This is a genomic window from Lachnoanaerobaculum sp. MSX33 (assembly GCF_000512995.1).
Taxonomy (GTDB): Bacteria; Bacillota; Clostridia; order Lachnospirales; family Lachnospiraceae; genus Lachnoanaerobaculum.
In genome coordinates, this window is record NZ_AZXX01000099.1 from 1 (window position 1) to 57,671 (window position 57,671).

Genomic DNA, 57,671 nt, shown 5'->3' on the forward strand with positions numbered 1-57,671 from the left:
CACATTTCTAATTATTTTAAGAGTGCGGTGGCTTTGCAACAGAGGAACCACCTTAGTTCTAAAATCATCTAGCACAATACTTCCAATCCTATCATTGTGAATATATCTGCTTTTTATTTCCAACTTATCACCTTGGTTATTGCTTCCGGGATAATAATAACACAAAGCATGATTTTTTAAATTTCTCCATTCTACATTAGGTTCTCTACTTCCCTCTATCAAATGATATACATAAAAAGCCAATTCCTTACTTCTGTCTTGATTTTCAAACCTGAATTTATTCAAATATTTGTTAAATGCACTGTATTCATCCTCTCCAAAACCTTTCAGTTCTTCACTATTAAAGTATAATATTTCTTTATCTTGATAATAATAAGGAAGCATAGATTCTATAAATGTAAGAGCCTGTTGAATCAATCCTCTGTTTACACACCAGATGATAAGGTCCAAAATATTGGGGTTTTTTAGCAGATCACCATATTCATCTTTTATTTTTTGCTCAAAGATTCCCAGTGATGTACCTTTCAAAATACTCTTTCCATCTTCATTTACACCGGTTTGAAATTCGTTTCCAAGTTCTTTCAAGCCCTCAATAAATGCTTTAGGATCAGACATCTGTGCACCCAAAGAAATCTTTTTCATATGTTCTATGGTTTGCTTTGCTATCTTTTGTACAGCTGGATCTGCTCCTGTTAGATATGAAAACTCATTTTTGCTATCAAAGTATTCTGATAATACATCTGCATTACCAAAATGCAAAAAATCATTGATGCCTGAGAAAAAGCTAAAAATATTAAATGCAGCACTTTGATCTTCTATTCTTCCTGAAGCCATATTTATACCCATTATCATCTTTGGTCTTATTGCTTCTCCCACTGATAACAGTGAGATAACTGCACCTAGAGCAATTACTACATCCCTTAGTCCTCCATGAGTATCAATATATAGTCTGAATGATTTTTTTTCCTGATTCTTTTTTCTACGTATAAACTCTGCCGCCGTTGCAATAGCTCCCAATTCATCTTCCGGAAAATAACATTCCTCTTCCATAGATGCAGGTATTAAAGGAACAGACGGATCAATAATATCAGCTTCCTGAAGTCTATGTTCAATTGGCAGTTGATTTTTATATAATTTTTTCACCTGATAGTTTATTTTATGTTTTCCTTTTTCAGGTGATTCATCAATTCTTTCCTTAAGATACGATACTGCACTGTGTATATTACCATTGCTGTCAATTCCATTCTTTTCATCCTGTTCCAAGGTTTTCCTGCTGCACAACATTATAATATTTACCTCATCTTCCGGAGGCATTCTCTTCAAAAAATAACGGACTATACTTTCTCCTTGAGATTTGCAGTCATCAATAATAATATCTTTTCCGTCGTTTCCTATACCTTGAAATTGATCTCCAATTTCCATTCTCGGGTGATTTCTTCCGTTAAATGTACTGACAGCCATAAGTATTGTGGATGACATAATATATTTCCCCCTATTACATAATAAAAATTGGTTTAGTCTTTGCGAAATTCCACCGATTTCAAACTCTGATCTTCATCTTTATAATTCGGCAATGTATTTGTCGGTTTATCATCCTTTTTTCCAAACATCCAGTTTTGAGAAAACCACTGTGCTGAAGACAAGTCATTATCCTTTAGGTCTCTTTCAGGTATATTGCTTTTATTTATTACATTTGGATATTTCACTTCCGTATTAGAGTTTAAGTCAAAATCCAACACCTTACTTATATTATCTAAGGAATTATGTATATCAGTTAAAGGAACATCAAATTTATTATCACTAAACAAATCCCACACCTTTATATCATTTACTAAGTTAGTACATGATTTAATTATATACTTATGTTCTTTTGACTTAAATTCTCTTATCTGAATATTCTCAACTACTATCTTCGCACTTCCGAATCCTAAAGGCTTTCCATGCCCCAACTTATAACAATGTTTTCCGTCTTTATCATTTTCCCCAAGACAAAGAAGTGTTGCAAGCTCGGCAAGTTGTTCATCTGAAATATTTTCAAAGTACACTTTAAAAGTAAAACTACCCTTATCTATTCCACAAATCTTTGTATATACTTTATCTTCAGGTAGATTTTTTAATTTATTATAGTCAGGTTTAAAATGCCAATAAAACTTTCTACCTCTGATATTACATTTAGAATCATCATAACCGGATAAATAATTATCGGTTTTGGCATAGAAAGGCAAATATGACGGATGTGGTGTACGCAGTTCTGTAAGATTATATTCCTTAATTGAATCCAAAATATTACCTTCGAATATAGCATCTGTAATTCGTATACTGCTGCCCAGTCCTTCCTCATTTCCGACCATACCGAACAAGCTGCAAGCTTTACAAAGCTTTTTTAAATCTGCACATGGCATCTTATTTTTCTTTTTAAGAATACTGTCTATTGGAGTATAATATTTAAAACGACCTATGCTTGCAAGAGAAAAATAATATTTTCCATTGACTTCCTTATACCAAATCGGTAATACACCACCATTTCTTTCAAAAGCTTCCAAATCTACATTTGCATACCCTCCATGTTGATCCGCATTCCACTTTTCGATTGATTTGACAAACTTTTGATTGACTTTTTCATCCCTATATACTTTTAAAGTATCTTTTAATGCGTCAAAAGCTTGTTTTATAATATTGGGTGTTATTTTTTCTATTTTATTTTGTTCAGAAAATATACTCTCATATTTTTTGTTTGAAATATATTCTCCAATATAGTAATATCCGGATTTTTTGGCTTCTTCATTACCGATATCCGTCGCATAATACTGTATAATATCTTTACCGTTAACATTTACTTTTTTAGTATGCAAATTGAAAGAAACCTGTTTTCCATAATCTTTTGCAATATCTTCATATGACATCGTGGAAAAGTTAGGGTCTGTAGGTTTTCCAAGTTCTTTAAAATACTCATCTATTTGGAATTTATATCTCTTAGCTTGGTGTAATTCCCAGTTATTGCCTATCTTTTTTATAAGCCCGGGTTCAAATGCCTTTTTAGGTCTGGTTGTAATATATTGATTAGGCTTAGCTGTGGCATAACAAGAGTCTGTCAGTGTTTCATACATATTTCGAAGAGGACCTCTTATAGAACTTCCAGTAATTATAGGTTTAGTGTTTTCACCTACACCAATATGTAAGAATTTATAAGCATAATGTTCAGACTTATTATCATCACTGCTGTCGTTTGAAGAATCATCATTTCTAAATTTACTTTTATCAAAAGGATCAGGAATCAGTATAGGAGTTTTTGGATATATGCGACAAGTGAATACTCCGGTATTGCCTCCCCTTTTGGCCATACTTTCATATTTTTTTGTTTCTTCTCCTTCTATAAATGTATATGGATTGATAAAATAATTGTTATTACTAAATTTATAGCCCATTATTTTTCTCCTTTCAAATCCTTACTATAGTCCCTTTTATCAGCACTTTCAAAGTCAACCAAGCGGTAATCCCTTATAAACGCCTGACCTGATTCATTATCCACTCCAAAATAATGACGAATTCTTATTGCGGCTCTGTCTAAATCCGCTATATCTTTTGGAAGATTATAACTTCCGCCGGCTGTTGTATTCATTACCCCGGGAGCTTTGTTTGACCTGCTTGTATCAATGTCAAGAAGCTGAATTTCATCAAAGTAGTCCACGCCTTCTTCTTTATTATTATCTTCTTTCTGACATCTATAGATGAAATCTTTCCCTATATCACTTCTAAAGAGCTTCCATTCTTTGTTCTTGTCAAAAACACGAAGTTCCAACAGCTTATTCACATTTTTAATAATGTCTTTATTCCAAATACCTACATCAAATTTATTTGTATACTGTGCAACAAAGAATGTACTGTCTGTAGCATCAGGAAAGTCTTCATTTATTTCATTTAATACTTTTTCTATATCATTATTTTTGACCTGTATGTGTTCCATTCTCTGTCTCCTTTTTTCCAATCAACGCTTTCAAAGTCTCATATAGTTTGTCAAATACTACAGAGTTTGTTTCACCTTCAAGCTTACATTCATTCAGTTTCACTCCGTTTATTTCCAGTATGGAAAAAATACCTCTCCCTACAGATGTTGCTCCTCCGACTGCCAAATATCCTTCATGTAGGTCTGTCAATGTGGCTGCCAAAGCATTGGTAAAATCATCCGAATATACTACAGCTGTATTATACGGATCTCCAAAACCGATATCCAATGTAGTCTCCCCACCTATGTATATTTTCTCTGTAAACAATGCGCCTTCTGCAGTACTTCCAAGGAATCTGTCGATAGCATTTCTGGACATTTTTTTAAACTGCCCGCCTGTCAGTTTGCTTTCATTAAAATAAATAAGTGACTTCTCTTTTACTTTACTGTTTACAGTACCGAAATAATAATAAGTTTGAATATCATCTTTACCTCTTTCAAATTTTTTTACCTTACTGCAATCAATCAGCTCTTCCATTCTATGACCTATAGCTCCTGCCCAAGTGGTACCGGGAATAACCGCCACCTCTTCAGGTGATTCGTTCTTATCAAACTTTACAGTCGTCAGCTGTTCTTGGTCAGGAGAAGATTCTTCATCACTACATTCTGTACTGTATCTTCTTATGGAAAGTCCTCCTTCCAACTTAAGTTTTAATGAAAGCTTCTTACTATCTTTTAATGTCCATTTTTTATCTTCATTTAGAGTCTTTAGCATATCTTCATATGAATCGCCAACTTTCCATGACTCGTCATCAAAAAGATTGAATTCCAACCAATCCTCTATACCATTATCAGGATTTTTTACAAGTTCAAAGCTTCTTCTAATGATTTCTACATTACATATTTTGCCAAATCCCCTGGTAGTCTTTGCACCGAATCTTATATCCGTTTCTTTCCAGATTTTTGCAATATTTATCAGTACTTCATCTGCTTTTACCTTTTCATTTATATCAGATTGTTCCTCGGATATCTCTATAAAAGTTTGAAACTTACAATCACCTTCCAAAATTTCCCAATCGAATTTTGCCTGTTTTTTTGCACTTTTATACTCATTTAGGGCAACACCGTCCCTTTGAGAAATACGGTATTTAGGATTTCCATCCTTATCTTTATTATCTCCTACTAAAGTAGCATCATAAAATATGATTCTACTCTCTATAATATCATCGTCACTATTGAACTTATTTCCTGTATTGGTTGGTGAATATCCAAAGTAATACTTCCACGCCTTCTCATCCATAATCCCCTGACAGGCTTCTCTAAGCACTCCGGCCACGGCACTTCCAGGAATATAAGGAATCCCCCTTGCATCACGTAAAATATCCTGATCTGTGATATCATTTCTTCCACTGCCGATACATAAAGGAGAGTCCGGTTGAAAGGTTATTTTTAAATAATGTTTTTTTATAATTTTCCCCATTTCACTGCTCCTGCTAATTAAATTTTTTCAAATACTTTTGATTTGCCAACAATTCAAGCATCAAATTACCCCACCAAGTAAGAATATGCGAATTAACTTTTTTCTCATCCGTCAGTTGGCATAACAAGCTATAAATCTTACATTTTTCCGATTCATTATACTTATCCGTGTTTGCTCCAAGTATCTTTTTAATATCCAAACTGCCTAAATCATTTTTATCAGGTAGCTTTGTCCCGAAGAATCTCTCTGCAACTTTTCCGATCTCATTTCTTTCCGTATCACGCTTTATAGATACAATACGTTTTGCAAAATCAATATACTTCTCATTTGCAACCGATTCACTGTCAGGTAAAGTCTCTTTTACAATAAGATTCACACGCCCTATGGTAGATGGAGACATAATAAGCTTTGAATCGTCTTTATCCATTTTTACAAGCATATCTTCAAGTATATTTTGGTAAAGTACTTTATATAAGCTCTGTTTCAATATCTCTTTGACCTCATCATTAACATTAGAAAGCTCATTATCAGCTTTTGTGGATTTATTATCTTCATTATCCACTTTTAATTCGTATGGAAGTTCATCTCCTTTATAAATACTGACCTTTCCGAAGCCCTCTAAGTTTCGTTCGCCTACATAATAATTTTTGATATCGACATCTTTTGCTGCTTTATATACAAATGTAGAACCTGACTCTATTCCTGCAATAGGAGCTTTTCTAAGATTCCAAACACCAGAATAACCATATATCATTGCAGGCTGTATGGAACAGAACGGGTAATCAGTCTCTCCTATTTGAATATCTTCATCCGCTTTTTCATTTAATAATCCAAGCTGTTCTCCAATAATTTTATATACTTTCTTTGGCTCCTGTGTGTATCCGTAATCATCAGAAAAAATGCCTCTTGAGGCCAATGAAACATATATCAGCTCGCCTTTTTTAACATTAAAATCCTTGATTATGTCGGTATTTAGCGATATAATACGGCATTTTCCATACTGCGCAGTCTTTGACTTTCCGAAATTGAAATTAGTGTTTTTTAAAAGTCCTAAAAGAAGTTCATAGTATTGACTGCCGCATATAATATTTCCTGCAAAGATTTGTCCTTCTTTCAATGCAGTCTGTGAATACAGCAGGGCATCATCACCTCTTCTGTGGTGATAGATGACCCTTTGCTTCGGCTCACAATCTAAAATATTCAAAGCACCGGACTTATTTGATTTTTCAAGGTATAAATATTTGCCTTTTAATTTCTTTGGTTGATTTCCGTTTGCAGGATTATAGTCATCACTGCTATAACCTTGATTCTCTGAATATTTTAAGCTGTTTACATATTTCTTGCTTTTTTTCATCTTGTTTAAGAATGAAGGTGCCGGATAAAAATTATGTTTTCCATCTGAAATATTAAAATCAGAATATATGGTATCTCCGTTTAAAAACAAACGAACAAACTCTTCATCATCTGCACTGTTACCCTCTATACTAAGATAGCTTCCTGCCAAAGCCCCCAACACAGACTTACCTGAAATATACTTAAGTGTAGTATTTTTATCATCTCCACTGATTATCAATGGACCAGGGTTTTCAAAAAATACAGTAATATTAAGTTTTTGATTTAAATCTTTATTTATTTCAACATTTTCAACAATTTTAATATAATCTTTTGTATCGGCTGCTTTATCCTCTGCCTTAAACTCGCATTTTACACATCCAAGTCCACGATTTCTATTCATACCTATATGACGAAGTGACTTACATATCTGTTTTAATTTATATTCTTGACCATCCGGGTATTCTACCTTTGCAATGAACTCAAGTCTGTTTTCTTTATCAAAAGGTGAAAATTGATGGATGGTTCTTGTAAATCTAAGTGAATTATCATCAGCAACACCGTTTTCCATTCTTGTTTGCGCCTTCACATCGGAAAAAAGATCCAGTACTTCATAAGGTGATATATATTTTTTGATTTCTTTGTTTTCTTGTAGAAGTTTCAGACCCACCTTTATCTGTTCATATCCTGATATATACGCATTCTCAATTTTGATACCCTTTGTAGAATCATCGCCGCTTACTCCAAACAGATAATTTAAAGGATCTGTAGATTCTTCCCACAATCCCGAGTCACTTAAAAGTTTTGCACATTCTCTTAAACACCCCTTCAGTCTTCTTGCCGGTATAAAAGGAATTCCAAGGTCATCATGCTCCGCCTCGGAGTCAACAGTTCCATAGTATGAATATCCGTTTCCCGAACATAGATCAGAGTACAGTGTAATATGTATTTCACCTTGTTTCTTATTCTGCATTTTCTTCCTCCTCTTCTTTTGCCTTTCCATATCCTGTATCATACATACGTACAAGATCCTTTAGGAGTTTCTTATTATTTATAAAATACTCAATACTCTCAATATCTGATTTAAATCCCATGCTTTCCTTCTTATCTTTTGACATATGAGCTATAATTCGTCTAAGCTCTGTTCTTAGTGCTGATTCTGAAAGCGATACGGGGATTGCCAAACCTTTAATATTGCTTCTGCCAAGAAGTGAAAGCTTTGTATGGAAATCTTCAACATCTCCCAATGTAAGGAGATTATCCTCTTTCAGCTTTTCTATTATTTTTTTATTATCAGCCTCTTCTGTTGCTTTTCCTTTTTCCCAAGGCGGCAAGTTTTTATTTTTTACAGGTTTATAGTGATAAGATGTCTTTTCTTCAACATTACTTTCCACCAACCAAGGTCTTGAATTGTCATTATCTCCATTTTCTTTACGAATATCACTTAACTTAAAGACTATTCCGCCCTGACAGTACTCAAAGTCCATAAGATTGGCCAATGTCAAGCCATTATCCTTCATATAATTTTTGCAGGTGTCCTCACAGCACTGCTCGGCAATACGGTATGCATCTGAGAATGGTGTATGACTGTGGAAAATAGCCGCTCCCGCACATGATGAATATGGTGAAGGTATCTTTGAAAGATATTCTTTGATAATCTCATAAGATTCGTCGGCTCTACATATAATAGTCATCTCATCTCCGGCTCCGATTAGGATTCTGCTTCTAAAGCGTTTTTTATCTGAGGACTGCTTCTCATCTTCTTTTAACATATCCTTCTTTCTGTCATCAATAAAAGTTTTCTGTATTTTCTTAGAAAATTCTCTAAGTAAATTTACGCAGTCGTCATAATTTTTCTTTCCATTTAAGCATGCCTGTACCTTGGCACCCATAGCATTCCCGTCAATATAAAATATTGCCAACATGCTGTCTTCACCCTTTGTCTCGGCCACGATATTGTCTAATATCGTCTCACCCATCTCATCACCATGCTTCCTGACTTCTTCCCAATATTTTTTCAGCTTGGCATTGGTCTCTGTAGAACATTTAAAATATGACTTTCCTGAAGCACTGATATCTTTTGGTGCATGATCATACATATAAGTCAAAGGCATTGATGATACCGGAGATGTCTGTACTATCGGTAAACTTCCATATGGCTGTGTATAAAGTGCAATGCTTTCACGAAATCTGTGCCTTTGATACAGCCTCTCATAATCTCCCGGATTCTTGGAATCATCACTATGGTAGTTATCTTCTCTAATGTTTCCGATATATGTGGCAACTACTCTTAAAGTTCCTATCTCTTTTAATATTTTCTTTGTAAAAATCTCTGTGGTCTTTTTCATTGCTTCTTCATTCTTATAAAGCATCAAGAAGTTTCCACCTCCGTCATAGACAATCTCACCTATATACTGATCACCGTTCATTCTCTCTTCAAATTCCTTGAAGCTAAATTTCTTAAGTTTATCTTCGTTCGGATCATACCTAAAAACAGCATCACTACCTTTAAATTCTTCATTTATCCGGTCTCTATATACCTTTGCGGCATCATATAAGTAATCTTTAAACAAATCTCTGATTATTAAAGATGCTCCAACAATCTCCTTTAACTTTGAACTCTTATAAATAAATTCCTGTTTTCCTCGTATATCATACATACATAGTACATAATCTTTTTCAGCCATAGCTTCTCCTTTAACAATATCACTTTTAAGACTTTGGTATCAGATCTGTTCAAACATCCCGAATCCTTGAGAATTCCTTGAGCCCAAACCTGTATCATATAAAAACTGCAAGCTTTCTATATCCGACTTTAATGTAAAACTTCCCTTCCAAGCCGTTATAAATATTTCACCTCCAAACTTTGTTACATATTTATTTCTTGCTACGTTAAAATCCTTATGTGGAAGTAAAAATATTCTGGTACTGTTCTTTTTTCCTACTACAGCCTTAAATTTTCTTTGAAAGTTCTTTGTTAAGTAGTAATTAAAGTATGGATCTGTCGGTTCAAGATAATTTGTTTTTGTTTTCTCACCTTCCCGATATGCAATATCTACACAAACAGGTGACAGCATTCTGATTTCCATTTCTTCATACAATATCTTGGTATTGGTCACTTCATATCGAATCAAAAAGATTCTCTGTCCTGCCAGTTCAAATACTTCTTCATTTTCCAATGCCTGCGCAAGTACCTCGCAGAAAAAAGGAACAGGACTTCTTATTTCCCACTCTATAACATTGTAAAACATTATTTTAGAACCCGACACTTGAAAATGACCCTTCAACAAGCTGAATACAAAGAGTTTAAAACTTTGTCCTTCGGTTTGAAATCCTTTATTATGTAGAAAATCTGAGAATTCAGGATATTCAGAGAGTCTTTTATAAATGAATCCCTGTAGAATATGATGATATGAAATAGGTAATACAAGCTTATCCTCTATCTGAAAATATAGTTTAAATTCCATGTCAACTCCTTTATAAGCTCTTTTTATTTAATATCTTCTGAACTGTACAAATTCAAACAGCATCTCTTTATGATATTTTCCGTCATCATCTTTCCACTCTTTGACATTGCGTTTGCTGCAAGCTGCGACTACATCTATACCTTCATTTTTTAACAGAGTTACCACTCTGAATGATAGAGTAAACTCTCCCTGTAAAAGTACTACCTTATCATTCATTGATAATATCTTTTCTTTATACTCATTTGCCATGGCATCCAACTGTTCTTCCGTATAAGCAGGGTCCACAGGAGGGAAAGGAATCTCCTTGATATCTCCATATATACTTGCTGCTTTTTTTTGTTTTTCGTCCCACATATCATATGGATGATTGGTAAAGTTAATCATAGCTTACTCCTCGTATTTGATATATTTTTTTCTATAAAAATATCCGGCATATATTGCCGGATATAAAAAATTTTATTTGTATAGTTTACATATAGGCTTAATATCCATCCTTCGATTTATTACTTATACATTTTACAAGGTGCTTTTGTCAGAATATATTATTTACTGCGAATACTAAATAAAATATATCGTATAATATTGATATTTTAACTATGTCAAGTAGGCTGTTTTCTCATTATAATAAATATATTCTTATTACACTTGTATAGATAAATATCAACTAAATCAATCAAAATAGTAACTTGATTGGAACTATATTAAGCATATCTGAATATTATCGTAATTTTTTTGCAATAAAATGTCAATACATTATTATTTAACTTCTATGTATACGAAAAATAACGGCCAAAGCAATCCGCTTTGACCGTTATTCTATATTAAATATTAAATTTCATACATCAATTATTATTACATGTTCGAAATCATCCAATAAACTATAAAGTCTATAGATAATCTTAATACAACGCTTAATACCGTCCAAGTTAAAAATCCTATTAAGGCAACCTTCAGTGCAGCTTTTGCTTTTTTAGGATACATACTCTTCCATGCAAAGTATAGAGTCAAACCTATTACAGGAATAAAGAAACATAAAACATTTATACCGGTACTTGGCTCATCGAGTTCATTGGTATTTGCCGTGTTTTCAACAGAAACATTTCTTATAGTATTTTCATTACCGACTGTATGTACAACCTGTTTTCCGCACACGCTCATACTCCACATAATGAAGAATATACAGACTTCATATACATAAAAAGATATTTTCGCCATAATCCATAGAACAATATTTAAAGTTTCAAAACTGAATAAATCCTCAAATATAAAAGTAAGTTCATAGTAAATAAGGTAAATTGAACTTACCGTATGGCGCAATACTGTTAAAATCAATATGAATCCGCAAAATTTAACAAGAGTTTTATTTTTGCTTAATGCCATTATACATAGCACAGCAAATACGATACAATTATCAATTGCCGCTACAAAATTTGTAGGAGCTAAAAATACAGTTTTAAAGAAATCAGGCAACAAAACCCCAATCCCACCATATTTTAAGGTATACATTATCCCCGGTATCGATGATATGACAATCAATAATATTGGCACAGCCAATATTATTTTGTTCTTTGAATTCAGAACTAAAAGCCCTACTATCATTACTAAAGAAAGAATACATAACAATGAAATATAAAACGGAACACCTATCATTGTTCTTTGGCTGTCAAATATGTCAACAATATAAACCATAAATCTGGATAAGATGTAAATACCCGCCGATACTAAAGCTGTTTTTTTTGATAAAGTTCGGTATTTCCGCATTACCTTGTATTTCTGCATTACTTTGCATTTCTACATTTCTATAGGTTTTATCCGGCTTATCTTTACTTAATATAACATTGCTTTCACTTTGTACAGGTACGCCGCAAAAACCGCATACTTTATCACCATCTTCGAGCTGTTTACCGCAATTTGAACAAAACATATATGCACTCTCCTTAAATTACAGGTCTAAAAATATATACTACATTTTTATTATACCACTTTTCCCGTATAAAGTTGATAATATTTTCCCTTTTGTTCCAATAAGCTTTCATGTGAACCGCGCTCTATTATTCTGCCCTGCTCAAGTACCATTATTACATCCGAGTTTTTAATGGTTGAAAGTCTGTGAGCAATTACAAATGTAGTTCTTCCTTCCATCAATGAGTCCATACCGGCCTGTACAAGCTGTTCTGTTCTTGTATCAATTGAAGATGTAGCCTCATCCAAAATAAGTACAGGTGGATCTGCTAAAGCAGCCCTTGCAATAGAAAGGAGCTGTTTTTGCCCCTGTGAGAGATTTGCGCCTCCCTCATGAAGGAATGTATTATATCCGTCAGGAAGTCTTTCTATAAAGCCGTCTGCATTTGCAAGTCTTGCAGCTGCTCTACACTCCTCATCCGTAGCATCAGGACGTCCGTATCTGATATTTTCCATAACGGTATCTGAGAAGAGATTTGTTTCCTGAAGAACCACGCCCAAAGATCTTCTAAGGTCGTCTTTCTTTATCTTTTCTATGTTTATACCGTCATATCTTATCTTACCGTTTTGAATATCATAAAATCTGTTTATAAGATTTGTTATAGTTGTCTTACCTGCACCTGTAGAACCTACAAAGGCAATCTTTTGTCCCTTGTTTGCAAAGAGATTTATATCATGTAATACTATCTTTTCAGGTACATATCCGAAGTCGACATTTTCAAATACAATATTTCCTTCAAGTTTTGTATATGTGATTTCACCGTCAGAATGTATATTCTTCCATGCCCAAATACCGGTTCTTGATTTTGACTCCGATATATTTCCCTTACCGTCTATTTTTGCATTTACCAGTGTAACATAGCCTTCATCTTCTTCTACAGCTTCATCCATAAGTGCGAATACTCTCTGACTTCCGGCAGCCGCCATAACTACCGCATTAAGCTGTTGTGATACGGTCATAAAAGGTCTGTTAAATGCTTTTACCAGTGAAAGGAATGCGGCTATAGTTCCTATGGTTACACCGAAATGACCGTTTATAGCCAGATATCCTCCGACTACAGCTATTACTACATAGCTTAAGTTTCCTATTTGAGCAACTATAGGCATAAGTATATTTGCATATCCGTTTGCTTTTGAAGCGGCCACACAGAGATCTTCATTTATACCCTTAAATCCCTCTATGTTCTTATCTTCATAGTTGAATACCTTTACAACCTTTTGTCCGCTTATCATCTCTTCTATATATCCGTTGACTTTTCCAAGTGTGGCTTGCTGTATTCCGAAATATTTACCCGATAGACTTGCGGCCTTACCTGAAGCCTGTACGGAAATAATAATCATAATAACCGATACCACCGTCATCATAGGGCTTAAAATAAGCATTGTTACAAATACGGCGACAAGTGAAATCAATGCTTCCACCAGCTGTGGGAAGGATATTCCTATAAACTGTCGCAATGTATCTGTATCATTGGTGTAGATTGACATGATATCACCATGTGAATGTGTATCAAAATATCTTATAGGAAGTTTTTCCATATGTGCAAAAAGATTTCTTCTTATCTCACGCATGGTTCCCTGTCCTACATTTACCATTATTCTATTGTATGTATATGCGGCTAACACACCGGCTGTAAATATACATATCAGTTTACCTATCTCAATTGCAAGCGGAGTAAAATCAGGATTACTTTCTTTTGTAAGAGGAATTATATAATTATCTATAATATCCTGCATAACGGAAGCACTCAGTGAACTTACTACCGCCGATATCAGTATTCCTATAATTACAACAAAGATACTTTTTTTATAGTTCTTTAATACAAGTGATATTACTCTTTTCATGCTGTCACTTGCAACAACCTGTATAGTTTGATTTATACCGCCTTTTTCTCTATTTATTCCCGACATTATACACCTGCCTTATCAAAATCCGCATTGCCTTCAGACTGCGCATTTGCTGTGGATCTGTATATCTCATTAGTCTCAAGCAATTTTTCATGTGTATCAAATCCGACAATCTTACCGTTATCCATTACAATGATCTTATCAGCCTCTTTTATGGATGATATTCTTTGAGAGATAATGATTTTTGTAGTATTCGGTATCTCTTCTTTGAACGCTCTTCTTATCTTTGCATCTGTAGCGGTATCAACAGCAGATGTAGAGTCATCAAGTATCAATATCTTAGGATTTTTAAGCAGTGCTCTTGCAATACAAAGTCTCTGCTTTTGCCCACCCGATACATTGCTTCCGCCACGCTCTATCCATGTATCATATTTTTCAGGCATTCTTTCTATAAATTCGTCGGCACAAGCAAGTTCACAGGCTCTCTTTATCTCATCCAGAGTAGCGTTTTCATTTCCCCAACGAAGATTGTCGATTATACTGCCTGAGAAGAGTACATTTTTTTGTAATACCACACTTACCGCATCTCTAAGACTCTTTATATCATAATCCTTTACATTCTTTCCTCCCACATATACTTTTCCCTGTGTGGCATCATAAAGTCTTGGAATAAGATTTACCAAAGATGTCTTTGAACTGCCTGTACCACCGATTATTCCTATCGTCTGACCTGATGCTATATGAATATTTATATTTGACAGTACAGGCTTTCCGATACCTGCTTTATATGAAAAGCTTACATCATCAAAGTCGATGCTGCCGTCCTTTACCTCTTTAGACGCATTTTCCTTTGACTTAATATCACTTTCCTCCTGCAAAACTTCCGCAATTCTCTTTGCACTTGCTTCAGATAAAGTAATCATTACAAATGCAAACGAGAGCATCATCAGAGATATAAGTATACTCATTATATATGAAAAAAGAGATGTAAGTTCACCTGTTGTTAATGCTCCGGCTACGATTCTTTTTGCACCGAACCATGACAGTGCAATTATACAGGCATATATTGTAAGCATCATCAAAGGATTGTTTAATACAACAAGTGATTCCGCCTTTACAAATAACTCATATAAATTTGTTATAGCCTTATCAAACTTAGATATTTCCTTATCTTCCTGTACATATGATTTTACAACTCTTATACCGGAGATATTTTCCTGTACATTTGCATTCAATGCATCATACTTTTCAAATACCTGATTGAAAAGTTTAAAAGCTACGGCGATTATAAGAGCAAGGGCTGTAGCCAAAAAGAATATGGCAACAAAGAATATAACAGACATATCTTTTGATATGGATACAGTCATAATCAAGGCAAAAACAAGTGTGGCCGGAGCTCTCATCAACATTCTAAGTATCATTTGATATGAATTTTGGACATTGGTTATATCCGTAGTAAGTCTTGTAACAAGACTTGCACTTGAAAATTTATCAATATTTGAGAATGAGAAATTTTGAATATTTCTAAACATGCCTTCTCGTAAATTCTTTGCAAATCCGGCTGAAGCATTTGCACCGTAAATACCTGCGGCTATACCGCATATAAGTCCAAGAACGGCAAGCGCTATCATTATTGAACCGTATTTTATTACCGCATTGAAATCATTAATTGCAACACCTTTATCAATTATAAATGTCATCATATACGGTATAAGTAATTCAAATATTACTTCTCCTATTATGAATACAATTGTAAGTAAGGAGGCAGCTTTATATTCTTTAATATATTTTGCCAATACTCTTAACATCTTTTCTCCTTTCTTTAACAAAAAAAATTGTACAAAATGTACAATCTTTCAAAATAAAACATCTTCCATCATTTATATAAATTTCATGCAGAAAAAGGGACTTGAACCCTCATGATATTTCTATCACACGGACCTGAACCGTGCGCGTCTGCCAATTCCGCCATTTCTGCTTATAACGCCACGTAAGTTTTACTTACGTGGCAAGTATAATACAATACTGAATATTATGCAAGCTTAGATTTTGCAACTTCTGCCAACTTAGCAAAACCTGCAGCATCATTTACAGCCAACTCGGCAAGCATCTTTCTGTTCATATCAACGCCTGCAACCTTAAGTCCGTGCATAAGCTTTGAGTATGAAAGACCGTTGATTCTTGCAGCTGCATTGATTCTTGCGATCCAGAGCTGTCTGAACTGCCTCTTTCTCTCTTTTCTACCTGCATAAGCACTTGCTAAAGCTCTCATTACAGACTGCTTTGCAATTCTGTACTGCTTTGAACGAGCTCCTCTATATCCCTTTGCAAGTTTTAAAACTCTATTATGTCTTTTCTTTGCATTTAAAGCACCTTTAACTCTTGCCATTTAAAAACCTCCTAACCCTTCGTCAACTTATAGATATGGTAAAATTTTCTTCATAACTTTTGCGTTTGTAGCATCTGTTACGATATCTTTTCTAAGATTTCTTTTTCTCTTTGTTGACTTCTTAGTTAAGATATGTGACTTATAAGCTTTGTTTCTTACAAGCTTACCTGTTCCTGTTTTCTTAAAACGCTTCGCTGCTGCTTTGTTTGTCTTTAGCTTTGGCATAATGAATCCTCCTTTTATTACAATATCTTTAAGCCTTCTTTGCTGATAAAAACATTACCAAACTTCTTCCTTCTGCCTTAGAAGGTTTGTCAATTGTTGCCACATCTGAAAGAGCCTCGGCAAAATCATCCAATATATATTTTGACTTGAACATTCTTGCCATCTCTCTGCCTCTGAATCTTAGAGTAACTTTAACTTTGTTTCCCTTTTCCAAGAATTTTCTGGCTGAACCGACTTTAGTATTAAGATCATTAGTGTCAATATTTGGAGATAAACGAACCTCTTTTACTTCTATTGTCTTTTGCTTTTTCTTTGCTTCCTTATCTTTTCTGGCAAGTTCATATCTGAATTTACCATAATCAATAATTTTACAAACAGGGGGTTTAGCTGTCGGAGCAATAAGAACCAAATCCAAGCCTGCTTCCTCTGCTTTTTCCCTTGCCTCATTTATTGAAACTACACCTAACTGTTCACCCTCTGATGAAATAAGACGAACTTCTTTAGCTTTAATCTGTTCGTTAATCAATTGTTCGCTAATACCTTTATACCTCCATTTTCTTTACCAATATAAAAAGGCAGATAGAAAACCATCCGCCCAAATAATCATTTAATCAAAAATCAAAAAATGTTTATATGAACCAAAGTCACTCCTGTGCTAAGGTGAGGCGAACCTGCTTTCTTTCAACGTGTCTATGTTACCAGTTTTCTTTTTGTTTGTCAATCGGTTTTTTGAATTTTTTACGGATGTATGACTTCATATCCTTCAATGTCATAATAACCTGCCGGATCCTCATCTCCTCCAAACCATACATGAGAGTAGTTTTTATCCATAGCCACTCCCATAGTTGTTATAAATGACCAGTCATTATCACCTGTTATTACTTCATTATGACCTGAAGAACTCTTCCATAAATCAAGAGCCAACTTAGGATCTATTCCGATACTGTGGTATACGGATATTTCATATCCTGCTCCCGTATAGTCTGTCAATTCACCCGGCTTATCCCACATAATCTCTGCATGTTCATGATCGGGTGTGTATGCTCCACCTCTCCAATTACCGTTATTGGACCAGCTGTGAAGATTACCCTGAATCCCTCTTTCATCAAGCTGAAGTCTTGGTGTGTAATCATGTGAATCTTTTACATGGGCTCTTGCAACACTTGTAAGAGATTTTGAGAATGACAGCTTGGAAAGTCCAAGGCTCTCCCTATACTCATTTATCAAATAGTATAAATTCGCCTCATCTTCACTCAGTCCATATTCTCTAAGTTCTCTGATAACTCTTGCTCTTTCACTTTCTCCGTCAACATTATCATTTGAGATAACGGTTGTTGGAACAGTAGTAATACCGCTCTCTATAGTACTCAATGTTTCCTGTTTTGCCGTATCATTGTTTTCATCGGTAACCGGCCCGATACTGTTGGAGTTTTCGGTTGTAGCTACAGGTCCGATACTGTTGTTTGTATTTTCAAATACAGAGTTTTCATCAAAGTTATTTAAAGTATTTGTGTCTGCTGTATTATCATTAGATACCTCTTTGAAACCGTCATCGGCCAAAGAATCTACAACATTCTCATAATTATCATTTAACTCTGCACCCGGTCCGATCAAATTTCCCAATTCACTATTTTCAAGCTCAGGTCTTTGATCGTTTTCTGTTAAAATATCTTCTTTTTTCTCTCCGTTATCAAGTACATAGTGACCTTCAGGTATTATTGTATTTACAAGCATAGCACCGTCCGAACCCGGATAATAGTTTTCCACCCATGAATCTTCCACCATGTAGCCGTTATCATTAAAATAATACCACTTTTTATTTATGTTTTTCCAAGAATCACTCGGGTATGTGCCATCGACCTGTCTATACCACCACCCTATATCATTTTGCTTCCATCCCTCTAAAACAGGAGGTGATGCCAAAGCAGTCATTGATAATAAACAACTTGTAAAACAAACAAAAATTAATCCCAAGATTTTCTTGCTTAAACCCATTTCAATCTCCAAAATAAAACTTTACAGCCCTTCAAAGGCACATAATATATCATAATTTACTTCCTCATAGAAAGCTCTTCTAAGATCGGAATATGACGTGTATCTTTTCAACAGGACCATCAATTTCGTAATTGTTGCTTCCAATGTCATATCATATGCCTCTATAAGACTGAAATCTTTTTTGATTTTTTGACCCACCTGATAAATCTCCATATTGGAGCCCTCATTTACAACCTGAGTTGCCATGACAATGAATTTGCCCATTTCCTGCCACTTCTCCATCTCTTCATAGAATTTATCAAGCATATTGTCGGGTATACCCCCGACTCCGAAACTCTCTATAATAATACAATCATAGTTATCAAATAAATATCCAAGCATGCCCTCTTTCATACCCGGAATCATTTTTAATACACATACCGAATCACTTAAGTCAAGGAAGAATCTTACCCTCTCTCTCATAGGTATGTATGGAATGTATCGTATTATGTGTTTTTCCTGGATTCTTGCAAGTACCGGGAAATTCACACTATGAAACGCATTGAATGATTTTGCCATCATCTTTTTTGCTCTGGTACCGGCAATTACATTACCGTCAAATACCAGAACAACATTTTGAGAATAATCATCACATGCATAGAGAATACTGTCTCTTAAATTTAATTTTGCATCTGTACCGTCTGTACTTATCGGCTTTTGAGCTCCTGTAATAACTATAGGCTTTCTTGAATTTTGTATCATATAACTGAGAGCCGCCGAAGTATACGCCATAGTATCCGTACCGTGTAAAATTACAAATCCGTCATAGGAGTCATAATTTCTTTCAATAGCTCTCGCTATATCCTGCCAAATACTTGGTGTAATATTTGTAGAGTCAATATTGCAAACCTGCAACACATCTATCTCACAAAGTTTTTCCACTTCCGGTACAAATGTCAAAATCTCAGGTGCCGAGAGTGCCGGTGACAATCCCTCACCCATTTGCTTTGAAGCAATCGTTCCACCTGTTCCTATCACTAAAATCTTCTTCATAGTGTACTCCTTATTCGATATACTAGAATACATTCAAATAAGGCAAAACTCAAGTAGAAGATTACCTTATCTCCATACTCCTTCGGCATTTACATGAAATCCGTCAGGAGTCTCTTCGTTAATATACATAGAACCGAGCGGTCTTATGTCCTTATTGTCTCCATAGTTCCAACGACCTGTGCTGTTGTCAAAGAACCATGTCTGAGCCGGTGGATTCGGATTGAAGAAATACCAGTTTCCATCGATCTTATCCCATGAAACATGCATATGACCGTCGTTTCTGTCAAGGAAGTACCATCTTGTATCGTCAGGATCATGATGCCATCCCTTAATCATCTCACCAAAGAAGCCGTCGTGATTCATTGAAAGATAGTACCATTTGTTTGTATCTCTGTCTAAGAACCATCCGCTGTCCATGATACCGTCCTGTTCAAAGTGGTACCACTCTACCTTTGTTCTACCTTCAAAGGTATAGCTGAGTAATTGCCATCCGGTTACTCTCTCACCGTTTGAAAGCTTAAAGATCCACTTTGAGTTATCAAGATTCTTAGCAGCTTCCTCAGGATTGATAAGTTCCCAGTTACCACCTACTCCAACTGCAATAGGTGTTGATGCAGACAATGTGTTTGCTCTGCCTCTTCCTGTGTTTGAAGCGGCACTACCGCCACCTGAGCTTCCACGACCGCTACCGCCGCTTGAAGAGCCGCCACCATTTGACTTTCTTCCTGCATTTTTCAATGCAAGCTCAAGTGCATCAAATGCAGCTTTTAATTCAGCTGTGGATGACTTTCTGTTTGTCTTTGTAAGTACAGCCTGTGCAGCATCAATTGCCATTTGCAACATTCCTGTGTTGGCAACTTTCGGAAGCTCAATATTGGCCTGCTTAATAAGATCGTCAAGGTCTCTTGCAGCCTGAGCTCTATCTACTCTGTCATTTGAGAAATAGAGATATACTGTAGCATCAGACAATACTCTTGTAGTTGTATCTGTAGGTACAAATGAATCTCTGTCATCACTTACACCCTCATAATGCCATGTGATACCGTTGTTATCTACATAGTCATTTGTAATGTTTGCTGTGTACAAAGATGCATAATCTTCTATTACTCTTGTAGGTGCAATATGAAGTGTGGAAACAAGACTGTTATCTCTTGCATCCTTTACTATAACTTTTCTTACATCATCAGGAAGAGTATATCCCCAAGCATATGTAGAACCGTTTGATACTGTAATAGAGAACTCTCCTGTATAAGAAGGTGATGTAAAATCAACTCCTGTAAACGGATTTATTGTATTACCGCCTGCATTTGAAGGTGAAGCAAGACTTCCGCCAAGCTCATAGAATCCATAGCTTCTGTTCCCAAGTAAAGCGCCTGTCTCGATATTTGCATCAAATGTAATATTCGCTCCTGTAGGATCTACATAGTTTTCCCAATTTCCTGTAACGGGATCCTTCTTTTGCACATTGAATGTCATAAGGAATACAGACCTGAAGCTGTCATCTGTCTCAAATGCAATAGCATTTCTTGTGGCTGTAGGTATGCTTGATTTTATAATTTGAATTCTAAAATCTCCCGCTTCATTTACTACAGGATAAATAACTCCTACACCCTGGTTTGAACCAAGATTGTCCACGTAGTCCTTAGACCATGTGTTACTTGATCCAATAGGTGAAAATACTGTCTGTAAAGTTACAGGGACATTAGGCATTATAAATGTAATTCTGTCTCCTGAAATATTGTAGTTTCTAAGACCTCTAACCACATTCCAGCTCTGGAAATTCTTACCTGAACTATCTATAGGAGCCGCTTTTATTTCTACTTGTGTTCCTTCAGCTACTCCCTGCAAAGGATTTCCTGTAGAAGGATTTGTGCCGTTAATTCTCACAAAAGTATACTGTGGAGTGGCATCCGCAATAAGTGTTATATCATTGTTAGGATTAACAATAACAAGGTTTGCAGTGCTTACAGTTGTAGGTGATGTAGTAGCCTGTCTGGTAACAGGATCTGTTGTGGTTCCTGTAGGTCTTGCCACTATCTGATAATTTACATCAGGATCAAGGTTATCAAATACAATATTATTTCCTGAAGGAGTTGTAAACGGATAAACCACACCGTTTGGTCCTATAAGTGCATAGTCTGTATTTGCAGATAAAGGAGATATTGTAATTTGTGCTTTACCGCGATTATTCGGATCAGCTTGTGGCTGTGGATTTATTGCGGTAGGTATTGTGGTAGATGTCGGTGTTGAAACATCGCTGCTTGGCACAGGCATTCCTACAGATACTACCGCCGTCGGTAAAGCCGTATATACTTGGTAGCTCTGTCCCGGATTGAGAGAACTGTCTGTTATCTCACCGGCTGTAGGTACAAGATTTGCTCCGTTCACTATTTTTATAACATTTCGTGTAATAGGATCGACTATTACATAGCGAAGTCTTGAATCAATAGATGAAGGATGTATCTGTATTGAAGGTGTTCCGTTTGTAGGATGTAATTGACCGTCAGCTACAGGTGCATTTGCTACAAGTGCTGTAGTCGGCTGTGCAAATGCTGTAAAAGTCTGTCCGTTCAAATTGTTAATAGGTGTGGTTGCATCAACAGGATTAAAGTTACCGTCAAACCACTGTACAGTATAACCCGGATCGGCGTTTACCGCAGTATAGACACTTAAATCAGCAAATGTAAGATTTATAGGGTTTCCGCTTGCATCTACATTTGCAATCTCCGCATCCTGACCCAATGGCAACGGAGATATACGACCACCTATTTTAAAATGATAAGTATTAAAGTTACTTGGTATCTTTGTAAACTTGGCAGTCAAGGTTATTGTATTCTTACTTCTTGGAATTCCTGTAACAGTCTGAGGTGTACCGAGATTTAAGTTTACCTGCTGTGAACCAAGTTCGGATGATGTTTCCCAATGGTCGAATCTGTATCCTGCATTAGGAACAGGATAATAAATCATATCACTTGGTTTTATATCCACATCATAAGTATTACTTGTGCTTGACTGATTAAGCCTTGACAGATTAATTGCAGCATCTGTATTTACATTATAATCTGCAGCTGTAGGAGAATTTGCAACTTTTATACTTCCTCCGGCTCCGTTTATCGGGATAAGCTGAACTATAGCTGTAGGATCAACTGCATATGTTACGATTATCTCTTTATTTTCGATAGGACCTGTAGAGGCAGTAGTTAAATCAAAGTTCTGATTTGCATCACTCCAGCTTGAATCAATATTTGCTATAGCTGTCTGATATGAGCTGCCCCACGTTGCAGTGCCACCGTTTAACTGTGCCGAAGGATGATCGGTACCATATTTATAATTAGCTACCTTAGGTACAGGAATCTGAATATCATAACTTCCGGTATTGTATCCGGCCTTAATTTTTAGGTATTTTGCCTTACCGTTACTACTGTCCACCTCTTTATATTTGCTACCGTTAGCTGTTCCCGGTGTGGTAGGTAAAGCTGAATTTGTTCTTTCATACTCTGATACTATTAAACTTGTAATATCATTTCCCCTGTCATCCATATACCTCACAGTAAGTGTAGTCTGATATGCAGAATTGATATGATACTTATAAGTTATCTTTACATCCTGATTAGGCATCTGACCGGTAATCTTTCCGAAATCTGTAGATGAAGATACAGTATTGACTTTCAGTCCGTCATATGCATGTGCCCCTGAACCCGCATCACCTGTAAGCAGTGTGGCATTGGCGGCAGGATTACCGTCTTTAATATTTTTATCACTTGTAATATGATCTATTACCACACCGTCAAATATATATCTGTCAGCCGGTGTAATATTAGCTGCATCTATTTTACTGATATCTTCATTCGGTCTTATATTCTTGGCACCGATATCTGTAAGTGCAGCCTCATAATATAAACCACCTACTCTTCTGCTTCTTTTTGATAAAACACTTAAAGCAGCATCCTGATATATCTCGTCAACTACTTCCAAAGCCTTTTTTACGTCTTGGTTTACATTGTAATTAAACGTGATTTCAGTATCCTTATTCACCATGGTTCCACTTAAGTTTTTATTATTATCCATAGTAAAACCTGCATCAGTAGCACTAAAACCTGTAAATTCTGTAGCAAATAAAGGTGAGGTATTTGGATCAAAGAATTTAACAGTATCATCTGCACCGGTATTGGTTATCTTAAACCCGTCAGGTACTATAGGTGACTGCGGTATTGCTTCTAAAACATTTTTTGTTGTAGTGGAATCTGCCGGAAGTCCCGGAACATAAACATTATTATCCGCAGTATATCTTACTTTTAAATTATAGTTTTTACTTGGATCGGCCTTAAGTTTGGCATAATAAGTTTTTCCATTACTTGGATAATTCAGGCCGTCCATTCTCCACAAACCGAATCCGTTTTCCTTATCGGTCATCCAATGCTCTATCGCATAGCCTTCCAATCCGATATTATCCCAAGATTTGCCGTTCAGAGTCTTTGTTTTATCAAAAGTTCCGTTATCCGGATTACCTGTGTCCGGTTGTACAAAAGGCAGATATACATAGTGATTGGTGTGATTTACTTCCATTCCATGAAAATCTCCACTACCTGTATCTATTAAAGTATTTGCAGTTCCTCCCGGAATATTAATATTTTGAATAATATTCTTTAAGGAAGGGTTTAAATCCGTAAAATTAAACTGAAAATCTGAACCGGTCGGAGCACTTGGTGCCGCCCAAACCGGCAAACTTGCCGGCTGGGTTGCTAACATTGTTCCCACCAATAGGGTCGCAATTTTTCTTTTCATTGTTTTCATATTTTTCTCCAATATCACTGAAGTCTCTCACCATTGGCATTTACAGTGTAGCCGTCAGGTGTTTTTTCATTTTCATACATGGAGCCATATGGTCTTGAAGATGTCTTTACATAATCCCATCTCATATCAGCAGAATTCCACTCATATGTAGGTGCAGGAACTACAGGATTGAAGAAATAGTTCTTTCCTCCAATATTTTGCCATCCTGTAAGCATTGCACCTGAATTATCCATATAGTACCATCTTCCGTCTTGAGGATCTTTATGCCATCCTCTAGTCATTACACCATTGTCTTCATTCATGTAATACCATTTATTTGTATTTGTATCGAGTACCCAGCCAAGAACCATTTGACCTTCAAGGGCTCCCTTACCGGTATTCATAAAATACCAGTTCTTTGTAGAAGGATCTTGCATCCATCCTGTTACCATTGTTGACTTTGAATCAAAGAAATACCATCTGCTCACAAGGTTACCATGACTGTCAGGAATCTGAATCTTTGCCCATGAAGAGTTCAGTGGAAGTCCACCGTTAAGAACAAAGCTCCATCCTCCGGTTACAGGATTTGTCTCCCATTTACCGTCTGTTCCCAAAACAAAGCTTGTTACATTACTTACCTCAAGAGAAGCCTTATTGCCTATTGTATTCTTTTCTCCCGGTGTCAGAAGTATAGAACCTCTTCCTGCAGAAGAGTTACCACCGCCGCTTGCACCGCCGGTTCTTCTGTTTCTGTCAGCAATTCTACCGTTAGATATATTGCTGTATCTGTTAATAACATCAAGCAATCCGTCAATAGCTCTTTGAAGCTCAGCATAGTTTGCCATTCTTCTGTGATCGATACCGTCTTTATCCAAGATATCTCTAGCCCAAGCTAATGTATCCATAGCTTCCAATATCTTTTCTCTGATAGTATCAGCCTCACCGGCCTTCAGATAAGGATCACCAAGTAAATCCTTTGCTGTTTGAATTGTATTTCCAATATCCACTCTGGCTTTATCTACCTTAGGCTTGTTATTTTCATAGTAAGCATAGATAGTCATAGCCTTTGTAATATTCATTGAAGGATCAAATACAGAGAGAGAATTCTCCTTCTTTGACCAGTTCTTATAGTTGTATTCCACACCGTAAATATCTTCAAAAGGTGTTACAAGATTACCTGCCGTTTCTCCGTCCGCATATGCTTGTACAAGAGAATAGTCAAGAGAATAATCCGCATCCTCCACAGCCTCTTTTCTTCTAACCTTAAACTTATGATAGAAGTTTCTGCTTGTATCATTCAAGTGCTGATAGTCAAGTACCGGCTTATTGTCTACAAATACAACCTTAAATATCTTTGAATAAACCAAAACATAAGTATGGTTCAGATTTGCAGTAAATTTAAACAATCCCGCATTATTATCAAGGTCTCCTACATAACTCATGGCAACAGGTGTACCTGTAGTTACGTCAAAAATCTCATAGTCAAGCTGATCTGTATCTGCAGCCGGAAGCTGTGCTGTTACATCAATACTTGCATTTGAATCTGTAGCTCTTCCAACTTTTCTTCCGTCAACATATCTTTCAAGCTCTACATCAAGAGCATATGCTGCCGTATATGCATCAGGATGATCCACACCTGAAACAGAAACAGGCTTTACCAAAGCGCTTTCAGCATTGCTTGCATTTCTCTTTGAGAATATAACTCTGTAGTCAACCTTGGCACCGTTTATACCGATCAAAGACTGATCCTGCGGTGTTGTAAGATCATGTGCCAGAGCAGGTATCTGATTCGGATCAAGTCCGAACTCTCCTACCGCACCACCTCTGATTTCCTCATCGGCATCCGCATCATCAGCTGCAATCTTCGGCAAATCATATACCGCCTTGAAAACAATATTTGAGTTTGACATTGTAAATGAATAATCATTATCAAGTATCTTTCCGGTTACTCCTACAGCTCTACCTGCAAGAACCTGCCAATACTTAAAGTTGTATCCTGCAGAATTAACCATATCCGCATGTAGATTTACAAGATCTCCGGCCTTTGCTTCATTAAAGCTTCCTGCATTAACGCTGTTGGCTCCAACCATTACAACTTCGCCGTTTACAGCTTCTACAATATACTTAGGTGCATCGGCCATATCTCCGGGGTTAGCTGTAATAGCATTTCCGTCCGGTAATTTACTTAGAGGATCGGGTATTGATGTATCACCCTTTCTTCTTGCAACTACTGTGTATGTCTCGTTAGGATTAAGGTTTTTGAAAGTAACTATTGAAGGATTTCCTGATGATCCTATCCATCCGTTGTCACTTCCCGGATAATTTACAACATTTCCGTTTTCGTCAATAAGCGCATAATCTGCATCAGGATCGGCAGGATTTATAACAATCTGAGCCATTCCGTCATTTTCAGGATCATAACCTACACTGTAGTTATTCTCAACTGTAGGAATATATGTATCTATAGGTGCTGATATATTACTGCTTGTAATACTTGAAGTAGGATTTCCAACAACCGCAATAGTATCAGGTGTACCCTCTTGAACATCATAGTGTGCTCCCGGAATAAGATCCGGAACATTAGTAATGCTTCCAATAGCATCACCTGTGACCACAGCCACTATTTTTCCGTTCTTGTCACTTATAACATATACATTTCCCGGTGTTGTACCGTTTATTCTTATTTCACCGCTTCCATCATTTCCAAGATGACCTGTCGGTACTATAGAACCTATAGTAAGTCCCCATGTAACAGGATCCTTAGTAAAGTTTGCATAGTATGTAGCATTATTTACAAGCGGACTTATTGCAGTCATTGCATTGTTTGCACTGTCACTCCAGTTGGCAAAGTTGTAGTTTACAACAGGAATAGTGCTTGGTAAATCACTTTGAATCTGTCCCCATGTATAGTCATATGGCTTATGAAGTGTAGTAGGTGTTCCGACACTTCCGTTTGCATTTGCGGCAAAATTTATATCAATCCACATAGAAGGATCTTCAACAAATTTTGCATAAAGTGTAAGCGGTGTACTTCCGGCTGTTACTGTATCGGAAGGTAACGGATTGGTACCTACAACAGGTATTGTTGCGGCAGCATCCATATACCAACCGTCAAACTTATAATAACGATTAGCCACTGTTCCCGGTATGCTTCCCTGAGCATTAAGCTTATTAAATGTATCTGCTTTACTGTCACCTAAAGCTGTTCCGTCACTTCCAAGGAATGTTGTCGGAACTCCCGGTAACAGTGCACCGATACTTCCCTCATTATTTGGAGAAGCCGCCACTTGGAAGTTAATAGCTCTCCACTTATTCGGATCACGGCTAAGTTTGTAGTCCACACCTATCGGTCCTGTAGCTGAAATAGGCATAGCTCCGGTTAATGCACCGTCAGTCGCATTTACACTTCCCCATGTTGAACCTGAAGGATTAATATCTGCAGTTGAGTTTCCATCCCAGATATATCCATATAGCTTGTCACCTACTGTAGTTCCTATTGCAGGTATTTGCATATTTGTGATAGTAGAACCCGGTGCTATGGCATCTACACTGCTTGCTAGAACGCTGTTCGGTACTTCTCTGTCAAAGAATCTACGAACAAGGTTGTTTGAAGAATCAGCTGTATAAATATATGTAATTTCTACATTCTGATTCGGCATATGTGCAGTAAACTGTCCTGTTGTCTGATCATTTAATGTTATAAAACCTGCACTGTTAAGGCCTGTTTTATAGTTCGGATACGTGAGATCCTCATGTTCACCCTGTACTATACTGAAAGACGTATAATTATATCCCGTAATTGAAGTATCAGGCTGACTTGAGAAAATCTGTTCCGCATTTAATGAACCGCTTATATCAGCTGCCAATGTATTTCCTGCACTGTCACGGTGATGAATAGTATAAGTAAATGTATCAGCAGTCTTTACCTTATATCTGTATGTAAGATCCACACCTGTTGTATTCATAGTTGCATCTACATGACCTGATGAAGCATTTACGGTTCCGGCACCATATGGATTAAGTACTCCTGTATTGAATTCATATCCTGCTATAGAAGTAAGCGGATCTGCAGTTATTGGTTGTGTAAAGCTATATTGTCTAGGTGGTTCGCTACCGAAATCTATAGGTAATGCAACATTTGAGTTCTTATGTATTACTGTAAAGTTATGCAATGTAGGATCAGGTGTCCACTTTGCATAAAGATATACATTACCTGCTGTAGTAGGTGCAGGGAATGTTGCAGGATTTCCTACTCCTGTAAATGCAGCGCCGTCAACATCTCCGGCATCAAATTCTTTATTACCGTTTATATCTGTATATGTAAACCATCCGTTAAATACATAACCGTACTTTGTCGGTGTCGGTATTGGTCCCAGAGTCGTAGCCGATGCTCCGGTATTCTCTTCCATATTTGCTATAACATTACCACCCTTTGAATCAAAATGGTAACGTACAATATTTTTCTTAAAGTACACAGTAATATTCACAGGGTTGGTGCCCATGGTACCTATAATATTTCCGTTTGGGTTGCCTGATGTGTCGTTTTCTGAACGTACTGTTGTTACTACAGACGGAATATCAACTCTGTCAAATACATATCCTGAATAATCAACTGTAGGTGTAGCTGTAAGTGTAGGTAAATCATATTTTATATTTGCACCTGCAGCATATGAAGTTGTATACGGGTTTGTTAAAAGTATATGATCATTTCCTGTGAAGCTCATATTTTCAAACGGAATACTGTTTCCGTTCTCATCTGCATAGTTTAGTGTAAAGCTATATACAGGAGCCTTTAAGTATACAACGTTTTGTAATTGATTTGTTCCACCGTTTATAGTGGTTCCGGTTCTTACCTGTTGTGATACATTTCCCGGTGCAGTCGTCTGTCCAGGCTTATCTGCAGTAATACTGCTTATAGAATATGGAAGTGCCACAGTTCCTCTACCTGAGTAGTCCAGTACTGTACTTCCCTCAGTATTTAAAGAAGGTAGCCTTGTCTGGTCTGCTTCATTTACACCAACACTTCCGGTAAACTTTGCACCCTTTGGTATATACAGATAGTTTGCACCAAGACCTATATTGGCATTAGTTGTTGTATTTGTAGTTGTATCTGTAGTAGTATTTCCTGTTACATTTACATTTCCTGCAAGTGTAAATGGATACACCGTTGGTGTTGAACCGGTAATAGCCATTGCATCTGCCAAACTTACAGCAGAGACATTGTTAACAGATTCGTTAGCTGTAATGTTTACAGTACCTGTACCTGCATTTGCTGCTACTACACCATTGCCTTCAACATCTATAGCAGAAGCCTTGGCTCCAGTTCCTTTAACTTTGTTGTTTGTCAGTGTAGTTCCTGCTTTTAAATTAAGTTGGCCTTCAACCTTTACTAAAGCACCTGTAACATTGGTACCTGCTGTATCAGTTGCAGCCTTGTTACCGTCTATCTCTATATTGGTAAGTGTAAGAGTCTTTCCTGCAGGTACTTCTATAAGATCTCCTGCAAAACTATCTTTACGAATAAGCTTCTTTACAGTACCGTCATGCATATCGTCAGGATGAGTTCCATAATAACCCGGAGCATCAAACACACGCATTGAACCGATCTTATCATACAAACTTGTCTGTATTGTAAGACTCTTAAGATTCGGTGCACTGTTCCAGTTAAGTGTTGCCGGTATTTCGGTATCATCCATTACATAGATATATGCCTTCTCGGTTCCACTTGCTCCTATAGCATCTATAGCAGCCTGTACAGTATTGTACGGCTTTGTGATATAACCTGTAGAAGTACCGTTTTGGCCTCCATAAGTAGGATCTACGTAGTAAACAGATACTCTCATAGATACTTCAAATGTTGCACTCTTTGTCTCTCCCGGTGCCAAATCAAAGAAGGCTGAGAAAGCTGCTGCAGAGTCATAACCTTGGACTAAAGAGTCTTTAGATTTGACAAAGGTAAAACCTGTATGATACGCAGAAGAGTTTCTGGCATCCCATGGTGTCATTGGCCATTGGCCTGCCCACACTCTTCCATCCCCCGACTTTACCTTTACATCAAAGTCGGAAAGCCTATACTTATTATCTGTAGAATTCAATTCTCCATTATTGACTAAATCTTGAACTTCTGAATCAGATAAATTTGCTATCATATGAAGATGCTTTCCACCCTGAGTAACTAACACAGGTACCTTATCATGATTATATAGGAATGTATCAGACTCATTACCTATCATAAACTTTACAGGATCACTTGTCGTATTAGCCACTGTATAGGTTACAAGCAAGTTCTTATCATCGTCATCAGGTTTTATTTCCTGACGAACTTCTATTTTTTCCGTTTTCCCCGGTACTTGAAGTTGAGTAATACCACCGTTATATGTAGCAGGAAAAAGTTTCACAGGAAAAACATTCGGATCTATTGATTTATATTTAGCACCAGCTCCTGCACCACTAAGATAGGCAAAATAATCATTACCCTGTAAAGAAGCATCATCAGGAGTTCTACCATCGGATCTGTAAGTAATATATGGTGTCAAATATGTAAGCGAATTTATTGTATCACTTGGTCTTGGTTCACCAAAGCCATAGTAGGTTGCCCAATAATCCTTACCATATGCAGTACGAACTGTAGTTGTATATCCTCTTTGTCCAATACTTCTGGATGTTTCACTATCATCTGTAACTGCTGAAATATTAAAAGAATTTGTATTCCCTATATTGTTAGAGAATAGAAAACCTCCTTGAGTATATAAATCGGCAGGATCATAGTTTGTATTTTGACCTGTAAGCCCCGCTCCCATCTTCTGAAACGTAAATCCTGTAGAAGAAGAAGATCCGTAGCTAACTCTATTATTTCCGGAGCCTGTGGTCTCCATATAAGGATATCGATCCCCATTATCTGTAAGGCTTGTATTTGGCACCAAGCTGCTCGCCTTTACATCCATCTCCCCAAAAGGCAGCGTTGTTGCCACCATTAAAAAGGATAGTAGACCCGCCAACAGTCTTTTACCCTTGTGATTATTCTTTTTCATATATCACCTCTATTTGTCTTTTCATACAAAATAAAATCATTATCTTGTTATCCTCCATGAAATATAAAGAATCTAAAATCGTATTTTTTGCACCTTAAACAAGAGTTTCCTACCTAGCCCAAGTAAGTTACCCTTGTTTTTATTCGCTAAATAAGAGTTTCTTACCTAGCCCAAGTAATCTGCCCTTGATTTCATATCCTTTATTTTACCTTTGTTTGCCCTCTTGCATAGGCAAACTGCCCAATTAAATTTAAAACAATCTTCTTAATAAAAAGAATGCATTATGCTTATATGAATCTAGCCCTTATCCATATAAACAAAGACTTCATTTTATTGCATTCTTGCTTTGCAAAAAATGAAATTTTACACGATTAACCCTACACCTCCTTATAACAATTAAATTTGATTTTATAAATCCTTACTATTCTACTCTATTTTTTGTGTTTTTGGAACTATCAAATGATACATTGAAAGTTTTTTTCTTGAACTTTTCTTACTTTTTATATTTATAGTTGTTTTTAATGCTTTTTATAAAGCAAAAAATAGTGCAAATGATAATCTCATTCACACTGTTTATTATCCTGTGTCTTTTACAGCTCCGGCATAAAGATTATATTTACTCTGCCTGTTTTTTCATTTTCTATTATCATCGTATCTATATCAAAAAGTGCCCTAATATTTTCTCTTGTCAACATCTCTTTCGGACTTCCTACATCAAATATTTTCTTGTTTTTCATCAAAACAAGTCTGTCACAATATGTTGCCGCTATATTAAGATCATGCACACAACAAAGTATTGTCAGACTTTGTCTTTTAAGTATATTCATAATTTGATACTGATATCCTATATCCAAATGATTTGTAGGTTCATCAAGAAGTATTACAGGTGTCTTCTGACTTAATGCTCTCGCAAGCAATGTTCTTTGCTTTTCACCACCTGATAATGAAAGAAAATGTCTTTTTTCATATCCTGAAAGTCCCACTTCCTTGATATATTCGCTTACAATTTCTCTGTCTTCTTCACTGCTTCCTGAGAAAAGTTTTTGATATGCAAATCTTCCAAGCATTACCATGTCGTAAACCGTCATATCAAAATCAACAATATTTTCCTGTTGCATTACGGACATCTTTTTAGCCGTTTTTCTGTTTGAGAGTTGGGACAAATCCTCTCCGTCTATAAATGCCGCACCGCTGTCCGGAGTAAACACCTTATAAATATTTTTAAGCAGTGTAGACTTACCGCAACCGTTAGGTCCTACAATACCTACAAACTCTCCTTCTTTTACGCTTATATCAATACCGTCTATTATAATCTTTCCGTCAATGGAATAAGTGATTCCCTTTGTTTCAAGTTTTTTCATCCTCTTCCTCCGTTATTGGATTTTTTAATCAAGTATAAAAAGAACGGTGCTCCAAAGAAAGCGGAAACTACACCGATCGGCAGTTCTTCAGGTGAAATAACAACTCTTGATATAACATCCGCCAATACAAGGAATGTTCCTCCAACTAAAGTTGCGGCGGGTATTAGCCTTGTATGCTTACTTCCTACCACCGATCTTGTAATATGTGGAATGGTAAGTCCTACAAATCCGATTACTCCGCTGATCGAAACAATAACACCTGTAAGCAATGTCGCCACCAATATCATTATCAGCTTCAACTTTGAAGTGTTTACACCAAGTGTCATTGCCACATCATCACCCAAAAGCATTGCATCCAGCATCTTTCTTATGGAATATATCACTATAGAACAAAGTATGAATGTAATACTGACATACATAAGTCTTTCCCATGTGGATCCGCTTAATGAACCCATCATCCAGTACTGTGCAGTTTTTACTTTATCCGAGCCTGTCCTTTGCATATAAATCATCAGATTTGTTGCAGCTCCGAAAAGTGCTGCTACCGCTATTCCTGCAAGTATGAGCTGAGTTGCCGTTATCTTATTTCTTATTTTTGCTATATTAAGTGCAATAATTATAGAAATTACCGCACCTATAAAAGCACCAAGCATTGTACCGTAAGGACCGTAAAAAATCAAAGATCCATACATAATCATAAATACCGCACCTGCCGATGCTCCCTGTGAAATACCGAGTACATAGGGATCTGCCAATGTATTTTTTGTTAAAGCCTGCATTATAATTCCACAAAGTGTAAGCCCTGCTCCAACAAAGAATGCAACGAATACTCTGGGGAATCTTATATCCCATATTATGGATTCAATACTGTTATCCCATGTGACTTCCACTACTCTCCTACCGCTGAATTTATTGGCTAAAAATCCCGTAATGTCCTTCAGTTCAATGTCCACACTTCCTAAAATGATTGAGATTACAATTGAAACGCAAAGTATTAGAATCATAATTAAGATAAATCCTAAATATGTACTCTTTGATTCAAGAGGTAAAAAATGTTTTTTAAATTTTGACATATTAACTCCTAAAATAAAACTGCCACAATCAGTGACAGTTTTATATGTAAAAAATTATTTGAATTTATCAGGATAGAATTCATTTGCCATAAGCTTTACGGCATTTGCAGAACCTGCAGAACCCTGCATATCCGAGCAGCATGCACTATATATTCTTCCTTCTTTTACTGCACGAAGATTTTTTGTAAACTCATTTGTCTCAAGGAACTTCTTCTTTGCCTCAGTATCATGATCATAGTCAAGTATAAGAATCACATCCGGATCTCTTGCAACAACCTCTTCCCATGAAGGAGTTGCCCATCCCTTATCAATATCATTAAAGATTGAAATACCGCCTGCAAGCTTAATCATATCTCCCGGTATTCCTTGACAAGCTGTAAAAGGTGCATCCTCACCCGAGTCATATACAAACACTGAAACAGGATTTTTATAAACATCCTCACCAAGCGTATTCTTTACTTCTTCAATAGTGTCTTTCATGGTCTGAACTCTTTGCTCGGCAACATCACTTACTCCAAAGATATGTCCCAGAGTATCATAGTCCTTATATACATCTTCCATAGTTGCCTTATCTGAACATGAATATGGGAAGTAAGGAATAATATTATTCTTTAGGCACCAGTCTACAGAGAAATTGTCATCTGAGAAAAGAGAATCCCATCCTATCATAAAATCCGCATTTAAACTTAGGATTTGCTCCTTAGATGCCTTATTAAGGTTTTGTCCGTCAGGTAGAATCTTATTTAATTTATCTCTTGCCGGAAAATCATTTACCGTATCAAGGCAGGCACCTCTTGTATAACCTGCTATATGATCTTCAAGCCCTAAATCCAGGAAAAAATCAACCATCTGATCACCGTCTGCTACCACCCTCTTTGGTGCTGAGGTAAACGTCTCTTCCATATTTTGTCCGGCTCCCGATCTTTCGAGGTTTAAAGTGATGGTATATGGCTCATATTCTTTTTGCTCAGAGTCATTGTCAACCTTTTGTACATCCTTATTTACCGTGTACTGATCACCTTTAGAACCTACAACTCTTTTTTGATTGCTACATCCTGCCAATGCAAGTAATGATATGCCGATTCCGACAAATAATGCTGTTTTTTTCATTTTTCTCCCTTCAAGTAAATCCGTTTTGTATACAAAAATAAAATTTGTAACAATTAGATATTCTAGCATTATTATAAATAAAGTCAATATATGATTCTAGGTTTTTATGCAATGTGCCTATACCCCTTTGGGTATTATTATCTTATCTTAATTCCATACTTTTCGCATTATAAAATTGAAATCTGTTTTTGCTGCAAAAGCTTTCAATGTCTTTTAACAGACTTTTATTTGCGCCGTACTCTAAAAGAAAAACTTGAATGTGCTGTGCTTTTACTCTTTCCAAGTATCTGATAAAGTACTCTCTTTCTTCCATGCTCTTTTCAGTATATGTTTTATGTTCAAAATCAATATCTGTAAATACACATTCCTGATTGACTCCATCAAACATTTCCTTTGCAATTTTTTTATCAATACATTTGCTTACAAATGTATCTCCGCCGTTTATTATAGTATCAAGATTATACTTCCCAATTCCATTCAGTATTGAACAAAGTCCGTCAAATATTTTCTCTTCGGGAAACTGATAGTACACATCACAGTTATCTATAAAAAATCCGTCAAAGCCTTTATCTGCTATATTTTTCCCAAGCTCATTTACTATAAGATTTTGCCATTCCTTATCAGAGACATCCATCCAGTACTCATCTTCCCAGTTCTCATATGTACCAAGTGTTTTATCTTTATACTCCTCATAGTATGGGCGATAGTTTTCCAAAGAACCTATATTAAGATATGCATATGTTTTTTTATTCTTCTCATGTAGCTTCTTTATATCATCTTTATTAAATCCGGTAGGTTCAAGTACAAGTACTTTGTAATTATTAAGTTTCATTCCATCTTCTTTGCTGATGCCTATAAATACACCGTAATATTTATCATGTATAAAATCGGATTTGGCAAAAGCAAAAAGAACAATACCGCAGATTACAGCCACGACGATAACCATGAATTTTTTCATAGGAAAACTCCTCTTTCTATAGTTGATACATCCTATTTATATCAATTATAAATATTTAAATCAAGTATATAGTCTTACATAAAGTAAAATATACTTGACATAATGTAATTATATAGTTATATTGATGATGTAAAACATATATGACATTTTGTCTGAAAGGAGTTTTTATGGAATATATTATGATTGCTTTATTTTTTGTAGGTGTATTTGGAGTTTTGGCTTTTAATTCAAAAAAGTCGAAAGAAGAATATGATGAAAGACAGTTGGCTGTCAGAGGACGCGGTTATACTTATGCCTACTTTACCGTAATGATACTTTCAATTTTACATGTATTCACAAAAGATACTCTATCATTACCTGTTTCAAATGATCTTATAAGTGTTATAATACTTTTTATATCAGGTATTGTGCTGAATACTTATATTATTTTTAATGACGCCTGCGGCAGTTATAAGAAGAATAATTATATAAAGCAATTTATCACCTATATCATTATATTTTTATTAAATGACTACTACTTAATAAGGTCTGTATCAGATCACACATTGTTTAAAGACGGAGTATTACAGTTTAGAGAAGGCATAAATCTTATTGCAGCTGTTGCTATTATTATCTTAGCTTTAAACTTGGTAATAAAACTGGTGATAGACAAATGTAAAAAAGATGAGGAATAAGGGGTAACTATGAAAAACCTTAAATTAAAATCCGCCAGGGCCGCTAAAGACCTGTCCCAACAGCAGCTTGCAGATCTGGTAGGTGTCAGCCGCCAAACAATAAATGCTATAGAAAAGGGAGACTACAATCCCACAATTCGCCTATGTCTATCTATCTGTCGCGCACTTGATAAGACTTTGGATGAATTGTTCTGGGAAGAAGAATAAGAGGGTGCTTGCCCTCTTATTTTTCAACCTACTTCTTTGCCGAACTTAGATAATGTAATCTTTTTATACATATCTCACCTTAAAACTCGGATAAGTCGATTTCATCCGATGTAATTCCGTCTTTAATATTTTCAACTGCTGTATCCATCATATGTAATGTATTCTCGGAAATTCTGAAAGGCTCTCTAAGTTCACGAGGTTCAAGCAGTATTGTTCCGTCTTCTTTCTCTTTCACATGGTAGTACTCAAACTTACATCCTCTTAAAGTAATTCTTTTCTTTGAATCTAACTTTGCGTCATATTCTCTTACATTTGTATTCATAAGTTCCTCCTATTTTATCTCCATCCTGCAAACAAATCCTGTATTCTCACCGTTAGTAAATCTCACCTTCCATCTATGAAATGCTGCTACCTTCTTAACTATCTTTAGTCCAAGTCCATGTTTTCCAACGTTTTTGGTCTTGGCATATGCATTTTGATTCAGTCTTTGTAAAATTTCAGCCGGTACTCCGCTTCCGCCATCTCCTATCTCCAAAACATTTTTTTATCTTCTTTATATATATTTATATAGATGCTGCATCCTTCAGGATTGTGACGAAAAGTATTATTTAAAAGATTTATTACGGCTCTTTCAAACAGTTCTTCATTTAATGAAACTTCATATTTTTGCAACTCATCATCTATGTTCAGTTCAAAATCATACTTGGACTGTGCATCAATATCAAGTGAATTTATCATATTACTTACAATCTTTCTGATAAGTGTACTTAAACAAACCTTGCTTTTTTCAAATCTTTTTGTACCGAAGTCGAGCTTACTTGTAATATTTAAATTCTCTACCAATGCTCTGATACGAAGTCCCTGACTTTCAATAATCTCGGACTTTCTTTTTATTTCATCCATACTGCTTTCTTTTGGAATCATTTGTGCATTACCTAAAATAACGGCAAGTGGTGTTCTGATATCATGAGAAACTCCGGCAATCCACTCTACCCTTTCTTCCTCTATTCTTCTTTGCCTTGCTTTGTACATCCTTATCGAAACAAATATAAACAAAATTATGTTAAAAATAAATAATACAGGAGTTATTTCCAGGAATGTCAAAACATTATTTGCATCGTATTCCAAAGTATATTTCCATATATCCGCATTCAGCTTTCCGACTATAAGCAATCTGTCTTCACTGACTATATAAGTACGTACAGGATAGTCATCCAGATAATACCTTGTAAACTTGGCCACATCCTGTAAAGTATACTTTGATTTTTTCAAAGATTCAGGCATATTTTCAGACCATAAAATATTTCCGTTATTGTCAAGTAAAAATGCAAATTCATTGTTCTTTTGTAACTGTGTGCTTTCTTCATCACTTAAAACATACTCACCGCTATTGTATGATAAGCTGTCCATTATTTCACTTGCATCCGTATAGTTTATATCTGAGCTTTTGTACATCACCGCCATGCAGATTATGAAATCCACAAACAATATGGCTACGGCAAAAACAAGTACCCATAGTATAAATTGTAATCTTCTCTCCAAGCTTTTTCTCATATCTTCTCCATCTTATATCCCAAACCTCTAACCGTCTTTAGAAAAATCGGTTTTGAAGGATCTTTTTCAATCTTTTCTCTCAAATGGCACATATGTACAATTAAGGAATTTTCAAGTCCGAAGCTTCCGTCCGGCCAAAGCTCTTCACAAAGCATATCTGTAGTTACTATCCTACCTCTATTTCTATAAAGAATTGAAAATAATGTAAGTTCTTTGGCTGTCAAGGTTATGACATCTCCATTCTTTTTTACAATACCTCCCTCTATAGAAACTCTGCTTTCACCTAAAACAATATCTGATGTATTTTCATCAAGTGAATAACATCTTCTAATGGACACAGGAATCATTATTTTTAGGTATGTTTTTCCTCTCACCTTTAATTGCCATACTTGCAAGCCTTGATTTTCGTATGGAACATCTTGGAACCAACTGGAATATAATGCTTACATCAAGCTCACGCTTCAAAGTATTAAAGGACAAGTGGCTTACTGTAGCTGTCACTTCAACTATTTGTATGATATGGATTGCATTTATCTATGTTGTTTCAGGAAAGCTTATCGGGATTACCGGAAGCATACCGAAAGAATTCTATTTAAGAATCCTTGCAAGTATACTTTGTATAATTGCTATTTCAAGTTTTCAGTGTATGCTTTCACTGATAATACCTTCATTTGCAATACCTGTAGGACTTTCCTTCCTTGGAAATATTTTAGGACTTCTCCTCACAATAAAGGGATTTTTCTATGCAACACCTTTTTCAATGCTTATATACTCTATGGGCAGCACAAATATAACCGGTGAAATAAATCTACCTGTTGTAATAATAACTTGTATGCTTTATATTTTCATTTCTTTTGCCATAGGATTGCTTTATCTAAATAGAACTGATATAAAAACGGGGAGGTAAAGGAATATTTAACAAAAATACAGCCTTGATACTTATTAAAATTAAGGCTGTATTTTATTTTTTTATTCAAAATAACAAACATAAAACAAAAGACTATTCTATTTGAATATTCGGTAAAATTCATCCGGTGTTACTGCCGGAACTTCCGAATTTTCAAAGTCTCTAATATTACAAGTAATAATATAGTCCGCTCCGATATCCTTTGCACATTTATCTTGTAGGCAATCTTCAAAATCTGAAAAAGAATCATTTTCTATTGCAGAAAGAATTTCTGATTGTGTGGCAGATGCAACTGTAAAAATCTCACATAAATCTTTTAAGCTCTGTCTTCTTTTACAATCATCCCATTTTCTAAGCACATACCAAATTGTAGGTAATGTATGAAAGGCAATATACCCAATACATTCTCCTGTTGCACATAATCTAACAATATCACAAGATTGTTGACCGTATATTGCATCTCTATTTGTCAAATAATTTAAGAGAACATTTGTATCAATCAACAATACCATACTTTTCATTCATTGCCTCCTCTCTTTCTCTATTAAAATCAATTTCTTGTTTATTTTCTCTTCTTATTGCCTCTAATCTTTCAAATGCTTCTATTTTTCTGTTATTATTATTATTGCTTTGATCTGCTAAAGGGGCTTTTATAATAAAAGGAATACTTCTCTCTCTCAATGCAGTTCTTGTAAATGTCTCATAAAAAGTTTGCTTAGTCTGACCCATTTCATCAAGCATATTTCCTAACTCTTCATAAATTGAATCTTCCAGTCTAATACTTATAGTCTTCATAGATTTCTCCTTTTCTTATTTTGACTCAATTATCTCATTATTTGAATCAAATAGCAAGCTATACATTTCAAATCATCAAAAATAATATTGCATATATTTTGTGTTGTTCAATCAACTTTAATAATATACAATATAGACTAGGAGGGACTTATATGAATAATACTATTATGTATAAAGGATATATAGGAAGCGTCGAATTTTCTGAAGAAGACTGTATTTTCTTTGGAAAAGTTCTAGGTATAAGATCATTGATTTCTTATGAGGGTGAAAATGTTAAAGAACTTTTAGATGATTTTCATGTTGCTGTTGATGACTATCTTGATATCTGTAAGGCAGAGGAAATTTAAATAATTCTCATGCTGCCAAGATAAACATATAAAATGTCCCCACATCAGATTTTTTATCCGGTGTGGCGTTATACTCTTTTATCTATTATTGTTATTGTATCTATTTCTCTCTTAAATCGAGATACATCAAATCTGCATCTATATATTCGCCGTTTATTTTTGAAAAAGCAGGCATCCGGCCAATTTTTACAAATCCGAACTTTTCGTAGAGGCTGATTGCTCGAAAATTATCACTCCTTGTATCAAGGTTAATTATTTCTACTTCATTGTCTTTTGCAAAGGAAATACATTTTTCTAAAAGTGCACTTCCAATTCCGCTTCCCCATTCCGATTTAGCAACACTTATAGCAAAGTTTGCTCTATGACTCATCCTGCGCTTCATACCGCTTATACTTGCACATCCGACTATATCATCATTTTTCCATGCAAAATACATCACAGACCTCGGATCTGAATTAATTCTTTTGATAAACTCTTTCTCTACCTCAAGTGTATCTCCTATCCCTTCTTTACCGAAGCTTAGATTATCGGTTTGTGCACCTACAAGCTTTGTATATTCAATCAGCTTAGCTGCATCTTCAGGTTTTGCTTCTTTTATTATTATGTTTGCTTCAGGTGTAAATATACTCATTTTTTCTCTACTCCTTCATTTAGGTAAACTTTAATATTTAAAAACCGACCAATCTAAAATCAATTAGAACATCCTTTTATTATGTCACTAATATTGTATATTATTCGTGACATAATTCCAATACACGCCTTAGAACTATTACTTTTCTTTAATCTGTGACAGAATTTCCCCAATATCCCCGTCAATACATATACTTCTGTCATTTATCTTCTCAGGGCAGAAGGCTTCTCCATAATTTAAACAGGCATATATCGCCTTTTTATTGTCATATGTCATCTGCCAAAAAGGATATTTTATAATAACAGGAGTATTTGCTCCTACTCCAAGTTCCAAAAAGAGTATATGCAGGTTTTCATGTCTTCTTATAAAATCAGCATAATTACTTGAAGCATTATGCCAGCCTTTATCCTCTACGAAAGTATCATCAGCTCGAAGATTTGTAGTCACATCATCACCGCTTGGAGTCTTCGGTATAAGGTCAGTAGGTATTTCCATAAGAATCTCTCGATCATTAGGTACTATAAATGCACCGCTCTCATCTTGAATAAATCCCTGTGCTTTTAAGGCTTTTTCTACCCACTCCTTATTATCAAAGGTAAATTTACAATCCGGATTTGTACTTTGAAAAAGTCCGTAATCACCCTGAGTGTAGAAAAGTCTTTTCTTATCAAATCCTGCTCTTTGGAAATGATGGTCTACATTTGTCGTAATTACAAAATAGTCCTTATCCTTAACCAAGTCAAGTAAATCCTTATACACATGTTTTGGAGCATCAACATATCTGTTAAAATAAATATGCCTTGCCCACCATGCCCAAAATATCTCTTTCTTCGGAAAAGGATAAAAACATCCTGAATATATATCTTTTATACCGAAAGCCTTTCCAAAATCAAAGAAATACTTATCAAATCTTTCACCTGTGTATGTAAGGCCTGCAGATGTGGAGAGGCCTGCACCGGCTCCAATCAAAATGGCATCACAACTTCTAATTTCATCCTTTAATCTTTGTAACTGTTCTTCTCTGTTTGCATTTGCATACATAACTCTGCCCTTAAAATACTGCATGGCAGCCATTCCTTTTCTGATAGACTCTCTGTAACCGTCAGATATTTTAAAAAAGTCCATATCCATAGTTCTGCTCCTTTCTGTGAATTTTCTAAAAATAATTAATCCAATAATGTTTTCCAATTATCTGATTTATAAGCCTCAAAACACATTTTGATTTGTTCTACAGTATTTTTCTCTGTTGCCAGTTCAGGTAATTCTGATATTGAAAAATAACCATATTCTGTCGTTTCATTATTCTTTTCAAATTTACCACCAATTACAGAACATTGGACAAAAATTTTACATATTCCATAGGCATAGACGGGTAGATTATGTTTTGATCTGTCTTGAATCGCTATTACTTTTTCTGTGATAACATCAAATCCTGATTCTTCCTTAACCTCTTTTACTACATTTTCGCCTACTGATACATTCACATCCACCCATCCTCCGGGTAAAGACCATTTGCCATCATTTTCATGTACAAGAAGAATTTTTTCATCTTTAAAAATGGCGGCTCTGGTGTCAAGTTTTGGTGTCTGATAACCACTTTCATTGCAGAAAAGATTTTTAACTTTCATATTTGGAATATCCGTCATAAATGAAACTATTTCTGCAGAAATATCTCTGATTCTCTGATATCTTTCTTTATCGTATATATCTTTACAATAACTAAGACCTATCTGTGCCAAACTCTGTAATTCTATTGCCCATTGTAACCAACATTCTTTTTTATCCATAGTTCCCTCTCGTAATATTTCTTATCTTCATCCTTAAATACATTAAATATTACAAGGTCTATTTTACCTTGATTTTCTTTTAACCATTCTCTTACAGTTGCTACTGCAATTTCGGCTGCTCTTTTATTCGGAAAATGAAATACTCCGGTAGATATACAGCAAAATGCCACGCTTCTCAATCCGTTTTCAACGCAAAGATCTAAAGTGTTTTTATAACAGTTTTTAAGATCTTCCTCATTCCTTTTATTAAGTCCCCCTTGTACAATAGGGCCGACTATATGAACAATCTTTTTTGCAGGAAGATTATAAGCATCTGTGAGCATAGGAATTGCTGTAGGTTGTTCATAATCTCTGCCATAACGAATCCTTAGCCGGTTCATTTTTTTGTTACATTCATTTCTAAGCTCCACACCGGCAAATGTATGTATACAATTATCAATACAGGTATGCATGGGAATAAGGCAACCGAGCATCTGTGAGTTTGCAGCATTAACTATTGCATCCACCTTCAGCCTTGTAATATCTCCCTGCCATATAGAAATACAATCTTCCACTTTATCTATATCGGAAAGATTTACTATACCTTTTTTATTTATAGCTTCTCTAAGATATTCATCTTGTATTTTTAATACCTCAGTATTCATTTCCCTTGGCATTTTGATATTCATAAGAGAACGCAGTATTCTTTTCTTCCCATCTGTATCAACAGGTACTTTTAAGTTCTTATACTCTACGGAATCTTCTTTAAAAGCCTCTATAAGATAATCAAGTCTTTCATTTTGATTCATACTTACCTCCCATTATGAAACTATATTTGCACAACAATACTCGCATTCCATAAGTCTCTCATCAGGTAAGCTGCAAGCCCTTCTTTGTTTTTCTACAAGTTTTTTAACAAAATCTGTAGCCGGATTTCGTACTATATCACATGGTTTTGCATACTGCTCTATCTCACCCTTATCCATAACCAAAACTTTTGTTCCAAGCTTTAATGCTTCCTCAATATCATGTGTAACAAATAATATTGTAATACCTGTTTTCTTATGCAAAGATTTCAACTCATTTTGTAGCTGTTCTCTGGTAATAGCATCTACAGCTCCAAACGGCTCATCCATAAGCAATATATCCGGAGATGCCGCCAATGCTCTTGCAATTCCTACTCTCTGTTGCTGACCGCCTGATAGTTCAGATGGATATCTGTCTTTCATAGATGAGTCCAGACCTATTACTTCCATCCATTTATCCACTGCCTTTTTAGTCTTTTCTTTGTCATTTTTATTCCAAAGTCTTGGGACATAGGAAATATTTTCTTCTACAGTCATATTGGGAAATAATACACTTCCCTGAATAGCATATCCTATACTTCTTCTAAGATTGATCATATCAATATTTTTAATATTTTCTCCATTCACGAAAATATCTCCAAATGTCGGTTCATAGAGTCCGTTTATCATCTTTAGTGCTGTAGTTTTTCCACAGCCTGAAGAACCGACTATAGTTACAAACTCACCCTTTTCTACTTGTAAATTCAAATCCGGAATAATTACCGTATCTCCATAACTTTTTCTTATATGTGAAAATTCAATAGCTATTGACATGAGCTACCCCTTTCTATTCTAAAAGCCCCTTTTCTACTAAAAATTCCTTTGCAACATTTTTAGGTTCTTTCTTTTCAGTCTCAACCTCATAATTCATTCTTTGTATATCAGATTCACTTATTAGTCTGTCAAACTTTTGTAATGCTTCATTAAGCTGTGGATATTCTTTTAATACATCTTCTCTTACTACCATTCCTGCCTGATAAGAAGGATACATTGCTTTATCATCCTCCAGCAATACCACATCAGCCTGTGCCAGCTGTCCATCTGTAGTATTTACAGGCATTATATCTATCTTACCGCTGTTGATAGCTTGATATTTTAATCCCATATCCATATCACTTGTTGAAGCAAATTTAAGATCATATGTTTTGCATAACATGTCAAATCCGTCCTGACGCTCAAAGAAATCATATTCCGCACCGAGAATTAACTGCCCGTTTAATTTTTGTAAATCCGAGTATGTTTTTATATTGTTTTCTTCTGCAATATATTTTTTTATAGCAATACCATAAGTATTGTTAAAACCAAACATTACATCCCATGTAAGTCCAAGCTCTTCCCGGTACTCTTTTTGTAAATCATCAAATTGTTCTTCACTGTATTGTCCTGTATGTTTTAATACCATATTCCATCCTGTTCCGGTATATTCAGGATAGAGATCAAATTCTCCACTCTCCATAGCCGGCTCAATATTTGATGTTCCTCCACCCACTCCTTGAGTAATATCAACAGTTAGATTTGTATCTTTCTCTATATAAAGTTTCAACATTTCTCCCAGAATATATTGTTCTGTCATAGGTTTGGTTGCAAGATGAATTACATTCTTATTTTTTCTAGGTATAAGTCCTGCAATAACTACACAAGCAATTAAAACCACTGCTGTTACAGCCATTAATTTATTCTGCTTTCTTGCTTCTTTACCATGCTTCATCATTCTTTTTTCAATGAATCCCAATATAAAATCTACAGTCAACGCCAAAATAGCAATCAATAAGCTTCCTGTTACAGTCATTGCCGCATTATTGGTTGTAATACCTCTGCAAATAGCTACTCCAAGTCCACCTGCTCCTATAAATGAGGCAATACCTGTAAGTGCAATAGTCATAGTGACCATGCTTCTGATACCTGATACTATGACCGGCATAGCAAGAGGTATTTGTACTCTAAGAAGTATTTGCTTTTTTGTACTTCCCATTCCTTTAGCCGCTTCTAAAATACCTGCATCTACATTTATCATTCCTGTATAAGTATTTCTTACCATCGGAAGCAGTGCATATATAGTTAAAGCAATGATGGCTGTTACATTACCTATTCCTGAAAACGGTATTAAAAAACCGAGCATTGAAATAGATGGAATCGTATATAAAAAATTGATAGCTCCCAGTGTAAGCTTCGCACTTTTTTGATATTCGCTGATGGCAATTCCAACTATACCACCCAAAACTATTGCAATTAAAACCGCAATGATTGAAATTTCAATGTGTTGTATAAAAAGTTTTCCAAAAAAATCCCATTTTGTACTTACTAATATTCCTATTTCCTTTAACATTACTACTCCTGTAAAAACTAAAACTTACCTGAATTTGTTAATTCATCCCTTGAAGGTACTATTTCTCTATTATCCCAGTGTTCCACTATTTTCCCACCTTTTAATCTGAATAAATCAAATATTGCATATGCTTTTCCATCAACTATTACTTGAGAATATACAACTACATGATCACCTTCTCCGATAACTTTAAAAACAAAATCATAATATATTCCGAACTTTTTGACAGCTTCTTTAAAGTCTGTATTTTCTTGCTGTATCCACTGACTGTGCTCAACAATATCCTTTGATACATAGTCATGATATTTATCCAATTCCTTATTCTGCAATACCTCAGTAAGAAATAATCTTATTAACTTCTTATTGCTGTCAGTTTTTTCTAAATCTTTTACACAAAACTCACCCAAAATCGGATCTTCATTAACAATACTTTCAGGATAAGCGTCTATAACATCCCAATGCTCCACTATTTTTCCTGCTTCATTTGCTCTGAAAACATCCATAGTTATCCATTTTACACTACCGTCATTTAAGTTTTGTAAAACATGCAGGAAAACATAATCTCCATCTTCTATTGCACGAACTATTTGTATCTCTCTCTTCGGATTTCTTTTAAAGAAGTCCAAGAAAAATGCTCTAAATCCTTCTTTTCCTTCTCCCACTCCTGTACTGTGCTGTGTATAGCTCTCCCCCATATAATTTGATAATACTTCATCAATTTCTCCATCCTGTATACCTCTTATATATAAGTTCTTAGCATTATTAATTTTATTTGACATAACTTTTACCTCATAATTTTTATTAATATTTATCATGGGTGTAATATAAATCATTACATCAAACTTGTCAATACTATAATTTAAAAAAGATGCCGTTATAAGCATCTTTCAGTCTGAAATCTCTTTTATACCCTTTTCAATATCCAAAAGAGTATAGCTTTTCATCTTGTTTTCCATCGCTTCCTGTATTTCACCAAGCTTACTGTCCAATATACCATGTATATTTTTTCCTACAGGGCAAGCAGGATTCGGCTCCTCATGGAAATGAAACAGTCCCTCTTCTTTAACTGCTTCAACCGCTTTATAAATATCATAAAATGTTATCTCAGACGGATCTTTTAAAATCTCTATACCTCCGGTTCCTCTGACTACATTTATAAGTCCGGCTTTCTTTAACTGAGAAAGAATATTTCTGATAATTACCGGATTTGACCTTATACTGCCTGACAGAAAGTCACTGGTTATCTTCTCTTTATCTTTAAAATATTCTACACATGCGAAAATATGTAATGCTATTGTAAATCTGCTTGATATCTGCATTTGTATACTCCTTTTTTAATAAAATAATATAGCCTATTTAATGTAATGTCAATGTTTACATTAAATATAAATCTACACACTGTTTACATTAAATATAAATCTACACACCCGTCTCATGCATTCTCTTATGCTCCACACTGTTTATATAATCATCATGACTGTGAGAATGCTTTTCTTCTGAAACCAAATGAGAGTGAGTATGCTCATGTTTAATTACATGCTTATGTGTTGAGCCGTTATGTGTATGAACAATCGTATGTATATGGTAATGAATATGATTTTTTAACATCGTATCATATACAACAATCACGCTTCCTATTATCATAAATATAAGTCCGAAAAAATAAACTTCTGTCAGCCTGTCACCGTCTACCACAAATGATAAGAAGGTACCTATAAAAGGAGCTATGGCATAGTATGCACTGGTTTTGGCCGCACCCAAATCTCTCTGTGCTCTGATATATAAAAATATACTAAGTCCATATGCCACAAACCCAAGCAACATTGAAGTCAAAATATATTTTATATCAGGTATCCTCTCCCCAAGTATTATTGCAATTATAAATGAACCTGTACCTGAAAATATCCCTTTTAATATCACAATCTCATAAGTACTCTTATCCGAAATCATTCTTGTGCAATTGTTTTCAAGTCCCCAACAACATGTTGCAAGTATTACAAACAATGAGCCCAAGGAAAATTTAAAACTTCCGCTTCCTTCAAATGAAAGAACTATGCTTGATAATGTAATAAATCCTATGGCAAGCCACAGCCTTGATGTTACAACCTCTTTGAATATCAAAAGAGCGATAAGTGTGGTCGCCACGATTTCAAAATTTCCAAGTAATGATGCATTTGAAGCCGAACCTATATTTATTCCGATCATTAAAAATATAGGTGCCAAAATATCAAGAACAATCATACCTACAGTATATGGCAAGTCTGTCTTTGACAGCTTTTCAATATTCTTCTCTCTTTTTGAATTAAGCAGATACATTATACCTACACCGATTCCGGCTCCCATATACAAAAATGAAGCCATAAATGTCGGTGTGACATTTTTCAAAAGTACTTTAGAAAAAGGAGTATTTATCGCATAGAATGTTGCCGCAAGTAATGCCATTATTACAGCCATACTTTTTTTGCTCTTATTCATATATCTACTCCTCCAAAAAATTCATATTCGGCCAAAGCTTTCTTACCGTTTCATTCGGATACTCATTGTCTATAAACTGCTCTATTACATTCCTTGCTTCAGGGTGTTTTTTTCTGTCCGTAGTCCTTATCATTACCATTGAAGTAACCGTTCCGTTGCAGATAAAAAACAGTGCTATAAATACAGCAAGTACCGAGCCTGTGACAGGTGGAATTTTCTCTATAAACTTTGAAAATGGAGGGTATATAAATTTAAACCATACCAAAGCCACTATGCCCCAAAAGAACATAAACAAAAGATTTGTTCTCCCGTCAATATTAAAAGGCATATATGAATAGTCCCAAAACTTCATACCAAAGAATACTTCAGTAAACACGGAGCATAGATATTCAAATACTCCTCCAAATAAGAAACCTGATATAAATATAGACAGATTATTCTGCCTTTTTACTTTTGAAAGTGCTAAGGTAAGTATTACCGCACCAAGTCCCCACACAAGGCTGAAAGGTCCGAGTACAAAGCTTGAGCGTCTCATAAGTTCATGGCCTACAATAAGCACATATATGGTTTCTACGATATCTCCGATAAGCGAGGATATAAACAGTACCCAAATAAGTTTAGCGGCATTTATTCCTCTTGCAAATATAATTCCCTGTTCTTCCAGTAATTTATCCGCATCTGAAATACCTTTATTGCTGTCTTCAAAATCATCTGATAAAAGACTTGGGTAAATCTTATAAATTCTCTTCCAGATATTTTTTGAAATCCATTCTCCGAAAGTATTTTTTCTCTTGGCTATATTGCTATCCATACTTTGCATAGGGTATTTTCTGACAAAAATATATGTAAACACAATATCCGAAATCAGAAGCAGTAAAAGAACAATGGCAATTATATTTACTATTATTCTTGGAATCAGCGATACCAAAGAAAATATAATAGGCTGTAAAGTTTTTAAACAGGTAAAACATACAGCTATTATAATAATCGCATTTATTAAACTAATCTTCAGGTTCTTACCATATCCCAACCTTTCAGGACTTATTTCCTTTTTTAAAAGAAGCCTTTGTGAGAAAAAAAGTCCCAGCTTATCCAGTATAAAATAATCTATAAAAGCCATCATAAGCATTCCGTAATAGCTGACATTTTTTCCTGATGATACTATGATCATCAAAGTCATAATCAAGGCAGGACATATAAGAATCGGAATATTTAAAACACCTGTATTTATATACTTTTGTTCTTTTAAACTGTATATAACCGTATTCAGTACCCAAGCCAAAAGCCCATATATAAAGAAATATATAATTAAGTCCGCACCTCCAAATAACTTCATAAGACTCCTATTCTAAACCATACTTTGATAAATCTACTTTATTATCTTTAACTTCTATTCCCTCAGCCTCTAAAAGCTTTCTCTGTTCGCCCATTCCTCCAAAGGCAAATTCAGGTGCAAGCTCACCTTTTGAATTTACCACACGAAAGCAAGGGATATTGTCAGGATCCGGGTTTTTATGAAGAGCATTTCCTACCGCTCTTGACATCTTTTTATTTCCGGCCATCTCTGCCACCTTGCCATAGGTTGCAACCTTGCCTTCCGGTATCCTCTTTACAGCCTCATATATTCTTTTTGTAGGTGAATCCGTTACCAAATCATAGCTTTCAGCAATCATCCTCTTTATATCATCTTCCTTTATACTGCCGTCAAGTATTATTGTATTCCAATGTTCCTTATTCTGATGATACCCGGGAATGACTGAAGCATATGTATTTCTCCAAAAGTCTCTCCACGCAGGGTCAACTTTTACATTTAAATTTATAAAACTATCTTTTTCATAAATACAAAGAAAGGCCTTCTTACTGTCATTTACTCTAATCAGCTGCCAATCCGCCTTTCTAAAAGGTTTATCCAAATATGTATTTTCAAATCCCAGCCCGAAACTACAGGCCTCTTCTCTTGTCCTCAATAAAACACCTTATCCCTTCTTTACCTTCAGTTCTCTTAGATAAGTTTTTCTCTCCGTACTTATTCTATAACTTTCTACAGCCTTTTGTATAGCCTTATTATGGGTCCATATATCAAGGCTCCTTTTTTCAATAAAGGGAAGTACACTCTCATAGCGCTTTGCCAGTGCCGTTGCAAAATACCAGGCAATCATCATATTTACATAGTATTCATCTGACCTTATATTTGAAACTGTCTCGAGGTAACTTATATCAAAATCCTCATCCAAGAAATGTTCCATAAGCATACCGATACCGAATCTAACAGTATATACTTTATCAGATTCCAGCCATTCTTTTATATATGCAATCAACTCCTTATGATGTTTTTTAAATACTTTCGGTGAGAGTTGGTCACAAGTTGCCCAGTTATCTATATATGGTAAAAATCCATTCACTTTATCAACACAGCTCTTAAAATCTTTTATTTCAGATACAATAAATGCATGGAGCTGATTCTCATCAAAATATTTATGTGGTAATGAATGTAAAAATTCTTCAATATCTTCTCTTTTGGCAAGTTGCTTGGCATACTTTCTAAGTTCAGGTGTTCTTACCCCTATAAAAAGACTCTTATCAACCGTAGGTATCAACTTACTGTTAAAATCTCTATAAGCAATATCCTGCATTTTAAATAATTCATTTCTTATTTCATCCAAAATCATACCCGACTCCTTTTAAAAGTTTTACCTATCCTTTACCTTGTAAGTCGTATTATAATCTATATCATTACCAAATCCAATATAGTGGAAGTCAAATATAATAGAAAGGAACAAAAATGAATAAAAACAAATTACTTTTGATAATACCGGTACTTTTAGTAGTAACAGTTGTATATGTTTTTGCCATGTATTTTAAAAACAAAGATAAGACTCTTGCAAATAACGATACAACCGAAATTACAGTTAATGATAATAATACTGTAGATTCAGTAAAACTGAAAGAAATCTATCTTGCAGGAGGATGTTTTTGGGGACTGGAAGCATATATGCAAAAGATTAAAGGTGTTGAGGATGCCGTAAGCGGATATGCAAACGGTAAAACCGATAATCCAAGCTATAAAGATCTACATACAAGCGGTCATGCCGAAACCGTAAAAGTTGTATACAATCCTGATATGGTAAGCCTTGAAGAACTGCTCGAATATTATCTTCGTGTAGTAGACCCTGTAAGTATTAATAAACAAGGTAATGATACAGGTGCTCAGTATAGAACCGGGGTTTATTATACCAATAATTCGGAAAAAACTATAATAGAAAAAGTTTTAGCAAATGAACAAAATAAGTATGATAAGCCTATAGCAATAGAAGTACTCCCTCTACAACAATTCTTTATTGCCGAAGATTATCATCAAGACTATCTTGCTAAAAATCCGGGTGGATACTGCCATATAGATCTGTCTCTTGCAGACAAACCGCTTTCTGATAAAGATATATCAAAAAGCAATGAACCTGAAATAGATGCTTCAAAATATCCAAGACCTTCAAATGATGAACTGAAAAAGAAACTTACCGATAAACAATATCAAGTTGCTGTTAACAGCGATACAGAAAGACCTTTTTCAAATGAATATTGGAATAATTTTGAAAAAGGAATCTATGTAGATATTACAACAAAAGAACCTCTATTTTTGTCTACAGATAAGTTTGAATCAGGCTGTGGGTGGCCCAGTTTTTCAAAGCCTATAAATAAAGAAGTGGTAGAGTACAATGAAGACCACAGCTTTAATATGAACAGAACAGAGGTAAGAAGCCGGAGCGGTGATACACATTTAGGTCATGTTTTTGATGACGGTCCTAAAGAATCAGGCGGCAAAAGATACTGTATCAACAGTGCATCTCTTGAATTTATTCCATATGAAAAAATGGATGAACGAGGATATGGATACTTAAAATATCTGCTTGAATAATATATTTTTAAAGGCTGAGAATACATGTAAAAATGATCTCAGCCTTATCTTTACTTATATATTATCCATACTGTTAGACTATCTTATTATAATATCCCTCAAATACAAACTTATCAGGATGCTCCTTTATATATTTCATTTCAAATGTGTAGTCATAGTCATACAAATCATATACCACACTGTCGGCCTTATCCAAAAGTTCTTCAAAGTCTTCACTCATTTTATCCATAGCATTCCACCTCTCTTCTCTGTCAAATGGAATATTTCCCCCAAATAAATCTACAACCTTTTTAAAGTTATCAGCCAACTCTTCCATTCCGAACTCCTTAAGTCCGTTTAGGGCATCTTCCCATACTATTCCTGTGGAGTTGTCAAAAAACTGAAAATGTCCTCCGTTATTTACTTCCATAAAATACCATGATATTGCATTAAGATATCTTTGCTCCAATGTAAAATCCTTGGCGGAATTTAAGTACTCCTCATATGAACTGTAAATATCTACAGTCCAATATATAGGATCCAAAATATCCCAAAATTCATCCGCTTTTTCAATATCCTCTACAGTTATTTTTGCATAAGTTTTTCCGACTCTATCTTTATCAAGTTCCTTCTCACTGTTATGCACAGTTGTAGCATTCTCTTTATTATCATCAAAGTTGTTAGACGATTTCATACTACTCCTCCAAAAATATTTTATTACTTGGTCATATTCTTAAACCAAAAATTCTTTTTGTCAATATAAAAAGGTCGGAGAATACTCCCCGACCCGAAATTATAATTATATTAAATTATTTTTTATTAAATGAAGCAACAAGAGCGTCTACCAATGCATCCATATCACTTTCATTGTTCTCTCTGTATGAAGATGTTATATTCACTTCATCATCCAAAATCTCCATATGCTTCATCTCTTCAAGCTCCGCCTTCATAAGATTACCTGAATTTGGTGCCCATGAGCCGTTTTCAACTATGGCACATGTTCTCTTTTGCAGATTGAGAGCCTTAAGATCCATAAGGAAGTTGTGCATCGGAGGGAATATTCCAAGATTATATGTCACAGATGCAAGCACCAAATGGCTATATCTAAACAAATCCGATATAAGATAGCTCATATGTGTACTTGAAACATCATAAAGTCTTGTCTTTGTAATACCTTTTTCGCATAACTTTCTTGCTAAAACTTCTGCAGCGGCCTCAGTATTTCCATACATAGAAGCATATACTATCATTATACCCTTCTCTTCAGGCTCATAGCTTGCCCAGTGCATATATTTGTCCAAGATATAAGGAATATCTTTTCTCCAAACCGGACCGTGAAGCGGGCAAATATACTTAATAGGCAGAGTAGAAGCCTTTTTTAATACCTGTAAAACCTGCGGACCATACTTTCCTACTATATTTGTATAGTATCTTCTGGCATCATCAAGCCATTCTCTATCAAACTCTACTTCATCTGCAAAGAGCTTTCCATCAAGTGCTCTGAATGAACCGAAGGCATCCGCTGAGAAAAGTACACCGTTTGTAGTATCAAAACTGACCATTGCCTCAGGCCAATGTACCATCGGAGCCTTTACAAATGCAAGCGTATGTTTTCCGAAACATCTGCTGTCGCCTTCTGTAACCTCATCCACCTGCTCCGGTCTGATATTGAAGCCGAACTGGCGAAGTATCATAGCCGCCTTCTCAGTTGTAATTATCTTTACATTAGGCCAACGAAGTAAAATCTCAGGAATAGAAGCCGCATGGTCAGGCTCTACATGGTTTATAAGAAGAAAATCTAAGCCTCTGTCTCCCAAAACACCTTCTACATTATCAAGAAACTGCCTTCCGACCGACCAGTCTGCCGTATCTACCAGAACCGTTTTTTCATCCATAAGAAGATATGCATTATAAGATACTCCATGATATATAGGATGAATATTTTCAAAAAGACTTAATCTATGGTCATCTCCACCTACCCAATACAAATCATCTGTAACTTTACGGTAATTATACATACTCTCCTCCTCTTATACTTCAATCTCTATGAAATTGTCTGCAGCTTCACCACAGTGTGGACATACCCATTCCTTCGGAAGGTCTTTAAACTCCGTTCCCGGTCTTACATCTCCCTCTTCATCTCCCAGAAGTACATCATATTCATATCCGCAACCGTTACACAGATAGAGCTTTCTTGAAGGTGTATGCTTCTTAGCTACAGCTCTCTTGATTTTCTTCATTGGTGGCGCGGGTTTCTTCTCACCTGTATCAAGTGCTTTTGTAAGCGCAGGTAATATCTCATTTACATCACCGACTATACCGTAATCACAATTTTTAAAGATTCTTGCATTAGGGTCTTTATTAATTGCAACTATTGTAGAAGCATTCTTGATACCTTTTAAATGCTGTAATGCACCCGAGATACCACAGGCAATATAAAGATTTCCTTTAAACTTTTGGCCTGACATACCGACATATCTGTCAAGCGGTAAATATCCAAGAGTCTCCGCTACAGGTCTTGAAGAACCTATTGCGGCACCGGCAGCCTTGGCTAAATCCTCTACAAGCTTCATATTCTCTTTTGAACCTATGCCCTGTCCTGCACTGACAACTCTTTCTGCAGCTACGATAGGTGTATCCATAGGAATACCGACACTGAAGTCATATCCGTCCTTTTTAAGATTTGATACAAGTACATCAATTTTTTCTTTTAATGAACCTTCTCCTATGATCATTCTCTTTCTCTCACCGGTCTCAGGTCCCTTTGTTTTCTTAACGGCGGCAGTTTCACCTCTTGATATCTTACCTAATATATGAGCGGCTATTACAACTCTTTGTATCTCATTTGTTCCTTCATATATAGGAGTAATTCTGGCATCTCGATACATTCTTTCTACAGGCATTCCCTTAAGATATCCGTTTCCGCCGAAAATCTGAAGGGCTTCTGAAGTTATCTCAAGTGCAACATCGGATGCATACTGCTTTGCCATAGCCGATTCCATTCCGTACGGAGCATGAGCTTCTTTAAGTTCCGCAGCGGAATATACAAGCATTCTTGCACATCTGAGCTTTGTTGCCATATCCGCAATCTTAAATGCAATTGCCTGCTGTGCGGCTATCGGCTTTCCAAACTGCTCTCTTTCCTTACTGTATTCAACAGCTTCTTCAAAAGCTCCCTGTGCAATACCAAGTGCCTGAGCTGCAATTCCAATTCTACCGCCGTCAAGTGTAGCCATTGCAATCTTAAATCCCTGACCTTCTTTTCCAAGTAAATTAACCTTTGGAACCTTTACATTGTTAAAGTTAAGCTCACAGGTCGCAGATGATCTGATTCCGAGCTTGTCATAGTGATCACCGAATGTAAATCCTTCCATACCCTTTTCCACTATAAGTGCTGAGATACCTCTTGTACCTATATTTGGTGTGGTAAGTGCAAAGATTACATAAACATCGGCTTCACCACCGTTTGTGATAAATATCTTGTTTCCGTTTAAGAGATAATATTCTCCCATATCCTCAGCGGTAGTTTCCGTGCCTCCCGCATCTGATCCGGCATTCGGTTCCGTAAGTCCGAAAGCTCCAAGAAGCTCACCGCTGCAAAGCCCCGGTAAATATTTCTTTTTTTGCTCTTCATTACCGAAAGCCGCTATAGGATAAGTACCTAATGAAGTATGAGCTGAAAGTATAACACCTACACCGCCGTCAACTCTTGAAAGCTCTTCTACCGCTATGGCATAGCTTATAACATCAAGACCTGCTCCACCATATTTCTTTTCATATGGCAGTCCCATAATGCCAAGCTTTCCCATGTTCTTCACGATTTGAGTCGGAAATTCGCTCTTTACATCAAGACTGAAAGCTACAGGCTTTATTTCTCTCTCTGCAAACTCACGAACCTTCTCTCTAAGCAACTCATGTTCCTTTGTTGTTTGATAAGACATACATTTCCTCCACTTATATTGTTGTATCGACATAAAGTCGATATTTTGAGCTGTATATTACAACTCCGACACATTATAGAAAACTTACTATAATGTAATAAACACATATCTGATTATATGTATTTTTAAAAAGTTTACTCTTATAGTAAAGTATAAAACATTATATATAATAGTCAATATACTTTACCAATAAAGTATAAATTCGGGGTAATGCACAATAAAAGGCTATAGAACTGTTCAACATTACAGGTTCTATAGCCCTAACAAGAGTATTAATTAGTATATTCTTACAAATGTTTTAGTTTATTTTATACATATCAGAGATTGTACTCATCCATTAACTTCTTAAATACATCTATTGACTTTTCTATCTTCTCTGTATCCACACAAAAAGACAGTCTGACATATTCTTTCATTCCGAATCCTTCTCCCGGAACCAAAAGCATATGATATTTTTTTGCTCTTTCACAAAATTCGTTTCCGTCGCCGCTTGGTGACTTGATAAACATGTAGAAAGCTCCTCCCGGATTTGCTACCGTATACCCAAACTTCGGCAGTGACTCAAACAAGATATTTCTGTTAGTCCTGTACACTTCAATATTAGGCTGTGCATCTACACAGTTTTTTATCACATACTGAAACATGGAAGGTGCACAGACATACCCGAGTACTCTTGCCGCTCCGCCTACCGCCGCGAAAACATCTTCATGATTTTCAACCTTATTTGGAACCAGAATATAGCCGATTCTCTCACCCGGAAGTGATAGAGATTTTGACCATGAATATGCTACAAGTGTATTATCATATATATTCGGTAAAAACTCAGGTTTCTCATTTGTAAACACAAGTTCTCTGTACGGCTCATCGCTTATTAAAAATATAGGATGTGAATACTCTTTTTGTTTTTCCTGTAAAAGCTCTGCAAGTGCTTCCAAATTCTCCTTCGGATATATTACACCTGAAGGATTGTTTGGAGAGTTTATAAGTACCGCTTTTGTATTTTCATTTATCTTATTCTTAAGTTCAGTGATATCCAGATGAAGATTCTCACTGCATTTTGCAAATATCGGCTTCCCTCCCTGTCCCTCTATAAATACCTTATATTCAGGGAAGTACGGAATATTTACTATTATCTCATCATCACCCGACTCTATAATTGCCTTAAATATAATATTAAGTGAAGCTGCGGCACCGCAAGTCATAAAAATATTGTTTTCATTATAGTCTGTATCAAAACGCTTATTCAAGTTTTTTGCAACTGCAATTCTTGTATCGGTGTTTCCTGCTGATGATGTATAACTGTTGTACTCCTTTGGTGAAAGCTCCTCCACC

49 protein-coding genes, 1 tRNA gene and 1 pseudogene (1 of these 51 running past the window's edge) are annotated in these 57,671 nt (G+C 35.6%); 5 read left to right on the forward strand and 46 right to left on the reverse strand.

Features of this window, described 5'->3' with window-relative positions; all coding sequences use genetic code 11:
- The 24 genes from HMPREF1495_RS12875 to HMPREF1495_RS12985 form a co-directional block, all read right to left on the reverse strand.
- Positions 1 to 1,479, reverse strand: a 1,479-nt coding sequence (locus tag HMPREF1495_RS12875) for a TM1812 family CRISPR-associated protein (RefSeq protein WP_242832916.1), incomplete at its 3' end; no start/stop codon positions are given.
- Positions 1,480 to 1,514: 35 nt separating this feature from the next.
- Entirely contained in the window at positions 1,515 to 3,425 is a 1,911-nt protein-coding gene (locus HMPREF1495_RS12880) for a TIGR03986 family type III CRISPR-associated RAMP protein (RefSeq protein ID WP_034215597.1), read from the reverse strand.
- The gene (csx19, locus tag HMPREF1495_RS12885) at positions 3,425 to 3,964 is read right to left on the reverse strand and encodes a type III-D CRISPR-associated protein Csx19 (RefSeq protein WP_034215598.1); all 540 of its coding nucleotides are present in this window, start codon (positions 3,962 to 3,964) and stop codon (positions 3,425 to 3,427) included. Before csx19 ends, HMPREF1495_RS12880 begins: the two co-directional genes overlap by 1 nt.
- Positions 3,939 to 5,423: an RAMP superfamily CRISPR-associated protein gene (locus tag HMPREF1495_RS12890; RefSeq protein WP_034215599.1), complete on the reverse strand. Its 1,485-nt coding sequence runs from the start codon at positions 5,421 to 5,423 to the stop codon at positions 3,939 to 3,941. Before HMPREF1495_RS12890 ends, csx19 begins: the two co-directional genes overlap by 26 nt.
- 13 nt (positions 5,424 to 5,436) lie before the next feature.
- Positions 5,437 to 7,728 carry an RAMP superfamily CRISPR-associated protein gene (locus tag HMPREF1495_RS12895; protein ID WP_242832917.1) on the reverse strand — a complete coding sequence of 764 codons (2,292 nt, stop codon included), beginning with the start codon at positions 7,726 to 7,728 and terminating at the stop codon, positions 5,437 to 5,439.
- On the reverse strand, positions 7,718 to 9,442 hold the full coding sequence (locus HMPREF1495_RS12900; RefSeq protein ID WP_034215603.1) for a hypothetical protein: 1,725 nt from the start codon (positions 9,440 to 9,442) through the stop codon (positions 7,718 to 7,720). The genes HMPREF1495_RS12895 and HMPREF1495_RS12900 overlap by 11 nt, the downstream gene beginning before the upstream one ends.
- Before the next feature lie 39 nt (positions 9,443 to 9,481).
- Entirely contained in the window at positions 9,482 to 10,222 is a 741-nt protein-coding gene (gene cas6, locus HMPREF1495_RS12905) for a CRISPR-associated endoribonuclease Cas6 (RefSeq protein WP_034215605.1), read from the reverse strand.
- A 27-nt stretch (positions 10,223 to 10,249) separates the two neighbouring features.
- Positions 10,250 to 10,606, reverse strand: a complete 357-nt coding sequence (locus HMPREF1495_RS12910; protein WP_034215607.1) for a hypothetical protein — start codon at positions 10,604 to 10,606, stop codon at positions 10,250 to 10,252.
- 468 nt (positions 10,607 to 11,074) lie between these two features.
- On the reverse strand, positions 11,075 to 11,911 hold the full coding sequence (locus HMPREF1495_RS14160; protein ID WP_242832918.1) for a zinc ribbon domain-containing protein: 837 nt from the start codon (positions 11,909 to 11,911) through the stop codon (positions 11,075 to 11,077).
- Positions 11,895 to 12,146 carry a zinc-ribbon domain-containing protein gene (locus HMPREF1495_RS14165; protein WP_242832919.1) on the reverse strand — a complete coding sequence of 84 codons (252 nt, stop codon included), beginning with the start codon at positions 12,144 to 12,146 and terminating at the stop codon, positions 11,895 to 11,897. Before HMPREF1495_RS14165 ends, HMPREF1495_RS14160 begins: the two co-directional genes overlap by 17 nt.
- Positions 12,147 to 12,196: 50 nt before the next feature.
- Entirely contained in the window at positions 12,197 to 14,095 is a 1,899-nt protein-coding gene (locus HMPREF1495_RS12920; RefSeq protein ID WP_034215609.1) for an ABC transporter ATP-binding protein, read from the reverse strand.
- The gene (locus tag HMPREF1495_RS12925; protein ID WP_034215610.1) at positions 14,095 to 15,840 is read right to left on the reverse strand and encodes an ABC transporter ATP-binding protein; all 1,746 of its coding nucleotides are present in this window, start codon (positions 15,838 to 15,840) and stop codon (positions 14,095 to 14,097) included. Before HMPREF1495_RS12925 ends, HMPREF1495_RS12920 begins: the two co-directional genes overlap by 1 nt.
- Positions 15,841 to 15,926: 86 nt before the next feature.
- Positions 15,927 to 16,010: transfer RNA gene (locus HMPREF1495_RS12930), tRNA-Leu, on the reverse strand.
- A gap of 54 nt (positions 16,011 to 16,064) precedes the next feature.
- On the reverse strand, positions 16,065 to 16,421 hold the full coding sequence (gene rplT, locus HMPREF1495_RS12935) for a 50S ribosomal protein L20 (protein WP_007591881.1): 357 nt from the start codon (positions 16,419 to 16,421) through the stop codon (positions 16,065 to 16,067).
- A 27-nt stretch (positions 16,422 to 16,448) separates the two neighbouring features.
- Positions 16,449 to 16,646, reverse strand: coding sequence for a 50S ribosomal protein L35 (gene rpmI, locus HMPREF1495_RS12940; RefSeq protein WP_007591879.1), 198 nt, complete (start codon positions 16,644 to 16,646; stop codon positions 16,449 to 16,451).
- A gap of 28 nt (positions 16,647 to 16,674) precedes the next feature.
- Entirely contained in the window at positions 16,675 to 17,172 is a 498-nt protein-coding gene (gene infC / locus HMPREF1495_RS12945; RefSeq protein ID WP_007591878.1) for a translation initiation factor IF-3, read from the reverse strand.
- Between the two features lie 212 nt (positions 17,173 to 17,384).
- Entirely contained in the window at positions 17,385 to 18,641 is a 1,257-nt protein-coding gene (locus tag HMPREF1495_RS12950) for a CAP domain-containing protein (RefSeq protein WP_034215612.1), read from the reverse strand.
- Between the two features lie 21 nt (positions 18,642 to 18,662).
- Entirely contained in the window at positions 18,663 to 19,673 is a 1,011-nt protein-coding gene (locus HMPREF1495_RS12955) for an asparaginase (protein ID WP_007591874.1), read from the reverse strand.
- Positions 19,674 to 19,739: 66 nt separating this feature from the next.
- Positions 19,740 to 24,467 (reverse strand): N-acetylmuramoyl-L-alanine amidase family protein, encoded by a 4,728-nt coding sequence (locus tag HMPREF1495_RS12960; protein WP_034215614.1) that lies wholly within the window; start codon positions 24,465 to 24,467, stop codon positions 19,740 to 19,742.
- Positions 24,468 to 24,481: 14 nt separating this feature from the next.
- Positions 24,482 to 31,477 (reverse strand): InlB B-repeat-containing protein, encoded by a 6,996-nt coding sequence (locus HMPREF1495_RS12965; RefSeq protein ID WP_034215617.1) that lies wholly within the window; start codon positions 31,475 to 31,477, stop codon positions 24,482 to 24,484.
- A gap of 590 nt (positions 31,478 to 32,067) precedes the next feature.
- Positions 32,068 to 32,838: an ABC transporter ATP-binding protein gene (locus HMPREF1495_RS12970; RefSeq protein WP_007591867.1), complete on the reverse strand. Its 771-nt coding sequence runs from the start codon at positions 32,836 to 32,838 to the stop codon at positions 32,068 to 32,070.
- Positions 32,835 to 33,911: a FecCD family ABC transporter permease gene (locus HMPREF1495_RS12975; RefSeq protein ID WP_007591865.1), complete on the reverse strand. Its 1,077-nt coding sequence runs from the start codon at positions 33,909 to 33,911 to the stop codon at positions 32,835 to 32,837. The genes HMPREF1495_RS12970 and HMPREF1495_RS12975 overlap by 4 nt, the downstream gene beginning before the upstream one ends.
- Positions 33,912 to 33,965: 54 nt before the next feature.
- Positions 33,966 to 35,021 carry an ABC transporter substrate-binding protein gene (locus HMPREF1495_RS12980; protein ID WP_034215619.1) on the reverse strand — a complete coding sequence of 352 codons (1,056 nt, stop codon included), beginning with the start codon at positions 35,019 to 35,021 and terminating at the stop codon, positions 33,966 to 33,968.
- Positions 35,022 to 35,163: 142 nt separating this feature from the next.
- Positions 35,164 to 35,979 (reverse strand): endo alpha-1,4 polygalactosaminidase, encoded by an 816-nt coding sequence (locus HMPREF1495_RS12985; RefSeq protein ID WP_034215621.1) that lies wholly within the window; start codon positions 35,977 to 35,979, stop codon positions 35,164 to 35,166.
- A gap of 167 nt (positions 35,980 to 36,146) precedes the next feature.
- Here HMPREF1495_RS12985 and HMPREF1495_RS12990 point away from each other — a divergent pair, with 167 nt between their 5' ends.
- The gene (locus HMPREF1495_RS12990; RefSeq protein WP_034215623.1) at positions 36,147 to 36,653 is read left to right on the forward strand and encodes a hypothetical protein; all 507 of its coding nucleotides are present in this window, start codon (positions 36,147 to 36,149) and stop codon (positions 36,651 to 36,653) included.
- 9 nt (positions 36,654 to 36,662) lie between these two features.
- Positions 36,663 to 36,860: a helix-turn-helix transcriptional regulator gene (locus tag HMPREF1495_RS12995; protein WP_007591857.1), complete on the forward strand. Its 198-nt coding sequence runs from the start codon at positions 36,663 to 36,665 to the stop codon at positions 36,858 to 36,860.
- A gap of 79 nt (positions 36,861 to 36,939) precedes the next feature.
- Here HMPREF1495_RS12995 and HMPREF1495_RS13000 read toward each other — a convergent pair whose 3' ends face one another.
- The 4 genes and pseudogenes from HMPREF1495_RS13000 to HMPREF1495_RS13010 form a co-directional block, all read right to left on the reverse strand.
- On the reverse strand, positions 36,940 to 37,182 hold the full coding sequence (locus HMPREF1495_RS13000; RefSeq protein WP_034215629.1) for a hypothetical protein: 243 nt from the start codon (positions 37,180 to 37,182) through the stop codon (positions 36,940 to 36,942).
- 9 nt (positions 37,183 to 37,191) lie between these two features.
- Complete coding sequence (locus tag HMPREF1495_RS14170; protein ID WP_242832920.1) at positions 37,192 to 37,395, reverse strand: ATP-binding protein; 204 nt, start codon at positions 37,393 to 37,395, stop codon at positions 37,192 to 37,194.
- Positions 37,386 to 38,414, reverse strand: a complete 1,029-nt coding sequence (locus HMPREF1495_RS13005; protein ID WP_242832921.1) for a sensor histidine kinase — start codon at positions 38,412 to 38,414, stop codon at positions 37,386 to 37,388. Before HMPREF1495_RS13005 ends, HMPREF1495_RS14170 begins: the two co-directional genes overlap by 10 nt.
- Positions 38,411 to 38,749, reverse strand: a pseudogene (locus tag HMPREF1495_RS13010) (winged helix-turn-helix domain-containing protein); the annotation flags it as partial. The pseudogene HMPREF1495_RS13010 and the gene HMPREF1495_RS13005, both read right to left, overlap by 4 nt.
- A 23-nt stretch (positions 38,750 to 38,772) precedes the next feature.
- Here HMPREF1495_RS13010 and HMPREF1495_RS13015 point away from each other — a divergent pair.
- The gene (locus HMPREF1495_RS13015) at positions 38,773 to 39,321 is read left to right on the forward strand and encodes an ABC transporter permease (protein WP_242832922.1); all 549 of its coding nucleotides are present in this window, start codon (positions 38,773 to 38,775) and stop codon (positions 39,319 to 39,321) included.
- A 98-nt stretch (positions 39,322 to 39,419) separates the two neighbouring features.
- On the opposite strand, the gene HMPREF1495_RS13020 is transcribed toward HMPREF1495_RS13015, so the two are convergent.
- Both HMPREF1495_RS13020 and HMPREF1495_RS13025 read right to left on the reverse strand, forming a co-directional pair.
- Positions 39,420 to 39,842, reverse strand: coding sequence for a type II toxin-antitoxin system VapC family toxin (locus tag HMPREF1495_RS13020; protein WP_009662820.1), 423 nt, complete (start codon positions 39,840 to 39,842; stop codon positions 39,420 to 39,422).
- Positions 39,817 to 40,116: a type II toxin-antitoxin system RelB/DinJ family antitoxin gene (locus HMPREF1495_RS13025; RefSeq protein WP_034215631.1), complete on the reverse strand. Its 300-nt coding sequence runs from the start codon at positions 40,114 to 40,116 to the stop codon at positions 39,817 to 39,819. Before HMPREF1495_RS13025 ends, HMPREF1495_RS13020 begins: the two co-directional genes overlap by 26 nt.
- Positions 40,117 to 40,268: 152 nt before the next feature.
- On the opposite strand from HMPREF1495_RS13025, the gene HMPREF1495_RS13030 reads away from it, so the two are divergent.
- Positions 40,269 to 40,463: a type II toxin-antitoxin system HicB family antitoxin gene (locus HMPREF1495_RS13030; protein WP_034215633.1), complete on the forward strand. Its 195-nt coding sequence runs from the start codon at positions 40,269 to 40,271 to the stop codon at positions 40,461 to 40,463.
- 100 nt (positions 40,464 to 40,563) lie between these two features.
- Here HMPREF1495_RS13030 and HMPREF1495_RS13035 read toward each other — a convergent pair whose 3' ends face one another.
- The 12 genes from HMPREF1495_RS13035 to HMPREF1495_RS13090 form a co-directional block, all read right to left on the reverse strand.
- The gene (locus tag HMPREF1495_RS13035; protein ID WP_034215635.1) at positions 40,564 to 41,094 is read right to left on the reverse strand and encodes a GNAT family N-acetyltransferase; all 531 of its coding nucleotides are present in this window, start codon (positions 41,092 to 41,094) and stop codon (positions 40,564 to 40,566) included.
- A gap of 138 nt (positions 41,095 to 41,232) precedes the next feature.
- Positions 41,233 to 42,225 (reverse strand): SIR2 family NAD-dependent protein deacylase, encoded by a 993-nt coding sequence (locus HMPREF1495_RS13040; protein ID WP_034215636.1) that lies wholly within the window; start codon positions 42,223 to 42,225, stop codon positions 41,233 to 41,235.
- Positions 42,226 to 42,260: 35 nt separating this feature from the next.
- Positions 42,261 to 42,881 (reverse strand): NUDIX hydrolase N-terminal domain-containing protein, encoded by a 621-nt coding sequence (locus HMPREF1495_RS13045; protein ID WP_034215637.1) that lies wholly within the window; start codon positions 42,879 to 42,881, stop codon positions 42,261 to 42,263.
- Positions 42,845 to 43,669, reverse strand: coding sequence for a protein-ADP-ribose hydrolase (locus HMPREF1495_RS13050; RefSeq protein WP_034215638.1), 825 nt, complete (start codon positions 43,667 to 43,669; stop codon positions 42,845 to 42,847). The genes HMPREF1495_RS13045 and HMPREF1495_RS13050 overlap by 37 nt, the downstream gene beginning before the upstream one ends.
- A gap of 12 nt (positions 43,670 to 43,681) precedes the next feature.
- Complete coding sequence (locus tag HMPREF1495_RS13055; protein WP_034215639.1) at positions 43,682 to 44,479, reverse strand: ABC transporter ATP-binding protein; 798 nt, start codon at positions 44,477 to 44,479, stop codon at positions 43,682 to 43,684.
- A 13-nt stretch (positions 44,480 to 44,492) separates the two neighbouring features.
- Positions 44,493 to 46,031: an ABC transporter permease/substrate-binding protein gene (locus HMPREF1495_RS13060; RefSeq protein ID WP_034215640.1), complete on the reverse strand. Its 1,539-nt coding sequence runs from the start codon at positions 46,029 to 46,031 to the stop codon at positions 44,493 to 44,495.
- 17 nt (positions 46,032 to 46,048) lie between these two features.
- Positions 46,049 to 46,810, reverse strand: coding sequence for a nuclear transport factor 2 family protein (locus HMPREF1495_RS13065; protein ID WP_034215733.1), 762 nt, complete (start codon positions 46,808 to 46,810; stop codon positions 46,049 to 46,051).
- A gap of 108 nt (positions 46,811 to 46,918) precedes the next feature.
- Complete coding sequence (locus tag HMPREF1495_RS13070) at positions 46,919 to 47,350, reverse strand: Rrf2 family transcriptional regulator (RefSeq protein ID WP_034215641.1); 432 nt, start codon at positions 47,348 to 47,350, stop codon at positions 46,919 to 46,921.
- 100 nt (positions 47,351 to 47,450) lie between these two features.
- The gene (locus HMPREF1495_RS13075) at positions 47,451 to 48,506 is read right to left on the reverse strand and encodes a DMT family transporter (RefSeq protein WP_034215642.1); all 1,056 of its coding nucleotides are present in this window, start codon (positions 48,504 to 48,506) and stop codon (positions 47,451 to 47,453) included.
- A 4-nt stretch (positions 48,507 to 48,510) separates the two neighbouring features.
- A complete protein-coding gene (locus HMPREF1495_RS13080) occupies positions 48,511 to 49,842 on the reverse strand; it encodes a putative ABC transporter permease (protein ID WP_034215643.1) in 1,332 nt (443 codons plus the stop codon).
- A 7-nt stretch (positions 49,843 to 49,849) separates the two neighbouring features.
- On the reverse strand, positions 49,850 to 50,473 hold the full coding sequence (locus tag HMPREF1495_RS13085) for a methylated-DNA--[protein]-cysteine S-methyltransferase (protein WP_034215644.1): 624 nt from the start codon (positions 50,471 to 50,473) through the stop codon (positions 49,850 to 49,852).
- Positions 50,474 to 50,482: 9 nt separating this feature from the next.
- Positions 50,483 to 51,175 (reverse strand): DNA alkylation repair protein, encoded by a 693-nt coding sequence (locus HMPREF1495_RS13090; RefSeq protein ID WP_034215645.1) that lies wholly within the window; start codon positions 51,173 to 51,175, stop codon positions 50,483 to 50,485.
- Positions 51,176 to 51,288: 113 nt separating this feature from the next.
- Here HMPREF1495_RS13090 and msrAB point away from each other — a divergent pair, with 113 nt between their 5' ends.
- On the forward strand, positions 51,289 to 52,419 hold the full coding sequence (gene msrAB / locus HMPREF1495_RS13095) for a bifunctional peptide-methionine (S)-S-oxide reductase MsrA/peptide-methionine (R)-S-oxide reductase MsrB (RefSeq protein ID WP_034215647.1): 1,131 nt from the start codon (positions 51,289 to 51,291) through the stop codon (positions 52,417 to 52,419).
- Positions 52,420 to 52,492: 73 nt separating this feature from the next.
- Here msrAB and HMPREF1495_RS13100 read toward each other — a convergent pair whose 3' ends face one another.
- From HMPREF1495_RS13100 to HMPREF1495_RS13115, 4 genes are all read right to left on the reverse strand, one after another.
- Positions 52,493 to 53,092: a DMP19 family protein gene (locus tag HMPREF1495_RS13100; RefSeq protein WP_034215648.1), complete on the reverse strand. Its 600-nt coding sequence runs from the start codon at positions 53,090 to 53,092 to the stop codon at positions 52,493 to 52,495.
- A 115-nt stretch (positions 53,093 to 53,207) separates the two neighbouring features.
- Positions 53,208 to 54,416, reverse strand: coding sequence for an FprA family A-type flavoprotein (locus tag HMPREF1495_RS13105; RefSeq protein WP_034215650.1), 1,209 nt, complete (start codon positions 54,414 to 54,416; stop codon positions 53,208 to 53,210).
- Positions 54,417 to 54,428: 12 nt separating this feature from the next.
- Positions 54,429 to 56,339, reverse strand: a complete 1,911-nt coding sequence (locus HMPREF1495_RS13715; protein WP_084544535.1) for an acyl-CoA dehydrogenase family protein — start codon at positions 56,337 to 56,339, stop codon at positions 54,429 to 54,431.
- A 317-nt stretch (positions 56,340 to 56,656) separates the two neighbouring features.
- On the reverse strand, positions 56,657 to 57,671 hold the 3' portion of the coding sequence (locus HMPREF1495_RS13115; protein ID WP_034215651.1) for a pyridoxal phosphate-dependent aminotransferase. Its footprint extends 173 nt past the window's final position; only the last 1,015 of its 1,188 coding nucleotides appear in the window; its start codon lies off the right edge, out of view — the gene reads right to left on this strand; its stop codon occupies positions 56,657 to 56,659.

Bases quoted from the DNA above. Each gene is read 5' to 3' on its own strand.
- csx19 (WP_034215598.1), bottom strand. From the start codon at position 3,964: ATGGAACACATACAGGTCAAAAATAATGATATAGAAAAAGTATTAAAT.
- HMPREF1495_RS12900 (WP_034215603.1), bottom strand. From the start codon at position 9,442: ATGGCTGAAAAAGATTATGTACTATGTATGTATGATATACGAGGAAAA.
- HMPREF1495_RS13050 (WP_034215638.1), bottom strand. From the start codon at position 43,669: ATGAATCAAAATGAAAGACTTGATTATCTTATAGAGGCTTTTAAAGAA.
- HMPREF1495_RS13060 (WP_034215640.1), bottom strand. From the start codon at position 46,031: ATGTTAAAGGAAATAGGAATATTAGTAAGTACAAAATGGGATTTTTTT.
- HMPREF1495_RS13045 (WP_034215637.1), bottom strand. From the start codon at position 42,881: ATGGATAAAAAAGAATGTTGGTTACAATGGGCAATAGAATTACAGAGT.
- HMPREF1495_RS14165 (WP_242832919.1), bottom strand. From the start codon at position 12,146: ATGTTTTGTTCAAATTGCGGTAAACAGCTCGAAGATGGTGATAAAGTA.
- rpmI (WP_007591879.1), bottom strand. From the start codon at position 16,646: ATGCCAAAGCTAAAGACAAACAAAGCAGCAGCGAAGCGTTTTAAGAAA.
- rplT (WP_007591881.1), bottom strand. From the start codon at position 16,421: ATGGCAAGAGTTAAAGGTGCTTTAAATGCAAAGAAAAGACATAATAGA.
- HMPREF1495_RS12895 (WP_242832917.1), bottom strand. From the start codon at position 7,728: ATGCAGAATAAGAAACAAGGTGAAATACATATTACACTGTACTCTGAT.
- HMPREF1495_RS12975 (WP_007591865.1), bottom strand. From the start codon at position 33,911: ATGTCAAAATTTAAAAAACATTTTTTACCTCTTGAATCAAAGAGTACA.
- HMPREF1495_RS12995 (WP_007591857.1), top strand. From the start codon at position 36,663: ATGAAAAACCTTAAATTAAAATCCGCCAGGGCCGCTAAAGACCTGTCC.
- HMPREF1495_RS13020 (WP_009662820.1), bottom strand. From the start codon at position 39,842: ATGAAAAGTATGGTATTGTTGATTGATACAAATGTTCTCTTAAATTAT.
- HMPREF1495_RS13070 (WP_034215641.1), bottom strand. From the start codon at position 47,350: ATGCAGATATCAAGCAGATTTACAATAGCATTACATATTTTCGCATGT.
- HMPREF1495_RS13065 (WP_034215733.1), bottom strand. From the start codon at position 46,810: ATGTCAAATAAAATTAATAATGCTAAGAACTTATATATAAGAGGTATA.
- HMPREF1495_RS12990 (WP_034215623.1), top strand. From the start codon at position 36,147: ATGGAATATATTATGATTGCTTTATTTTTTGTAGGTGTATTTGGAGTT.
- HMPREF1495_RS13015 (WP_242832922.1), top strand. From the start codon at position 38,773: ATGTTTTTCCTCTCACCTTTAATTGCCATACTTGCAAGCCTTGATTTT.
- HMPREF1495_RS12910 (WP_034215607.1), bottom strand. From the start codon at position 10,606: ATGATTAACTTTACCAATCATCCATATGATATGTGGGACGAAAAACAA.
- HMPREF1495_RS13005 (WP_242832921.1), bottom strand. From the start codon at position 38,414: ATGAGAAAAAGCTTGGAGAGAAGATTACAATTTATACTATGGGTACTT.
- HMPREF1495_RS13025 (WP_034215631.1), bottom strand. From the start codon at position 40,116: ATGAAGACTATAAGTATTAGACTGGAAGATTCAATTTATGAAGAGTTA.
- msrAB (WP_034215647.1), top strand. From the start codon at position 51,289: ATGAATAAAAACAAATTACTTTTGATAATACCGGTACTTTTAGTAGTA.
- HMPREF1495_RS12985 (WP_034215621.1), bottom strand. From the start codon at position 35,979: ATGAAAAAATTCATGGTTATCGTCGTGGCTGTAATCTGCGGTATTGTT.
- HMPREF1495_RS13105 (WP_034215650.1), bottom strand. From the start codon at position 54,416: ATGTATAATTACCGTAAAGTTACAGATGATTTGTATTGGGTAGGTGGA.
- HMPREF1495_RS13075 (WP_034215642.1), bottom strand. From the start codon at position 48,506: ATGAATAAGAGCAAAAAAAGTATGGCTGTAATAATGGCATTACTTGCG.
- HMPREF1495_RS13055 (WP_034215639.1), bottom strand. From the start codon at position 44,479: ATGTCAATAGCTATTGAATTTTCACATATAAGAAAAAGTTATGGAGAT.
- HMPREF1495_RS14160 (WP_242832918.1), bottom strand. From the start codon at position 11,911: ATGGTTTATATTGTTGACATATTTGACAGCCAAAGAACAATGATAGGT.
- HMPREF1495_RS12955 (WP_007591874.1), bottom strand. From the start codon at position 19,673: ATGAAGAAGATTTTAGTGATAGGAACAGGTGGAACGATTGCTTCAAAG.
- HMPREF1495_RS12880 (WP_034215597.1), bottom strand. From the start codon at position 3,425: ATGGGCTATAAATTTAGTAATAACAATTATTTTATCAATCCATATACA.
- HMPREF1495_RS13090 (WP_034215645.1), bottom strand. From the start codon at position 51,175: ATGATTTTGGATGAAATAAGAAATGAATTATTTAAAATGCAGGATATT.
- cas6 (WP_034215605.1), bottom strand. From the start codon at position 10,222: ATGGAATTTAAACTATATTTTCAGATAGAGGATAAGCTTGTATTACCT.
- HMPREF1495_RS12960 (WP_034215614.1), bottom strand. From the start codon at position 24,467: ATGAAAACAATGAAAAGAAAAATTGCGACCCTATTGGTGGGAACAATG.
- HMPREF1495_RS13100 (WP_034215648.1), bottom strand. From the start codon at position 53,092: ATGAAATCGTCTAACAACTTTGATGATAATAAAGAGAATGCTACAACT.
- HMPREF1495_RS13040 (WP_034215636.1), bottom strand. From the start codon at position 42,225: ATGGATATGGACTTTTTTAAAATATCTGACGGTTACAGAGAGTCTATC.
- HMPREF1495_RS12965 (WP_034215617.1), bottom strand. From the start codon at position 31,477: ATGAAAAAGAATAATCACAAGGGTAAAAGACTGTTGGCGGGTCTACTA.
- HMPREF1495_RS13000 (WP_034215629.1), bottom strand. From the start codon at position 37,182: ATGAATACAAATGTAAGAGAATATGACGCAAAGTTAGATTCAAAGAAA.
- HMPREF1495_RS12925 (WP_034215610.1), bottom strand. From the start codon at position 15,840: ATGTTAAGAGTATTGGCAAAATATATTAAAGAATATAAAGCTGCCTCC.
- HMPREF1495_RS12970 (WP_007591867.1), bottom strand. From the start codon at position 32,838: ATGAAAAAACTTGAAACAAAGGGAATCACTTATTCCATTGACGGAAAG.
- HMPREF1495_RS12980 (WP_034215619.1), bottom strand. From the start codon at position 35,021: ATGAAAAAAACAGCATTATTTGTCGGAATCGGCATATCATTACTTGCA.
- HMPREF1495_RS13035 (WP_034215635.1), bottom strand. From the start codon at position 41,094: ATGAGTATATTTACACCTGAAGCAAACATAATAATAAAAGAAGCAAAA.
- HMPREF1495_RS13080 (WP_034215643.1), bottom strand. From the start codon at position 49,842: ATGAAGTTATTTGGAGGTGCGGACTTAATTATATATTTCTTTATATAT.
- HMPREF1495_RS13030 (WP_034215633.1), top strand. From the start codon at position 40,269: ATGAATAATACTATTATGTATAAAGGATATATAGGAAGCGTCGAATTT.
- HMPREF1495_RS13715 (WP_084544535.1), bottom strand. From the start codon at position 56,339: ATGTCTTATCAAACAACAAAGGAACATGAGTTGCTTAGAGAGAAGGTT.
- HMPREF1495_RS12890 (WP_034215599.1), bottom strand. From the start codon at position 5,423: ATGGGGAAAATTATAAAAAAACATTATTTAAAAATAACCTTTCAACCG.
- HMPREF1495_RS12920 (WP_034215609.1), bottom strand. From the start codon at position 14,095: ATGTCGGGAATAAATAGAGAAAAAGGCGGTATAAATCAAACTATACAG.
- HMPREF1495_RS12950 (WP_034215612.1), bottom strand. From the start codon at position 18,641: ATGGGTTTAAGCAAGAAAATCTTGGGATTAATTTTTGTTTGTTTTACA.